Origin of the sequence: Pseudomonas sp. RIT-PI-o (assembly GCF_001297215.1) — a bacterium.
Classification (GTDB): domain Bacteria; phylum Pseudomonadota; class Gammaproteobacteria; order Pseudomonadales; family Pseudomonadaceae; genus Aquipseudomonas; species Aquipseudomonas moraviensis_A.
Map to the genome: position 1 here is coordinate 1 of NZ_LHPA01000018.1, position 57,671 is coordinate 57,671.

42 protein-coding genes (1 of these 42 running past the window's edge) are annotated in these 57,671 nt (G+C 59.8%); 16 read left to right on the top strand and 26 right to left on the bottom strand.

All coding sequences use genetic code 11. The features are described from left to right. Positions 1-176 precede the first annotated feature (176 nt). The 10 genes from eprS to AEQ63_RS07905 form a co-directional block, all read right to left on the bottom strand. Positions 177-3,128: an autotransporter serine peptidase EprS gene (gene eprS / locus AEQ63_RS07860; protein ID WP_064362827.1), complete on the bottom strand. Its 2,952-nt coding sequence runs from the start codon at positions 3,126-3,128 to the stop codon at positions 177-179. Positions 3,129-3,462: 334 nt separating this feature from the next. Then, positions 3,463-4,830, bottom strand: coding sequence for a TolC family outer membrane protein (locus AEQ63_RS07865; protein WP_042610046.1), 1,368 nt, complete (start codon positions 4,828-4,830; stop codon positions 3,463-3,465). A 2-nt stretch (positions 4,831-4,832) separates the two neighbouring features. After that, positions 4,833-6,182 carry an HlyD family type I secretion periplasmic adaptor subunit gene (locus tag AEQ63_RS07870; protein WP_042610047.1) on the bottom strand — a complete coding sequence of 450 codons (1,350 nt, stop codon included), beginning with the start codon at positions 6,180-6,182 and terminating at the stop codon, positions 4,833-4,835. Beyond that, the gene (locus tag AEQ63_RS07875) at positions 6,179-7,954 is read right to left on the bottom strand and encodes a type I secretion system permease/ATPase (protein WP_064362638.1); all 1,776 of its coding nucleotides are present in this window, start codon (positions 7,952-7,954) and stop codon (positions 6,179-6,181) included. The genes AEQ63_RS07870 and AEQ63_RS07875 overlap by 4 nt, the downstream gene beginning before the upstream one ends. A gap of 204 nt (positions 7,955-8,158) precedes the next feature. Then, the gene (locus tag AEQ63_RS07880) at positions 8,159-8,509 is read right to left on the bottom strand and encodes an AprI/Inh family metalloprotease inhibitor (protein WP_064362640.1); all 351 of its coding nucleotides are present in this window, start codon (positions 8,507-8,509) and stop codon (positions 8,159-8,161) included. Between the two features lie 169 nt (positions 8,510-8,678). Further along, positions 8,679-10,124 carry a serralysin family metalloprotease gene (locus AEQ63_RS07885; protein ID WP_042610050.1) on the bottom strand — a complete coding sequence of 482 codons (1,446 nt, stop codon included), beginning with the start codon at positions 10,122-10,124 and terminating at the stop codon, positions 8,679-8,681. Between the two features lie 463 nt (positions 10,125-10,587). Then, positions 10,588-11,673: a polyamine ABC transporter substrate-binding protein gene (locus AEQ63_RS07890; RefSeq protein ID WP_064362642.1), complete on the bottom strand. Its 1,086-nt coding sequence runs from the start codon at positions 11,671-11,673 to the stop codon at positions 10,588-10,590. A 55-nt stretch (positions 11,674-11,728) separates the two neighbouring features. Then, positions 11,729-12,073 carry a cupin domain-containing protein gene (locus tag AEQ63_RS07895; RefSeq protein WP_042610052.1) on the bottom strand — a complete coding sequence of 115 codons (345 nt, stop codon included), beginning with the start codon at positions 12,071-12,073 and terminating at the stop codon, positions 11,729-11,731. A gap of 31 nt (positions 12,074-12,104) precedes the next feature. Further along, complete coding sequence (locus AEQ63_RS07900; protein WP_064362643.1) at positions 12,105-13,511, bottom strand: NAD(P)/FAD-dependent oxidoreductase; 1,407 nt, start codon at positions 13,509-13,511, stop codon at positions 12,105-12,107. Positions 13,512-13,562: 51 nt separating this feature from the next. Further along, the gene (locus tag AEQ63_RS07905) at positions 13,563-14,378 is read right to left on the bottom strand and encodes a helix-turn-helix domain-containing protein (protein WP_064362644.1); all 816 of its coding nucleotides are present in this window, start codon (positions 14,376-14,378) and stop codon (positions 13,563-13,565) included. A 265-nt stretch (positions 14,379-14,643) separates the two neighbouring features. Here AEQ63_RS07905 and AEQ63_RS07910 point away from each other — a divergent pair, with 265 nt between their 5' ends. After that, the gene (locus AEQ63_RS07910; protein ID WP_042610106.1) at positions 14,644-14,916 is read left to right on the top strand and encodes a DUF1652 domain-containing protein; all 273 of its coding nucleotides are present in this window, start codon (positions 14,644-14,646) and stop codon (positions 14,914-14,916) included. Positions 14,917-14,965: 49 nt separating this feature from the next. Here the strand turns inward: AEQ63_RS07910 and AEQ63_RS07915 are convergent, their stop codons facing one another. Continuing rightward, positions 14,966-17,440 carry a UvrD-helicase domain-containing protein gene (locus tag AEQ63_RS07915; protein WP_064362646.1) on the bottom strand — a complete coding sequence of 825 codons (2,475 nt, stop codon included), beginning with the start codon at positions 17,438-17,440 and terminating at the stop codon, positions 14,966-14,968. A gap of 258 nt (positions 17,441-17,698) precedes the next feature. Between AEQ63_RS07915 and AEQ63_RS07920 the strand changes: the two genes are divergently transcribed. After that, positions 17,699-18,394 (top strand): pirin family protein, encoded by a 696-nt coding sequence (locus AEQ63_RS07920; RefSeq protein WP_042610056.1) that lies wholly within the window; start codon positions 17,699-17,701, stop codon positions 18,392-18,394. A 54-nt stretch (positions 18,395-18,448) separates the two neighbouring features. Here AEQ63_RS07920 and pgm read toward each other — a convergent pair whose 3' ends face one another. From pgm to AEQ63_RS07940, 4 genes are all read right to left on the bottom strand, one after another. Then, a complete protein-coding gene (gene pgm / locus AEQ63_RS07925) occupies positions 18,449-20,095 on the bottom strand; it encodes a phosphoglucomutase (alpha-D-glucose-1,6-bisphosphate-dependent) (RefSeq protein ID WP_064362648.1) in 1,647 nt (548 codons plus the stop codon). Positions 20,096-20,203: 108 nt separating this feature from the next. Continuing rightward, positions 20,204-21,604, bottom strand: coding sequence for an aminotransferase-like domain-containing protein (locus tag AEQ63_RS07930; RefSeq protein WP_064362650.1), 1,401 nt, complete (start codon positions 21,602-21,604; stop codon positions 20,204-20,206). Positions 21,605-21,653: 49 nt separating this feature from the next. Continuing rightward, positions 21,654-23,120, bottom strand: coding sequence for a hypothetical protein (locus tag AEQ63_RS07935; RefSeq protein ID WP_042610059.1), 1,467 nt, complete (start codon positions 23,118-23,120; stop codon positions 21,654-21,656). Positions 23,121-23,669: 549 nt separating this feature from the next. Next, positions 23,670-24,692 (bottom strand): zinc-dependent alcohol dehydrogenase family protein, encoded by a 1,023-nt coding sequence (locus tag AEQ63_RS07940; RefSeq protein WP_064362651.1) that lies wholly within the window; start codon positions 24,690-24,692, stop codon positions 23,670-23,672. A gap of 270 nt (positions 24,693-24,962) precedes the next feature. Between AEQ63_RS07940 and AEQ63_RS07945 the strand changes: the two genes are divergently transcribed. After that, positions 24,963-25,877 carry a LysR family transcriptional regulator gene (locus AEQ63_RS07945; RefSeq protein WP_042610061.1) on the top strand — a complete coding sequence of 305 codons (915 nt, stop codon included), beginning with the start codon at positions 24,963-24,965 and terminating at the stop codon, positions 25,875-25,877. A 6-nt stretch (positions 25,878-25,883) separates the two neighbouring features. Here AEQ63_RS07945 and AEQ63_RS07950 read toward each other — a convergent pair whose 3' ends face one another. From AEQ63_RS07950 to gcvA, 3 genes are all read right to left on the bottom strand, one after another. Continuing rightward, the gene (locus tag AEQ63_RS07950; RefSeq protein WP_064362654.1) at positions 25,884-26,645 is read right to left on the bottom strand and encodes a glucose 1-dehydrogenase; all 762 of its coding nucleotides are present in this window, start codon (positions 26,643-26,645) and stop codon (positions 25,884-25,886) included. 29 nt (positions 26,646-26,674) lie between these two features. Beyond that, complete coding sequence (locus AEQ63_RS07955) at positions 26,675-27,502, bottom strand: DMT family transporter (protein WP_064362656.1); 828 nt, start codon at positions 27,500-27,502, stop codon at positions 26,675-26,677. Positions 27,503-27,577: 75 nt separating this feature from the next. After that, on the bottom strand, positions 27,578-28,483 hold the full coding sequence (gcvA, locus tag AEQ63_RS07960) for a transcriptional regulator GcvA (protein WP_042610064.1): 906 nt from the start codon (positions 28,481-28,483) through the stop codon (positions 27,578-27,580). A gap of 209 nt (positions 28,484-28,692) precedes the next feature. On the opposite strand from gcvA, the gene AEQ63_RS07965 reads away from it, so the two are divergent. The 5 genes from AEQ63_RS07965 to AEQ63_RS07985 all read left to right on the top strand — a co-directional run bounded on the left by AEQ63_RS07965 (position 28,693) and on the right by AEQ63_RS07985 (position 35,659). Continuing rightward, complete coding sequence (locus AEQ63_RS07965; protein WP_064362658.1) at positions 28,693-29,040, top strand: DUF4190 domain-containing protein; 348 nt, start codon at positions 28,693-28,695, stop codon at positions 29,038-29,040. 15 nt (positions 29,041-29,055) lie between these two features. Beyond that, complete coding sequence (locus tag AEQ63_RS07970; protein WP_039761551.1) at positions 29,056-29,508, top strand: DUF805 domain-containing protein; 453 nt, start codon at positions 29,056-29,058, stop codon at positions 29,506-29,508. 272 nt (positions 29,509-29,780) lie between these two features. Then, positions 29,781-31,034 (top strand): multidrug efflux RND transporter periplasmic adaptor subunit MexE, encoded by a 1,254-nt coding sequence (gene mexE, locus AEQ63_RS07975; RefSeq protein WP_039761553.1) that lies wholly within the window; start codon positions 29,781-29,783, stop codon positions 31,032-31,034. A 15-nt stretch (positions 31,035-31,049) separates the two neighbouring features. After that, positions 31,050-34,241, top strand: coding sequence for an efflux RND transporter permease subunit (locus AEQ63_RS07980; protein WP_042610067.1), 3,192 nt, complete (start codon positions 31,050-31,052; stop codon positions 34,239-34,241). Continuing rightward, entirely contained in the window at positions 34,238-35,659 is a 1,422-nt protein-coding gene (locus AEQ63_RS07985) for an efflux transporter outer membrane subunit (RefSeq protein WP_064362660.1), read from the top strand. Before AEQ63_RS07980 ends, AEQ63_RS07985 begins: the two co-directional genes overlap by 4 nt. A gap of 141 nt (positions 35,660-35,800) precedes the next feature. Here AEQ63_RS07985 and AEQ63_RS07990 read toward each other — a convergent pair whose 3' ends face one another. Genes AEQ63_RS07990 through AEQ63_RS08000 form a run of 3 tightly spaced genes read right to left on the bottom strand, consistent with a single transcriptional unit; the run spans position 35,801 to position 39,096 of the window. Then, complete coding sequence (locus AEQ63_RS07990) at positions 35,801-36,745, bottom strand: biotin/lipoyl-binding protein (protein ID WP_401202046.1); 945 nt, start codon at positions 36,743-36,745, stop codon at positions 35,801-35,803. 25 nt (positions 36,746-36,770) lie between these two features. Then, a complete protein-coding gene (locus tag AEQ63_RS07995) occupies positions 36,771-36,971 on the bottom strand; it encodes a DUF1656 domain-containing protein (RefSeq protein WP_016774855.1) in 201 nt (66 codons plus the stop codon). Further along, a complete protein-coding gene (locus AEQ63_RS08000; protein WP_064362663.1) occupies positions 36,961-39,096 on the bottom strand; it encodes an FUSC family protein in 2,136 nt (711 codons plus the stop codon). The genes AEQ63_RS07995 and AEQ63_RS08000 overlap by 11 nt, the downstream gene beginning before the upstream one ends. Positions 39,097-39,266: 170 nt before the next feature. Between AEQ63_RS08000 and AEQ63_RS08005 the strand changes: the two genes are divergently transcribed. The 3 genes from AEQ63_RS08005 to AEQ63_RS08015 all read left to right on the top strand — a co-directional run bounded on the left by AEQ63_RS08005 (position 39,267) and on the right by AEQ63_RS08015 (position 43,622). Continuing rightward, positions 39,267-40,322: a tetratricopeptide repeat protein gene (locus AEQ63_RS08005; protein WP_042610072.1), complete on the top strand. Its 1,056-nt coding sequence runs from the start codon at positions 39,267-39,269 to the stop codon at positions 40,320-40,322. 130 nt (positions 40,323-40,452) lie between these two features. Continuing rightward, on the top strand, positions 40,453-41,955 hold the full coding sequence (locus tag AEQ63_RS08010) for an ATPase domain-containing protein (protein WP_064362665.1): 1,503 nt from the start codon (positions 40,453-40,455) through the stop codon (positions 41,953-41,955). Next, a complete protein-coding gene (locus tag AEQ63_RS08015) occupies positions 41,952-43,622 on the top strand; it encodes an ATP-binding protein (protein ID WP_064362667.1) in 1,671 nt (556 codons plus the stop codon). Before AEQ63_RS08010 ends, AEQ63_RS08015 begins: the two co-directional genes overlap by 4 nt. Positions 43,623-43,667: 45 nt before the next feature. Here AEQ63_RS08015 and AEQ63_RS08020 read toward each other — a convergent pair whose 3' ends face one another. The 5 genes from AEQ63_RS08020 to AEQ63_RS08040 are packed head-to-tail and all read right to left on the bottom strand — an operon-like array spanning position 43,668 to position 50,194. Beyond that, on the bottom strand, positions 43,668-44,045 hold the full coding sequence (locus tag AEQ63_RS08020; RefSeq protein WP_039761562.1) for a response regulator: 378 nt from the start codon (positions 44,043-44,045) through the stop codon (positions 43,668-43,670). Between the two features lie 44 nt (positions 44,046-44,089). Continuing rightward, the gene (locus tag AEQ63_RS08025; protein ID WP_042610076.1) at positions 44,090-45,304 is read right to left on the bottom strand and encodes a hybrid sensor histidine kinase/response regulator; all 1,215 of its coding nucleotides are present in this window, start codon (positions 45,302-45,304) and stop codon (positions 44,090-44,092) included. Further along, positions 45,298-45,891, bottom strand: a complete 594-nt coding sequence (locus AEQ63_RS08030) for a chemotaxis protein CheB (protein ID WP_042610077.1) — start codon at positions 45,889-45,891, stop codon at positions 45,298-45,300. Before AEQ63_RS08030 ends, AEQ63_RS08025 begins: the two co-directional genes overlap by 7 nt. Beyond that, on the bottom strand, positions 45,888-46,721 hold the full coding sequence (locus AEQ63_RS08035; protein WP_064362669.1) for a CheR family methyltransferase: 834 nt from the start codon (positions 46,719-46,721) through the stop codon (positions 45,888-45,890). The genes AEQ63_RS08030 and AEQ63_RS08035 overlap by 4 nt, the downstream gene beginning before the upstream one ends. After that, positions 46,721-50,194 (bottom strand): response regulator, encoded by a 3,474-nt coding sequence (locus AEQ63_RS08040; protein WP_064362672.1) that lies wholly within the window; start codon positions 50,192-50,194, stop codon positions 46,721-46,723. Before AEQ63_RS08040 ends, AEQ63_RS08035 begins: the two co-directional genes overlap by 1 nt. 264 nt (positions 50,195-50,458) lie before the next feature. Between AEQ63_RS08040 and AEQ63_RS08045 the strand changes: the two genes are divergently transcribed. The 5 genes from AEQ63_RS08045 to AEQ63_RS08065 all read left to right on the top strand — a co-directional run. Beyond that, positions 50,459-50,824, top strand: a complete 366-nt coding sequence (locus AEQ63_RS08045) for a response regulator (protein ID WP_064362673.1) — start codon at positions 50,459-50,461, stop codon at positions 50,822-50,824. Between the two features lie 164 nt (positions 50,825-50,988). Then, entirely contained in the window at positions 50,989-54,912 is a 3,924-nt protein-coding gene (locus AEQ63_RS08050) for a hypothetical protein (RefSeq protein ID WP_064362676.1), read from the top strand. Between the two features lie 91 nt (positions 54,913-55,003). Next, positions 55,004-56,305 (top strand): glycosyltransferase, encoded by a 1,302-nt coding sequence (locus tag AEQ63_RS08055; RefSeq protein ID WP_064362678.1) that lies wholly within the window; start codon positions 55,004-55,006, stop codon positions 56,303-56,305. A 115-nt stretch (positions 56,306-56,420) separates the two neighbouring features. After that, the gene (locus AEQ63_RS08060) at positions 56,421-57,293 is read left to right on the top strand and encodes a phospholipase (protein WP_064362680.1); all 873 of its coding nucleotides are present in this window, start codon (positions 56,421-56,423) and stop codon (positions 57,291-57,293) included. 78 nt (positions 57,294-57,371) lie between these two features. Continuing rightward, positions 57,372-57,671, top strand: the 5' end (the start) of a protein-coding gene (locus AEQ63_RS08065; protein ID WP_064362681.1) for an AraC family transcriptional regulator. It continues 606 nt past the right edge of the window; only the first 300 of its 906 coding nucleotides appear in the window; it begins with the start codon at positions 57,372-57,374; its stop codon lies off the right edge, out of view.

The following is a 57,671-nucleotide window of genomic DNA, read 5'->3' on the forward strand; positions in this document are numbered from 1 at the left end:
GGGGCAAGCTTCTGGATGCTCTCGCGCCGCGGCGGGGTGAGGGGGCGGGGGGGGCTGTCCCCCGGCGGGGCGGCGCAGCGGCGTAACTCCCACCCCCGGCGCTGTCCGGGGGGCGGGGGGGGGGCCCCGCCGCGCCCCGGCGGGAGCACGCTCCCTCGCCACAGGAAAGCGCTCGGTCAGAACTGCCAGTTCAAACTCAGCCCAACGCCATGCAGCTTCTCGCGGCTGGCCAGTTGGCCGTTGTAATCGAGGTTGACCCGCACGTCCTTGCTCAACGCCAGACTGGCCTGCACGCCGACCAGCGCCGCATCGCGTACCAGCGCCGAGCTCTCCACCGCGTACGGCGTGCCGCCATTGGCAAAGCGCACATGTTGCTCGGAATCGATATCGCCGAGGCTGTGCTGCCAGCCGAGACGAGCGCTGACGTCCAGCGCTTGCTGGTTCGAAAGGTTGAAGGTTTTGCTCGCCCGTACGCCCAGAGTGCTCAGCACCACATCGCGCTGATCGCCCGAGCTTTTCAGCGCAGCGGCATCGCCCTTTTCGGTGAAGCCTTCGGTGTCCAGATGCAGGTAAGTCAGGTTGGCGAACGGTTCCAGCGCCAACGGTTGCAGCTGCAGGCGATACGCTGCCTCGCCGAAGACCTGGGTGGTGGTCGCGTCAAGCTTGGCTTTCTGCTTGGCGCTGACTTCGTCGTATTGCAGATCGCGCTTCACATCGCCGCGATGCCAGCTATACGCCGCGCCTGTGCTCAAGCGCCACGGGCCGAGGTCGTGGCCGGCGTAAGCGCCGAGGTGATAGCTGTCGACTTTCGCCGAAGAATGCGTGCCCGAGCCCATGCTCAGCGAACTGTCGCTGTAGCCGGTGACCAGACCGATTCGGGTCTGCTCGTCGAGCGCGCCGTCGACACCGGCCAGCAGGCCGCCGATCGAGGTGCGGTAGCCTGCGGTGTCGTGGCCCGAATCGGTGCTGCCCCACGCGCCAAGGGCTTTGATCCAGCCGTTGCTGCGGGTCGCGGACTCATCGTGCAGGCGCTCGCCGACTGCATCACGCAACTGGCGGCTGTCATTGATCAGCATCGTGCCGAGCGCCGGATAAATCTCGCCGCTCAGCTGTTGAAAGGCTTGCTGCGCCGAGGCTTGGGTGGGTGCACGCAACACACTTTCGTAGACGGAATTACCGGCGCCCAAAGCTTCGACGGCCGCCGCCACCGAACGCTGGTTGGGCGTTTGCCCGACGCTGGCGAAGCTGGTCGCGTTGCGTTCGATGTTCAACTGAATGCCGCTGGCGGCGTAATCGAGGGCGCCGCCGATGAACAGGTAGTTCGGTACTACCGCAGCGAACTGCCCCTGAACGCCGCCGGCCGCTTGCAGGATGTTGTACTGACGGCCGAGCAGGCTTTGCGCTTCGGCGCTGCTGAGCAGTGTCGGGCTATCTTCCAGCGCGAGACTGACGCTGGCGCCGCTGACGGTTGCCGTACCGCCAGCAACGATACGGTCGCTGCTGCCTGGCGATAGCTCTACGGCGTAAGTCGAGCCCGGTGCGAATGTCACATCACCGGCAACGTTCAAGGTGCCAATGGAATTGCCCGGCGCGACCCGGCCGCCGCGGTTGGCGGTCAACCCGGCAATGCGTCCGGAGCCGCCGAGGGTCCCGCTGTCGTTGACGGTGACCGCTGAGGTCAGCGAACCGTTCACGGTCAGCAGCCCGCCGTTTACGGTGGTCGGGCCACGGTAGGTGTTTGCGCCGCTGAGCAGCAATTGACCGGCGCCGGACTTGATCAGGCTGCCCTGATACACCCGGTTCGCCGCTGCTGCATCGCGGAGCATGCCGACCGCGTAATCGGTCTGATCCTGCTGGCTGGCGCCGGCCGCAACGCCGTTCTGCCAGCCTTTATCCTGCAGGGTTTGCTGCCAGGCGCTGTGCTCGGCGAGGTCTTCGCTCTGACGCTGGATCAGCGCCTTGTCGGAGATGTCATTGCTCCAGACATCGCGCTGCCCGGCCTCCAGATTGGCATCGAACGCGCCGAGCAATTGCCCCGGCCCGCGCATGGCCCGGTTGAGGTTGGCGACGCCCCAGCCGACGCGCTCGTTCGGTGCGTCGGTGACCGAGCCATCGAGCTGGGTGGCGGTGGTCAGCAGCACTTCCAGCGCCTGCTGGTTGTTCATGTACGGATAGCGTTCCATCACCAGCGCCAGGGCACCGGTCGCGTGCGGTGCGGCCATCGAGGTGCCGGACTTGATCCCGTAACCGCCACCGGGAATGGTGCTGTCAATCTTCGCCCCCGGTGTGGTGATGCACCAGTATTTGGCGATGCCGCACTGGTTGTACTTCTGCTGATTGCTCTGATCGAGCCCGGACACCGCCAGCCAGTGGCCTTCCAGATCGGGCTGAAAGTACGGCAGCGCTGAGCGCACGCTGGCATTCGGGTAGCCACTGTTTCCAGCGCTGAACACATTGATCACACCGCGCCGCGACACATCGGCAGCGGCGTCGAGCCATGTGCCCTTGTTCCAGTGTTGCGCGTAGGCGGCGTGCAGATCCGCCAGCGTGCGGTAGCTGACATCCGGCGGCTGACTGCCCCAGCTGTTGTTGATCGCCCGCACGCCGGTGTCGGCCAGGCTGTCGTAGACCGCTTTGAAATAGCGCGGATCGGGGCCGGGGCCGAAGAGGAAACTGTCGTTCTTGTTGGTATTGCCGACGTAGATTTGCGCGTTATACGCCACGCCATGCATGCCGCTGCCGTCACGCGACGCGCCCATGGTGCCGACCACGTGGGTGCCGTGGGAATCGTTGTTCGGGTTGAGCGTGCCGTCGACGTTGAACACTGAGCCATCGACGTAGCTGCCGCTGGCGGTTACCGGGTGATAACGGTCGGCGGAGAATTCGGGGTGGGCGGCATCGAAACCGGAATCGAGCGCGCCGATTTTTACGCCCTTGCCGGTGATGCCGGCGGCGTAGGCTTGATCGGCCTGCATGCGCTCCAGACCCCAGTCACGCAGAAACTCGGCGCTGCGCCAACTGGCCGGATCGCCGGGCTGGCCGGATTCCAGGTATTGGGCCTGAACCTGGTTTGCAGAAATCACAAGCAACAGCGTGCCGACCGAGATCGGCTTGATGCGTACGTCCATGTTCATCACTCTCGTTTTTTGTTTTTTTGTACAAGGCTGACTGCGGTGTCGCCCGTTCCCCTCACCCCAGCCCTCTCCCCAGGGAGAGGGAGCCGATTTGTGTCGATGTCAAAACCTGAGTTCGACGCGGTCGTTCATGTCGATGCAGCTATCGCAGGCAACTCGGTCGCTCCCCTCACCCCAGCCCTCTCCCCGAGGAGAGGGAGCCGATTTGTGTTGTCTTCAGTCATCCTCGACCTGAAAAAATAGCCGACTATGGATTCAGTGCCGCTCGTTCAAGTCGGTGTATCTCTTCAATCTCCCCGGATCGGTCCCCTCTCCCTCTGGGAGAGGGTTAGGGTGAGGGCTGCTGCGCGACCACAAATGCCTCATCCACCCGGGCCAGATCCTGCTCGTTCAGGGTGCCGGCGTAGTAATGCAATTTGGTCCAGGCCATCAGGTAGTCGTAACGCGCCTGGGCCAGATCCCGGCGGGTGGTGAACAGTTGCTGCTCGGCGTTCAATGCGTCGAGATTGGTCCGTTCGCCACCCAGAATGCTTTGTCTGGTCGACACCACCAGCGCTTCCGCCGACTTCAAGGCCTTCTGATAAGCGCGCAATTTGTTCACGCCCGACAGACAGGCGCTGAATTGTCGGCGCAGTTCGATCAAGGTCTCGCGGGTCTTGCCATCCAGTTCGTATTCGGCCTGTTCCATGGTGCGGCTGGCTTGACGGGTCGAAGCCGATACCCCGCCCCCGGCGTACAGCGGCACGCTGACTTCCAGGCCGATGGTGTTGGTTTCGTAGCGCTGGTTGTAGGTATTGCCGCTCTCCGACTCGTTGTCGCGCATCGAGGCGTAGGCGCTCACCTTCGGCAGGTGCCCGGCGCGGTTGCGCTCGACTTCATAGCGCGCCACCTCGACAGCCTGACGTTGCGAAGCCAGGTTGGGGTTGTTGCTGATCGCCAGTTCATGCCAGGTATCGAAGTTGGCCGGTTGCAGCGTGAAGGTCTGAAACTGCTGACCGAGCGGGGCCAGGTCGCCGATGTCCACCGCTGGCACGCCGACCAGCGCCCCCAGTTCGCGCAAGGCAGCATCCTGCTCGTTGCGCGCTTCGATCTCCTCGGCAGTCGCCAATTCATAACGCGACTCGGCTTCGAGAATATCGGTGCGGGTGCCCTCGCCCTGCTTGAACATGTGTTCGTTCTGCTGGAACTGTTGCTCGTAGGCCTTCTTCTTCGCCTGGGCGATGTCGATCTGATCCTGGGCAAACAGGGCTTTGGTGTAGTTATCCAGCACTCGCACCAACAGCTCCTGACTCTTGCCGCGAAACGCTTCGTCGGCGAACAGCGACTGGGCGACACCCTTGCGATACGCCGCGTAAGCCTCGTAATCGAGCAGCGGTTGTTGCACGGTCAGCGCCGAACCGTAACTGCTGTAGTTGCGCTCGTCGGTGCGGTTGCGCGCACGATCATCAAGGGACGTAGCCTTCGAAGAGTTGCGCCCCTTGTTGTAGGTGTAACCGATCCGAGGCAGCAGCCCGGCGCGGCCGATGGCGCGGTTTTCCAGGCCGGCATCACGCTCCTTGATCGCGCCAAGGAACACCGGGTCGTTACGCAACGCCTGTTCGTAGATCTCGAACGGCCCCATCGCCGCGACTGCCGAGTGACTGGCCAGCAACATGACTGCTGCCAGCATTGAAAGCTTATTCATACAGCCGAACATCCTTATTCCTCGGTCAACGCGGAACCGGCGCGATCGAGCAGCGGTTTGAACAGGTAGTTGAGGAGTGAACGCTCACCAGTGCGCACGAACATTTCCGCTGGCATGCCCGGTTTGATCACCAGGCCGTTGAGTTTTTCCATCGCCTGATCGCTGACGCTGCTGCGCAGCACGTAATAGGGCACGCCGGTTTTCTCATCGACCATCTGGTCGGCGGAGATCAGGCTGACTTCGCCGGGCACGCGCGGGGTTTTGCTCTGGTTGAAGGCGGTAAACAGAATGTCCACCGGCAGATGCGTGCCGACCTTGTCGATCAGATTGATTGGCAAATGCCCTTCCACTTCCAGGGTGGTGCCTTGCGGAACGATCTCCAGCAGCGTTTCGCCCTGACGCACCACGGCGCCTTCGGTGTGCACGCCGAGATTGACCGCTACGCCATCGGCAGTCGCCAGGATCTCGCTGTGCTGCAAATCGAAACCGGCGGAGGTCAGTTGCTCGGACAGGGTCACGCTCTTCAACTGCGCGTCGGCCAGTTGCGTGCGGACCTCCTTCTGGTATTCCTCGCCGTGCTGTTGCAATTTCAGGCGCGACTCAAGGATGCCCTGCTCGACACGACCGCTTTCGCCGGTGTTTTCCGCCAGTTGCTGTTGCACTTGCGACAATTGCCGCTGGTAGTCCATCAAGCGGTTGCGCGGAATGTAGCCGTTGTCGGCCAGCGGTTGCAGGTTGCTCAATTGTTGCTGCAAAGAGCTGGCCTGGGCATTGAGGTCGCTGCGCGCGCGGCGCATCCCGGCCAGTTGCGCAGTGGCGCCTTCGATATTGGCGCGCAGTGCCGCCTGCTCCCGCGAGAACGCTTCGCGGCGGCTGCTGAACAGTTGCCGCTGGCCTTCCAGCACCAGCGCCAGACGCGGATCCGGGTCGTCGCTCAGTTCGGGCGGAAAGGTCACTTGTTTGAGGTTGTCGCGCTCGGCCTGCCAGCGCGCAAGGCTGGCCCAGGCCATGCGGTATTGCGCCTGCAGCGATTGCACATCGGCCGCCACTTGCGTCTGGTCGAGGCGGAACAGCGGCTGGCCCTGCTTCACGATTTCGCCTTCGCGCACCAGAATCCGGCTGACCACGCCGCTGCTCATCGACTGCACGGCCTTGCGCTTGCCCGAAACCACCACCGTGCCCTGCACCGGAATGCCCTGATCCAGCGGCGCCAGTGCCGCCCAGGTGAAGAAACTGCCAGCGCCGACGATGGCCAGAATCCAGCCCATGCGCGCGAAAAATTTCGCATCGCGTTCCGGACGCTCAGTGAGATAGGCGTGTTCCATGTTTGCTTCGTTTTCAGTGTTCATGCTGGCGCTGCTCATACACCCGAATTCCTGGTCGTGGGCTGATACTGCCGACTCATGCTGAGCCCGCCCGGTGCTTGTGCAGCTTTTTCGCGTTGCTGTTCCTGTTGGCCGGACAGTGCCTTGAGCACATCCTGACTCGGGCCGAACGCCTGCAGACGACCGTCGTTGAGTACCAACAGCTTGTCAGCCTGGGCCAGTACCGAAGAGCGGTGCGTAACCAGAATCACGGTGGTGCCCTGCGCCTTGAGTTGTGCGATGGCACTGGCCAGTGCAGCCTCGCCGACGGTATCGAGATTGGAGTTGGGCTCATCCAGCACCACCAGACTCGGCGTGCCATACAGCGCACGGGCCAGTGCCACGCGTTGCTTCTGGCCACCGGACAAGCCACTGCCGTCCTCGCCCAGCTTCGTGTCGTAGCCCTGCGGCAGGCGCAGGATCATCTCGTGGACGCCGGCCTGTTGCGCAGCAGTGACGACTTTTTGCGAGTCGGTTTCACTGAATCGCGCAATGTTTTCCGCGATGGTGCCGCTGAACAGCTCGATGTCCTGCGGCAGGTAACCGATGTAAGGGCCAAGCTGATCGCGATTCCAGCGGTGGATATCGGCGCCATCCAGACGCACGGTGCCGCCCAGTACTGGCCACACGCCGACCAGCACCCGGGCCAGCGTCGATTTGCCGGAGCCGGAAGCGCCGAGCACACCGAGTACTTCACCGGCACCGAGGTTGAAATTGACCATATGCAACGTCGCGGAACGTTGTCCCGGTGGGCCGGCGCTGACCTGTTCGAAGGCAATCTGGCCCTTCGGTGCTGGCAGCGCCATGGCCTCGTCGCTTGGCGGGAACGCCTGCAACAGCGCATCCAGACGGCGGTAAGCCAGCTTCGCCCCGCTCCACTGTTTCCATACGGCGATCAACTGGTCGATCGGGCTGAGCACGCGGCCCATGAGGATCGAACCGGCGATCATCATCCCGGCGGTCATGTCGCCTTTGATCACCAGCAAAGCGCCCAGGCCCAGCACCAAGGATTGCAGGCACAGACGCAGGGTTTTGCTCAACGAGCTGATCACCGCGCCGGTGTCGCTGGCCTGGTTCTGCAAGCCGAGAAAGCGCGAATGCACCCCGAACCAGCGTTTGCGCAGCGACCCGAGCATGCCCATGGCCTGAATGGTTTCGGCGTTGTGCAAATGGCTGGTAGCCAACTGACTGGACTGCTGGGAAAACCCGGCGGCCTCGCCCAGCGGCTTCTTGGTCATGTATTCGTTGAGGCACGCCAGTGCAATCAGCAGCAACGCACCCGCCGTGGCCAGCACGCCGAGCCAGACGTTGAACAGGTAGATGACAAACAGATAGACCGGAAACCACGGCGCATCGAAGAAGGCGAACAATGCAGGACCGGTGACGAACTGACGGATGTGGGTCAGGTCGCCCAGCGACTGCCCGGCATTGCCCTCGCCGTTGAACAGGTTGCGCTCGAATGCAGCCTGATAGACCCGCAGGTTGAAACGGCGCTCCAACTGGCTGCCGATGCGGATGACGATAAAGCTGCGGATGACTTCCAGCAGCCCGATAAAGGCGAAGAAACCGACGACCATCAGCGACAGCATCGCCAGGGTGGTTTCGTTCTGCGACGACAGCACCCGATCGTAGACTTGCAGCATGTAGATGGACGGCACCAGCATCAGCACGTTGATCAGCGCGGTAAAACAACCGACGCTGATCAAGATGCTCTTATAGTCACCCAATGCCTTGATTAACGGAGCGGTGGCTGGGGCCTTCGCCATCTTCATTGATTATTCCTGAACATTATTCATCGCCCCTGCGAGGCGACACTTCAATTAATAAAGCGAGCCATCCGCGGATACACTTTCGCGGCGGCCACTTACACTTTCATAACAACTAACGCCGAATATTGCGGCGCAGTTGCCTTTATTGACCTTGCTTATAACCGTGTGACCAATCGCTATAGCTGTATTGGTTTGTAAAAAGGCCGATCAGTTATCGGGCGCCGTACGTTCCAGCGTGACGATCAGCCCGGACTTCAAAGTCGCCAGATACAACCCATCACGTTGTCGGCTGAAAAACTGGATTCTTGAGCCTTCGTTACCGGTGATCGACAAGCCGTCAGGATCAGGAAACCAGCCGATCGGAGCTTGCTCGAGCCACGCACCCAGACAGTCTGCTCCCTGGCCAACGGTCTTGTTGGCGAGCAGTTCGACGCTACAGGTATTGGAGGGTTTGTCCTGCAGCTTTTGCGCCCGCAGGTCCTCGACTGTGCTGGACAGTGTTGCCTGCCACTTTCCCGCAAACACGGAGGGTTCTTCGAGTCTGAGGCTGCTTGCCATCGCTGTTGCTCCTGAAATCGTAACGAGCGCCACTGAAAGCCACGCCGATGCCTTGTAGGTAAAAGCTCTGTAGATCATGGGAAATTTCGCTCCAGCCCTTAGCGTTGCGTACAGCGCCTACCGATGCAAGTAAAGAAAGCGACGCCTTGGGCGCCGCTTTCCCTTCACATCACGCCACGATGTCGCTGGTCGCTGCCTGGCCAACGGTGCTGACGATGAAGTCCGCCACGCCGTGCCCGGAGAAATCCACCGACAACAGGCTGTTGCCGCCCGACGAGGTCAGCACTGCATCGCCAGCGGAACCGGTGAAGCTGCTGACGAAGTGCAGGCCCGCCCCGTTGGTGATGCCGGTCAGGTCGATTTTGTCCAGACCGCTGACGAAATCGAGGATCTGATCGATCGCACCCGGCTTGGAGTCCGAGCTGGCAGCAAACACGAAAGTGTCCGAACCGGCGCCGCCCCATAGTTTGTCGGCACCGCCCGCGCCGTAGAGGATGTCGTTGCCGGCACCGCCCTTCAGCTCGTTGGCCACACTGTTACCGATCAACAGATCGCTGCCCGAACCGCCAATGGCGTTTTCGATGATCGCGCCCTTGGCAATCGACACGTTGCCGACCAGCCCTCCCACGTCGGAGAACGAAGCGTCATTGAGGTTGATCTTCTGGTTCTGGGTGAAGCCAGAGAAATCCAGAGTGTCCTTGCCGCCAGCGTCCCACACCGAGAACACCACTTTGTCACTCGACGACGAAGCGCTGAGGAAATCGCGGCCGGCGTTGGAATTGAAGCCGTAGGTGGTGTCGCCGGTACGGGTGCTGGTGTTGGCACCGTAGAGTTTCTGGATCGCAGCAATGTCGTCCATCAGCGGGCCGGACGAATAGGCTTCGACGCCGCCCTTGCTGAAGTTCTGGTTGGTGTTGCTCTCGCTCCAGTAACTCATGACGCTGTAGCCGCGGGTGTCCTGGCCGTAAGTCGCGTCGTTGTAGGTCGGGTTGCCATTGCCGGCGTTGTAGTCGCCAGGGTGAGCCAGGCCCAGGGTGTGGCCGATTTCGTGGGTCAGGGTCTGACGACCGTAGTTGTTCAGATCCGGGTTCTTGTTCTGCGTGTAACCGCTGTTGATCAAGTACCACGAAGTACCGTCATAACCGGCGCCGGTACCTGGCAGGTAGGCGAACGCCGCCGCGCCATCCTGGCCGCCGCTGTAGTTACCGAAGGTCATGTGGCCGTCGCCGCCCGAAGCTTTCTCGGTGAACGTGACATTGGCCACGTCGGCCCAGGATTGCATGGCGAGCTTGGCCTGCGCCTGCTGCTGCGCGCTGAACTGACTGAACCCGCTGATCCCGTGCTTGTTCATCGTGCTGTTCGATGCCGACGTCAGGAACGTATAGGTGAGTTCGATCTTGCCGCTGCCGTCCTTGTCCTGGTAGGCAGCGCCATCACGCAGCAATTGCGTAGCCGCCTGATCGACGGTGTACGAGGGTTTGCCATTGACCGTGAGGTTGCCGCCACGATCGTATTGATGGCTGAAGCTATTGATCTGGTTGTACGCCGAGCTGAAGGCGGCCAATTGGAAAGCCTGTTCGGCGGAATCAACAGCGTTGGTTTTAACTTTTGACATAAACACACTTCCTTGTTTAGCAATGGAACAGTTTTTGTCCGACAGGACGATCTTTGGCGAGATCGTCCTATCACTCGCCCAATGAAGGCGTAACGAACCTGACACAATTTGAAATCTGTCGTAAAGGATTTTTTTGCGATCCAATTTCGATATATCAGGAAACTGCCGTAAACAAAGCGCGCGGGGAGGAAAGATTGTTGTTAGTTGCTGGGGACAGGGCAAATCGTCTGACGATTTTCTATTTAAATATTAAATATCGGTAAGTTTGGATTTGTTGGGCGAGTCACACTTTCAGACAGCGGTGCCAGTGCTTTGATATCAACTACTGGCTTCACGCAATATCATTGTGGGAGCGAGCCAGATCGCGAAGGCGCCTGCCCAGTCAACATAATTGTTGAATGACAGACCGCTTTCGCGAGCAGGCTCGCTCCCACAGGGGTCTTGTGTGTTCGTCCTGGAAAACTCAGCTACCGGTGCGGATCTTGTTCCAGACCCGCGTACGAATCCGGTCGATATTCAGCGGCATCGCCTCCAGCGCGAACAGCTTGCCCATCATTTCCGGGCTCGGGTACACCTTGGTGTCGTTCTTGATCGCCGGATCGATCAGGCCGTCCGCCTGTTCATTGCCATTGGCGTAATGCACGTAGTTGGTAATCCCGGCCATGACGTCGGGGCGCAGGAGGTAGTTCATGAAGGCGTAGCCGGCCTTCTCGTCCGGGGCGTCGGCGGGCATGGCGACCATGTCGAACCAGATTGCCGCGCCTTCCCTGGGAATCGCATAACCGATCTCGACGCCGTTTTTCGCTTCCCTGGCGCGGTTCTCGGCTTGCAGGATGTCCCCGGAAAACCCGACTGCTACGCAAATATCACCGTTGGCCAGGTCGCTGGTGTATTTCGATGAATGAAAGTAGCTGACATAGGGCCGGACTTTCATCAGCAGCGCTTCGGCTTTCTTGTAGTCCTCAGGGTTCTTGCTGTGGTGCGGCAGACCGAGATAGTTGAGCGCCGCCGGGAGCAATTCCGGGCCGTTGTCGAGAATCGCCACCCCGCACTTCTGCAGCTTTTCCATGTATTCGGGCTTGAAAATCAGGTCCCAGGAATCCACCGGCGCATTGTCACCGAGCACCGCATTGATCTTGGCGATGTTGTAGCCGATGCCGGTGCTGCCCCACAGGTATGGAAAGCCGTGCTCGTTGTTCGGGTCGTTGGTCTGCAAAGCCTTGAGCAACGCCGGATTGAGATTCTTCCAGTTCGGTAACTGGCTCTTGTCGAGCTTCTTCAGTGCCCCGCCCTGAATCTGCCGCGCCATGAAATGGTTCGACGGGAAGACCACGTCGTATCCGGATTTGCCGGTCATCAACTTGCCGTCGAGGGTTTCGTTGCTGTCGTAGACGTCATAGGTGACGCCGATGCCCGTGTCTTTCTGGAAATTCCTGGTGGTGTCCGGGGCGATGTAATCGGACCAGTTGTAGACCTTGACCGTCTCGGCCGCGTGACTGACGGAAACGGCCAGCAGCAGCGGCGCCAATGCGAGGGTTTTCTGGATCATGGGGCGATTCCTGTATGGGCTTTTTTTGTTGGCAGGCAATCAAACGATCGAACAATCAGAAAATCAGCACGTAGCTCTTGCGCACGGTTTCCTGGATATCCCAGATCCCGAGCGTGTTGGCTGGCAACATCAGTGCGTCGCCGCCTTGTATGTGCAGGGTTTCGCCGCCACCGTCGGGGGTGAACGTGCAACGCCCGGAAATGAAATGGCAGAACTCCTGCGCGGTGATCTGTCGCCGCCAGCGCCCTGGGGTGCACTCCCAGACGCCGGTTTCAACCCCGTCGTCGCGCTCGACACTGGTGGTCGAGGCGATTGCGACGGGCTCGCCGAGGGGCACGGCGACCGGGCTGGATTCTTCGAGCGCCAGCGTGGCAGTGTTCTTGAATTGGGTGATGCTCATGGCGTGACCTGTTTATTGAGGGAAACGGCGTTTAGTGCATGAAGCCTTCCATGAAGCCGGCGACCCGGCTGGCCAGCTTGCGCCGCCAGGGTGCAGTGGCCGGGTTGGCCAGGGTCTGGTCTTCGTGCACGAAGCTTTTGATGATCGCGTTGTAGCCCAACCAGCGGCACGGCTCCGGCTCCCAGGCGCGCAGCGCATGAATGCCGCCATCGGGCAGTACCCACGGCTGCCGGGTCAGTTCGCTGTCGCGTTCGAGAATCAGATCGGCCAGGGTGCGTCCGCCGAGATTGCTGGCACCGACACCTTCCCCGCCGTAACCGCCGGATAACGCGACGCCATTGGCGCGGTCGCAGAGCATGTGCGGCTTGAAGTGTCGCGACATGCCGAGGTTGCCGCCCCAGGCGTGGGTGATCTGCACGTTTTTCAGTTGCGGAAACAGTTCGCCGAGCAGGTAGCGGCGCAGTTCGACCTCGTCGCGGGTCAGGTTGAAGTCATGACGCAGCTTGCCGGCGAACTGATAACCGCCACGGGCGCCGAAAATCAGGCGGTTATCGGCACTGCGCTGGCCATAGGTGACCTGACGGCTGAATTCACTGAAGGCCTGGCCGCGATTCAGGCCGATTTCATCCCAGGTCGCAGCCGACAGCGGCTCGGTGGCGACGATCAGGCTTTGCACCGGCAACTGATAGCGGCCCAACGGCGGCAACGTCACCGAATAACCCTCCACGGCCGGGACGATCCAGCGGCCGCGCACGCTGGCTTTGGCGGTGCGCAAACTGCCTGACTGCCAGTGGGTCACCGGGCTGTTTTCATAGATCTTCACGCCCATGTTCTGTACGGTCTGCGCCAGACCGCGCACCAGTTTCGCCGGGTGAATGGTCGCAACGTGAGGGGCGAAGATGCCGCCGTAAGGTTTCGCCACGCGGAGCTGCTGAGCCAGTTGCTCGGGGCTGAGCCAGCGGTAATCGTCGTCCGTCAGCCCTTGAGCGTGCAGCTTGCTCAGGTAATCGCGCAGCACAGTTTCCTGTTCGGGATAGCGCGCAGCACAATAAAGCACCCCGCCCTTGCGGTAATCGCAGTCGATGCCTTCGCGTTCGAGGACGATTTCCACTTCATCAGGAATGCTGTGCAGCAGATCGTAAGAAGCCCGGCGTTGTTCTGGCGACAACCCTGCCAGCAGACGGTCCTCGCCGAGCAGGTTGCCCATCAGCCAGCCGCCATTGCGGCCGGACGCACCGAATCCGGCGGTTTGTGCCTCGATGATGGCGATATCCAGGCCGGGCGCATGTTTCTTCAGGTAGTACGCCGTCCACAGTCCGGTGTAACCGGCGCCGATGATTGCCACGTCGACGTCCAGATCCCGCTCCAGCCCAGGCCGGGCCACCAGCGGCTCTTCGAGCTGATCCATCCACAAACTGATCGTGCGCCACGCCGACATGCCAGACTCCGCCACTGAAAACCTCGATGGCGTCGATCCTAGTGTTTGTCTTCAGTGGCTGTCTTGCGCGCGTGCCCGCAGAGAAATTTGTCTGGCGTAGGCCTTGGGTGACTGACCGGTGTGCTCGCGGAAGCATTTGTAGAACGCTGACAGCGAATTGAAGCCGGCGGCGAACGCCAGCTCATCGATACGCAACGGCGGCGTGGCGCTGTCGAGGGCGCGCAGCAAATGCTGCAGGCGCGCCTGATTGACGTAGCGATAGAAGCTTTGCCCAAGCACTTGGTTGAGCAGATAGGAGATCTGATTGCGGCTGTACCCGCACTCCTTCGCCACCCGTTGCAGGTCGAGCTCAGGATCCAGATAAGGTTGCTGTTTTTCGAAATACTGCTGCAGGTCTTCGGCCATGAAACTCAATTGCCGCGGTGACAGCCCGAGACGACTGACCGCCGGGCGCTGGCTGGGTGCCGAAGTGCCGTCGGCTTGCGTACGCACCAGCGAGGCGTACTCGTTGACGCGCCAGATCAAACCGTCCTTGACCGTGATCGCTTCGCTGGAACGGAACGACACCAGGCCATCGCCACCGCGCAAAGTCACCTCGTACTGAATGAACGCCGTGTTGCCGTCCACCCGGATGCGGTCGCAATGTTCGAGCAGTTCGTCGGATTCTCGCGGCATGCTGACGCGCACGTATTCGCGCAACTCGTCCAGAGCAAGCACGCGATTCTGAAAGAAATCGTTGTACTGGATATCGGCGTGATAAAGCGCCATGACGCTGTCCAGATCCCGGTGTTTCCAGCTCAGGTGATAGCGCATGACCGTGGCGGCCGTGGCCTGGGTCTGTTCTGGGCCGTCGTCATCGGCGTGCATAAGCGGCTCGGCGAAAAAGAACCGAGCTTGCCCAACTTCCTCTGCCGCTTCAATGAAAAATCCATGGTGGCGTTTTGGCGATAATCGATGAGCCAGTGACTTACATCAAAAAATGCGAATCAATCGCTAAACGGACTGAAAAAACTCACAGTTTTTTCACACACGGATGCTACTTTTAAAGCTCAAGCACTGGTTGAGCCAATGAAGGCTCTTCCCACCTAACATGAGCAAAAGGAAGCGCTCGATGAAGCAGGCGGGCAACACCATGAATAAAGGGTCCAGCAAAGTCACCTTTCCCAACGCTTGCCAGCTGATGCGCTGGCATTTTCATCCCATGGGATTCGAAGCGACGATGGATGCACCGGGCAGCCTGATCGCCCGTCTGTTCGATCGTGCCAGCGGCGAAACCATGATCGCCATCGCTGGCATTCCCTGTGCGACGGTGATGAACGCGGCGGACGTCGAGCGAATCATCGAAGCCATCGAGGATGAACTGGAAGCCTTCACTCCTCCGGAATCTCTTAAGAACTACGCATAACCGACTGATTCAAAAAGAAAAGCCCGCAGCAATGCGGGCTTTTTTATGCTTAGGCGGTGGTCTTCTCCGCGCGATGATCGACGAAGAATGCCTTGCCCCTTGCGACTCGATCCGACGCTCTCGGCATATTCACCGCTTGGGGTTCTTGCGGTTCGACGTACCAGTAGCAATGGCTGACGGCCCGGGTAATGCCCACGTAGGCCAGACGCAGGATCTCGTCTTTTTGCGCACTGTCGTACGGCTCGCTGTCGCCGGTTTTGCCCAGTCCGGCCATGCGGTAGACCTGATTCTTGTACGGCGAACTGGTCAGGTGCTGGCAGTCGCCAAGCAGAAACACTGCATCAGCCTGCAAACCCTTGGCACTGTGATAGGTCAGCTGTTTCAGCCGTCGCGCTTCGTAAGGCAAGCTCGAATCTACATTAAGTACCGGCTGAATATGCTGCTCTATCAATAACTTATCGCTGCTTTTTCGATAGAGCATCAGGATTGAATCGCCGCGGCGGTAATGTTCGGCCAGCCGTTGACCCAGCGCCTCGTCATTCCGCTCAAGCACGTTGACCGGCTGCAATGGTTTGGGCTCACCACTGGCCCTGGCCTTCTTGCCTGCGATGGCCGGCGCTGCGCGGACAATGTGCTCGGCGGCATCGATGATGTGTTGATGACTGCGGTAGTTGTCACTGAGCATCACCCGCGTGGTGCTCGGCGAAGGAAACTCCTTGTTGAACTCCATGAAGTAGCTCGGCGAACTGCCGCGCCAGCCGTAAATGGATTGCCAGTCATCGCCGACGCACAACAGCGACGAACGCTGCGCACCGCGCCCGACGTGCATGGCCGGGCCACGGCTGCGGATTTCGTTAAGGCTGGCGCGGATCCATGAAACGATCTGCGGCGAAACGTCCTGAAACTCGTCGATCATCAAGTGCGACATCGGTCGCAGCAGCTCATCGCTGAGCAACTTGAGGTTTTCCGGTGAATGCTCACTGAACAGGGCGAACATGCGATTGTAGGTCATCACTGGCGGTTTCTGGTCCAGCAAGTGATCCTCGAACGCGCGCCAGAACAGGCTCAGGGCTTCGAAGAAAAACCGATCGGGATCGTCCTTGGCAAAGCTCATGCGACTGACCGCGTCGGGTACATCCAGGCCAAGGTTTTCGATAAAGCCTGCCGCGCCGACAAAACAATCGAGCAGCGGCGCCGATGCCAACTCGCCTTTAACCTTGTAGTCGAAGCCGGGACCGGCGCTGGCATCGCCGGCCAAGGTGGCCAGAACACGCCTTGATGACTCGTAACTATCCAGCCATATCAATGGTTTACGACAGAAAGCTTGAAACAGTGTGCGCTTGACCGCCCATTCTGCGCGGACGCTCAGTTTGGCGTTTGGCCGACATAGCTGGGCGTTTTCTTTGGAGTCAAAGCCGAGCACCACCCAGGCATCTAGGCTCGGGATATAGCCGTGACAGTGGAACGTTGAACCGTTGATCTCGAACGTTTGCCGACTGGGTTCGATCCCCTTGATGGGCCACGCACCCGCGCGAAACCACAGATCCTCAATGACGTCGCACAGCTCTTCATCGCGCTTGGCCGCAAGCTCGGTGACCGCCATGCGCTTTTGCACATCGGGGTGATCGCGTTCCAGCTCCTTTAACTGCAGCCCGGCGCGGGACAGCGGCTGGATCAGCTGGCGGAAACGCTCATCTTCGTTGAACAAGCGGTGATAGCAGGCATTCAGTTGCTGTCGTTGCGCGTCATTGATGCGCAGGTCGAACGGATTGCTGTCGACCTCTTCCGCGCTGCTCTGCGGACGATCACTGAGATTCTCGAAGGCCTGCAGGCGCTCGAACCCCGGCAGACTGCGGACCATGGGCAAGATGCGCGAGTGGAAGGTTCGCACCAGCTCACGGGCCTGCTTGAGGTTCAGCGGCTGGCCCCACAGCGTGAAGATTTCAATGAGTTTGTTGATGAAATCCTTGCGCGATTCGCGGGTGAAGGTCACCACAGTCATCGAATCCAGCTCAAAACCCAGGTAGTGGCTGAGCAAGAGAATGCGCAGCACCAGCGTAGTCGACTTGCCCGCGCCAGCACCGGCCACCACCGAGGTGGACGGCGTGTCGCTGAAAATCATCTTCCACTGCGCGGCGCTGGGCTGGGCGTGGGCCGGGAGTAATCGGGCCACATCGGCCTTGATGCGCCTCTTTAGCTCCGCCGTGAGCGGCAGGCGCCAGTCATCGAACAGATTGTTATCGACGCCGGGCGGACGATGCTCGGTGTTGCGGCTATCGCGAATCAGCAGGACCTGCCGGCCCTCTTCCAGCCCCTCGAGCTTGCCTTCCTTGAAGCCGTATTCGACGCCAGCAGTGTGCCCGCTGCGAAACCCGTCGGCTTGCCCGTGCAGCCACGAGGCGCGGTGCTGGGCGCGCAGTTTTGTCAGGCCGTGGCCGAAGAAACGCGCGGCCAGACGCTTGAACCAAGGCATCTCGGCCAGTGGACGAAGTTCAGGAGGAAGATCGGGAATGTGTTGCACCACGCTGACGGACTCCAGGGTGTGAGGCTGTGGCGGCTATGGTGTCTGGATTTACTCTGCAGTTCTAGCGAAATGCTTACAGGTCATCGGTTTAGGCGACGAATTGAAAGTCAGATGAAACGATTTCGAGGCTGAATTCCATCTAATAACCTGATCATGATGCGGCAGTTTTTGCGCTTTTTATCGATGATTGCCTGATAGATGATCGTCGTCATCAACCACGGGCCCCGCCCCCTGACGAACCTTATTGAGGAGACGATCATGCTTGAACTCAGACCCTTCAGCTCGCTGGGCGGCGCCCATCATGGCTGGCTGGACGCGCATCACCACTTTTCGTTTGCCGAGTACTACGACCCGCAGCGGATGAGCTGGGGCAATCTACGCGTGTGGAACGACGACATCATCGCTGCAGGCACAGGTTTTCCGCAGCATCCGCACCGCGACATGGAAATCATCACCTACGTACGTGAAGGCGCGATCACTCACCAGGACAATCTTGGCAACAAGGGCCGTACGGAAGCCGGCGACGTCCAAGTGATGAGCGCCGGCACCGGCATCGCCCACAGCGAGTACAACCTGGAAGACAAGGAAACCAAGATCTTCCAGATCTGGATTCTGCCGACCGAAACCGGTGCCCCTCCATCCTGGGGAGCCAAGCCGTTTCCCAAAGGCGAGCGCGAAGGTTTTGTCACTTTGGCCAGCGGTAAGGCTGGCGACGATGAAAGCCTGCGCATCCGCGCCAACGCACGTCTGGTGGCGGCGAACATCAAGGCTGGTGAAACTGCCGAATACCGTTTGGACGAGGGACGTCGCGCTTATCTGGTCCCCGCCACTGGCGTGATCGAGGTCAATGGCTTGCGTGCGCAAGCGCGTGACGGTGTCGCAGTGGCACACGAGCAAGTGCTGACGGTCACGGCGATCGAAGACAGCGAGATCGTACTGGTAGACCTGGCCTGATCCGCAGGCAATAAAAAAGGGCAACCCTGACGGTTGCCCTTTTTCATGTGCCCATCATTTAGTGGAAATAGCGCCATCCACCAAAGTTTGCGCTTCGGCCACCAATTGCTTGAGGTGGTCGTCGCCGAGGAAGCTTTCGGCGTAGATCTTGTAGATGTCTTCGGTGCCCGACGGACGCGCCGCGAACCAGCCGTTTTCGGTCATGACTTTCAGGCCGCCAATGGCCTGATCGTTGCCCGGTGCGTGGCTGAGAATGCTCTGGATTTTCTCGCCCGCCAGCTCGGTCGAAGTGACCTGCTCCGGCGACAGCTTGCTCAACAATGCCTTCTGCTCAGGATTGGCCTTGGCGTCGACGCGCACCGAGAACGGTTCGCCCAGCTCATCGGTCAATGCGCGGTAGGCCTGGCTTGGATCGCGCCCGGTGCGCGCGGTCATTTCGGCGGCGAGCAACGCAGGAATCAGACCGTCCTTGTCGGTGCTCCAAACGCCGCCATCCTTGCGCAGGAACGAGGCGCCGGCACTCTCTTCACCGCCAAACCCCAACGAACCGTCGAACAGACCGTCAGCGAACCACTTGAAGCCGACCGGCACTTCGTACAGGCGACGACCCAGGCGCCTGGCCACACGATCGATCAGACCACTGCTGACCACGGTTTTGCCCACGGCGGCATCGGCGCGCCATTGCGGACGGTTCTGGAACAGGTAAGCGATCGCCACCGCCAGATAATTGTTCGGTGCGAGCAAACCACCGGACGGCGTGACGATACCGTGGCGGTCGTGATCCGGATCACAGGCGAATGCCACGTCAAAACGTTCTTTCAGACCGATCAAGCCCTGCATCGCGTGGCTGGACGATGGGTCCATGCGGATCTGACCGTCCCAATCGACGGTCATGAAACGGAAAGTCGAATCGACCTGTTTATTCACCACTTCCAGGTCGAGACGGTAATGCTCGGCAATAGCCGACCAGTAGCGCACCCCTGCTCCGCCCAGCGGATCGACACCCAAACGCAGCTTGGCGTCGCGGATGGCATCGAAGTCGATGACGTTGATCAGGTCGGCGACATAGGTGTTGAGGTAATCGTGACGATGGGTCGTGCTGGCCTTGAGCGCTTGCTCGTAGCTGATGCGTTTGACCCCGGCCAGCTTGTTCGCCAGCAGTTCGTTGGCCTTGGCTTCGATCCACTTGGTGATGTGGGTGTCGGCCGGGCCACCGTTGGTAGGGTTGTATTTGTAGCCACCGCTCTGTGGCGGGTTGTGCGACGGGGTGATGACGATCCCGTCTGCCAGGCCAGAGGTACGGCCGCGGTTGTAGCAGAGAATGGCATGGGAAATCGCCGGGGTCGGCGTGTACTCATCACCTTCGGCGATCATCACGGTGACGCCATTGGCGGCGAGGACTTCCAGTGCGCTGGCGCCGGCCGGGGTCGACAAGGCATGGGTATCGATGCCGACAAACAGCGGGCCGGTGATGCCTTGGGCTTCGCGATACAGGCAGATCGCCTGGCTGATGGCCAGAACGTGCCATTCGTTGAAACTCAAATCGAAGGAGCTGCCGCGGTGGCCGGAGGTGCCGAACGCCACTCGCTGGGTAGAAATCGATGCATCAGGCTGGCCGGTGTAATAGGCCGTAACCAGTCGCGGGATATCGACCAACAGTTCCGCCGGTGCCGGTTTGCCCGCAAAAGGACTGAGTGTCATGCAAAAACCTCTGAAATCGGAGTGGTTCAGGAAATGCTGCGCAGTTTACTGGCAGTTTGACCACTGTGCGACGGGATGTATCCAAACCTCGCCCGATGTTTTTTAACGTTATTTGCCCGGCGACAATCGCAGTGCATCGCCGAGAAGTCCGATCACGCCTGGCAAATCCCGATCGCCCTGGTTAAGCGCGCTCAAACGCAGTGAGTCCGCATACAGGCCTTGGAGGCTGAACAGTTCCCCCGGCGCCACGATGACCTGTTGCTTGAGCAGTCGATGAAACACATTCGACATGTCGACGGGGCGTAACGAGCGCACCCACACCGTCGCGCCGCCCCGAGGCTCGACGATCTGCAGCGTATCGCCCAAGCGCTCGCGCAACACCTGTATCAACAGCGTACGGCGCTCACTGAGCATTCGCCGTAACACGCATAAGTGCTGATCAAGCCGTCCGCCGCTCAACAGCCTGGCAATCGCCTTCTGACGTATGGGCGAGAGGCGAAACGCGCGTAACAGGAAATGACGTTGCAACTCGTCACGCCAATGCCGCGACAGCACAAAGCCGAAAGGCGCTTCGGCACCGATGAATTTCTCGAAGGTGGAAAACACCAGCAAGCGCTGAGGGTCGAGCCAGTTCCGCAGTCGCTGTGAATCACTGCACTCGTCAAGCTCGCTGTAGCAGTCATTCTCCAGCACCCAGACCCCATGTCGCTCCAGCATCCTGGCGATGGCCTGCTGCTGCTCATCACTGAAGCCACGGCCCAGAGGCATGCTCAACACCGATGACAACAGGATCAAACGTACCGGCTCGTTCTTCAAAAGCGATTCCAGTGCCGGCAGATCGAGCGCGCCCTCAGCCTGCGAGGCCCACTCGATCACCCGCACGCCGGACGATTCGAGCAGGCGCAAGATCGCCCAGTCGCAAGGCGATTCGACAACGACAGCGGCGTGACGCAATTCCAGTACCGAAATCAGAATCTCCAGTATTCCCCGCAAATCAGCACCGATATAGACATCATCGGCATGCCAGTAATGCTCCGTCGAACAGGTATAACGCGCCGCCAGAGCGACCCGCAGCTCCAGCTCACCGCAAGGCTGCGCCAATGTCTGGGGCTGACGCGGGTATTGACGCAACAGCTCCCGCTCCAGCGTCAATAACGGGCTGTCCAGCGGTTGCAGCGACGCCGGCTCGTCGGCGCTCAAAACACACATGCCGGGACGTCTCGCATTGACGTAAACGGTTTCCAGCAGATCACTGCCATTGCCGAGCGAGTCCACGCTGAACAGCGCGTTCGCGTAATACCCTGATTTGGCTATGGAATAGACCCGACCTTCTTTTTCCAGGAGCGAATACGCGTATTGCACCGTCGAAATGGACACGTTCAACCGGTCAGCCAGTTGGCGCAACGAGGGCATGCGTACCGCCGTGCTCCCGGTGGCATCATCAATCAGCGTCGTCAGATATCGATAAACTGCCTGATAAACAAAATCATTGTCCCGCGCGCCCTTCACAACCTCGTTTCCGTAGACATTGGTTCACAACCCAACTCTTGGTTCACCGTCAGCGTTCCGTAGACCGCTCGACTCGCGAAACTGGCTCTGTCTCTCCCGGATCTGCATTTTCGCAGGCAAATTCTTCGGGCGCACAAAGCTGCACAGGTCCCATCGCATAGAGACGGATAACCAGTCTGACTGGCAACCCACTGACCTCCATGATCCATTTCAACACTTGCTCAGGGGCATGCAGGCCTTGCAGGGCGCGGTGCAGGTCTGGCATCGCAACCAGCATGCCGGGGTGACAGTTGCGCAGGAACCGCTCGAGGCCTCTACCGCTGTCGATGAACGGTGCAAACAACAGGCACACCAACTGCGTTTCGTTCAGTCCGAAACCGTGCAAAAGGTAATCCTCCGCATGCATTCGCAGATGCTCGGGCTGCCGAACGTTGTCAAAGCACGACAGCAAATGCTCGCAGACGGACTCCGCCACCTGCTGTCGGCGCATGTCGGCCAGGGTATTACGCAGGTAATCGTCGATACCTGCCTCATAGGTGCGCCCCTCGATGAACCGTGCGTACAGACCTTGCACATGCGCCGAAATCAGCGGGTCGGCAAACACCGCTTCGCCTTGATACAGCGCCCGGTCATCCGGTTCAAAGCCGAGGAATTCGCCCAACAGGGGCCAGCGGTCCTCCAGCTTGCCTACCATCATGTCGTTGATGTCGATAAAACTGGTGCGCCGGCAGGCTTCGAACTCACCCTCAGGTCGCCAGGCCGTCCGGTCATCTTCAGCCCGCAGCTCGCGGTAGAAATCGTCGCCCAGCCCGTCCAGCAGCGGAAACAGCGCCTCGAATCCGCTGTGGACCAGTCCGGGACCTGCGATCGCCACTCGCTGCATCGCACGGTTAAGGCCTTCGAGGAAATGCTGCTGACTGCTCTTGGTTTCGGTACTGATCATGGCGTCGACACCATTGTTCCAGCGGGCGATCTGGCTGTAGTACTCGGCGGTGGCGAGATAGGCGTCATCCCACAATTGGGGCGCTTCGATCCAGGTCCGACAATGCCCGACCAGCAGCAGATTGATGCGACTGGCTTCACGACCGTCGTCGCTGACAGGCGTGCGGTGATCGAAGGCCAGCACCTCGCGGTTATCGACCATCAGCAACTCGACCCGAGGATCGTCATATAGAAACAGTGCACTGTAGCTGCGATGCAGGTTGTGCAGGGCAACGGGACTGTCGCCATTCCAGCGCAAGGCGGCGACGCGCAACTGGAACGTCGCAGGCGCACGGCTGGCAATCGTCAGTTGCGCTGCTCGGAGCAAAGCCAGGGTGTAGCAGCTGTCACGCGAGCCGGACTGATGCACCAGCACCTTGAACTGCCCGATGTTGTCCATTCCGCCAGCAGCCACGACCAGGCGCTGAATCAGTAACTGCAACGCCGTGCGCTCGGCTCGGGAAAAGAAACTCAGCAAACGCTGCAATACTTGCTGATAGACATAGTTCATTGCCTGATCATGGATCGTGCTCATCGGTATTTACCCGGTATCAAAAGATTCATGCCACGCAAACATCACAGTGAGCGCAACAATTGGATCAATAAGTAATAGACGCTGAAATGCTAACACTTACAAAGTTGTAGTTATTTGAAACACTTCACCTGAAAAAACTGTCATGAAGGCCCGCCGGCGCGCTCAACCGCCCGTATTTACTGGCCTTTCTCGAATCGAAAATAATCTGAGGAAACTTCCCACAGCGTCCCACGACAATTCATTACAAGAAATAGAGAAGCAACTTCCGAATCGCCCTACAGCAATTAAACAGAAATTGACGAAGCCAGCCGAGCTAGCCGTTTGATATTGCCCCGGACAAATTGAATGCACAGCCATAGCTCATTCCTTGAGATGAAAGTAATCATTCAATTATCAGCGCTTAGAGTGTGATTAGAAGATACAGATGAACAGCAAAAACCAGTTCAGTTGCTGAAATAGTCGGAGGTGCGGGATGGGGAAAGGTCTGCTGACAGGGGGAAACATAAACAAAAAAAGAGTCCGTGAGGCCACGGACTCTGATCTCCGGATCTACGCCGGCTCGACTTGCAGTGCCACCCGTTCGCGGCATGGGCATTCGTCCATGTAGCGGTGTGCTTCGACGAACTCGTTGAACGGGAATACACGGGTTTTGAGCGGAAGCAACACACGGTCAGCGGTCAATTGGTTGATGTCGCGCAAGGCACGTTGCAACGCGACGTGGTCCTGGACAATGCCCAGCTCGGGTTTGCCGGTGAAGTTGCCGATGCAGTGAACGAAGAACTGGATATTCTTCTGAAACGCTGCGCAAGCCGGGAACGGGGTCTGATTACCGCCCTGCAGGCCATACAGGACCAGACTGCCGCGTGGCGCCAGGACATCACCAAGCAACGACATCTGCGGGCCGCCCAGGCCATCGAAAACCACATCGACGCCACGGTTGTCGGTGATCTTGTTGATGCGCATCAACAGATCTTCCTCTTCGGTGACGATGACTTTTTCCGCACCGAGGGACAGCAGGTACTCGCGTTCCTCCGCCGATTTGGTCGCCGCGATCACTCGCACACCCAGCGCTTTACCGAGCTGGACAAACGAGGGGCCGGCGCAGTGACTGGCATCCGTCACCAGAGCAAATTGCCCGGGTTTGACCCGCGCCAGATCGGCATAGGCAAAGTAGGCAATCAGCAGCGGCGTGTAATGCACGCTGGCTTCGATCGGGCTGAGCACATCCGGGTAACGGGTCAGCGCCGTACGCGGCAGGACGATGGACTCGCCGTACACCGGATAGTCGTTCGGGCTTTCCGCCGGAAAACTGGCCACTTTGTCACCGACGGACAGGTCGTCTACATCAGCGCCCACGGCAGTGACCACACCGGCCATTTCGTGACCGAGGCCCGATGGCAGACGTGCCTGGGACGACGCCAGATTCTGACGCCACAGGGTGTCGTACCAACTGATGCCGATCGCCTCGACACGCACCTGCACTTCGCCAGGACCTGGCTGAGCGGCCGCATGCTCTTCGCATTTGAGCACCTCGGCCGGACCAAACTTGTGAAAACGGATCGTGCGGGACATCGCAAACCTCGTCAAAGTAACCTCTAATGCCATGAACTCTATCTGGGCTTTTGACCCAAGACCATCAGTGGCTATTAATAGTCGACATGCCTGTCATTGATTCCGCAGCAGGAGCGGCATTGGCAAAATCCATGAAAAAAGGCCTGCCACCGTCGCAGTAAAGCTGAATTTTCCGGTGCAGAGTACCAGCCTTTCCCCGTAAGATTCATGCCGGCCATTGTTCTCATATGGCCGCCCTCGTCAAGTTTGATGACTCTGCCAGGACTCCAGATGAATCGTAATGACCTGCGTCGTGTCGACCTGAACCTGCTGATCGTGTTCGAAACATTGATGCACGAACGCAGTGTGACTCGGGCCGCGGAAAAATTGTTCCTCGGCCAACCCGCCATCAGCGCGGCGTTATCGCGCCTGCGCAGCCTGTTTGACGATCCATTGTTTGTCCGCACTGGCCGCAGCATGGAGCCGTCCGCGCGCGCCGTGGAAATCTTCGCCCTGCTCTCACCCGCACTCGATTCGATCTCGACCGCCGTCAGTCGTGCCGCCGAATTTGACCCGGCGACCAGCACGTCAGTGTTTCGCATCGGCTTGTCCGACGATGTTGAGTTCGCGCTGCTGCCGATGCTGCTCAAGCGCCTGCGCGCCGAAGCACCGGGCATCGTCCTCGTGGTGCGCCGCGTCAACTACATATTGATGCCGGGCCTGCTCGCCTCCGGCGAGATTTCGATCGGCGTCAGCTACACCACCGACCTGCCGGCCAACGCCAAGCGCAAAGTCCTGCGCCGCAGCGCACCGAAGCTGCTGCGTGCCGACACCGTGCCGGGGCCGCTGAGCCTCGACGACTACTGCGCCCGACCGCACGCACTGGTGTCGTTCGCTGGCGACCTCAGTGGTTTTGTCGATGAAGAACTGGAAAAGCTGGGGCGCAAACGCCATGTGGTGCTGGCGGTGCCTCAGTTCAACGGATTGGGCACGCTGCTGGCGGGAACCGATATCGTCGCGACCGTCCCCGATTACACGGCTGAGGCACTGACGGCAGCTGGCGGTCTGCGTGCTGAGGATCCGCCACTGCCGACGCGTACGTTTGAATTGCACATGGCCTGGCGCGGGTCGCAGGATAATGATCCGGGAGAGCGGTGGTTAAGGTCGCGGATTCAGATGTTTTTTGGCGACCCGGATAGCCTGTAGCCGGATCTACTTGCCACCCGTCACATCCAGAAATGTCCCGGTGACAAACGAAGCCTCCGCGCTGGCCAGCCACAAGATGGCCCGCGCTACCTCTTCCGGCTGTCCGCCCCGACCCATCGGGATCGAATCCTTCACGCGATCAACCCGACCCGGTTCGCCGCCGCTGGCGTGCATGTCGGTATAGATGTGCCCCGGGCGAATGCAGTTGACCCGAATTCCTTCCCGCGCGACTTCCTTGGCAAAGCCGATGGTGAAGGTTTCCAGCGCGCCTTTGGATGCTGCGTAGTCGACGTATTCATTCGGGCTGCCCAGCCGGGCCGAGGCAGACGAAATGTTGATCACCACGCCGCCCGCTCCGTGGTGGCGCTGAGACATGCGCTTCACCGCCTGCTGCGCGCACAGGATCGGTCCCAGAGCATTGACCGCGAAAATACGCTGCATGCGTTCGAAGCTCAGGTCTTCCATACGTGACTGTTTCGCCAGCACACCAGCGTTATTCACCAGAACGTCGATGCGCCCGAATGAGCGATCGATGGCCGCGAACAGTTCAGCGACCTGCTGCGGGTCAGCACTGTCAGCACGCACCGCCAGCGCCTTGCGCCCCAATGCTTCAACATCGGCCACCACCGCCAGCGCGGCGGACTCGTTGGCGACGTAGCTGATGGCAACGTCGTAGCCTTGTGATGCGGCGAGTCTGGCGGTGGCGGCGCCCACTCCGCGACTGCCGCCGGTGATCAGAATCAGCGGTGCTTGCGAGGCCTTGTGCATGTGACGTTCTCCTGAACAGTTGGGCTGTGTCAGCCGATGATGATGGCGCCGCAGGCGATGACCACGCACGCCAGCATTCGGCGGACGGTGAGCTTTTCGCCGAGGAACAAATAGCCGAGCAACGCAGCGAACAGCACGCTGGTTTCGCGCAGGGCCGATACCGCGCCCAGTGGCGCTTCGTTCATGGCGTAGATGACGATTGCGTAGGCCAGCAGCGAGACCAGCCCGCCGACCACCGCGGTGAGCATTCCGGGCCGCACGGAAAACAGGCTACGGGCGTCGCGCAGGCCGATATAGACCACCGGCATCAACACGCCCCACAGGGCACTCATCCACACCGTGTACGCGAGTGGCGCTCCGGAAAGCCTGGCGCCAATGCCATCGACGACGCTGTAGGCGGCGATGAAGCATCCGGTGCCCAGTGCATAAGGCAAGCTCGGCACCGACAGGCTGCGTCCCCGGAACGCCAACGAAATAATCCCCCCGGACACCAGGCCAATGCCGAGCAGCTCAGCGGGAGTGATGGTTTCGCCGGCAAACAGTGCGGCGCCGAGGGTAATCAGCGCCGGCGATGAACCGCGGGAAATCGGGTAGATCTGCCCTAGATCGCCAACCCGATAGCTGCGCACCAGAAACAGGTTGTAGCCGACATGCAGCAATGCCGAGAGCAGCGCATAACCCCAGCTCTCAGGTGCAGGCGGGGCCATGAAAACGGCGGCGGCGGCGCAGACGATGGCGATGGCGACGCACATCATTGTCATCGACCAGAGCCGATCGGCGCCGCCGCGCAGCAGCGCGTTCCAGCTGGCGTGCAGGAGCGCGGCGAACAGGACGAGGAGTACGAGATGGATAGGCATGGCGCATTCTAGGCATCCCCGGCGCCGGTGTTACAGAGAAGTCTGCTCATTGCACCATGAGCAGAAGCTCATACTTCACAGTTGTGCGCTCTGCACCTTCAACGCTTCCCCAAGCAACCATTGGCGAAATCTGAGTATGTGCGGCTGGGCTTCGATGCCTTTGGGGCAGACGAAATAGTAGGCAAGCGGCGATGGGAAAGGCACGTCGAACAGCCTCACCAGGCGACCGTCGCCGATTTCATTCTCGACATGGCCGCTGCGCACCAGCGCCACGCCCTGACCGAGCAACGCGGCTTCCACCGTCATGTTGGTGTCGCCGAACCTGACGCTCTCGCGCAGCGGCGAAAACCCGAGACCGATGGATTGAAACCACACCTCCCATTTCGGCACCAGCTCGGCGCCGTCGCGGGTCAGCAAGGGCATTTGCAGCAACTCTGCGGGACTGCCCGGCATGCCGACGCGCTGCAGCAGTTCAGGGCTCGCCACGGGAAACACCTGCTCGCCAAACAGGAACTCCGTGTACAGACCGGGATAATTGCCTTTGCCCAAGCGGATCGCGACGTCGGCTTCGCCGTTGGCGAAGTGAATGATCTTGTCCGTGGTGTCCAGTGACACCAGCAATTCCGGATGCTGGCGTGACAGGCTCGGCAAGCGTGGCAGCAACCACTTCAAGGCAAAGGAGTAGGTGGTGCTGACGCGCAGCCGCACCCTGCCCTTTTGTTCGCGCAAATCGTCCAGCGTCGCCTCCAGACTGATGAAAAACTCGCGCACGATCGGCGCCAGCGTAGCGCCCGCTGCCGTGAGGCGTAACGCCTTGCCGCGTTCGAACAACTGCAGCCCCCACAAATCCTCCAGATGTCGCAGCTGATGACTGACTGCGCTCTGGGTCACGTGCAGTTCCTGCGCGGCCGCGGTGAACGTCGGGTGTCGGGTGGCGACTTCAAAAGCGCGCAGCGTTGCGGTCGGGGGCAGGTCTCGCATACAGAAGGGTTCCGGAGATGGGCGAAGGATCGGAGCATGAGTCTCCATTCATGTTAGAGCGAAACGCCACTGTTTTCAGCCAGTCGTACCTGGTCACACTGCCATAACACGATGATGGCAAAGAGCCGTGACAAATCGCGCGATAGAGATTAAATTACCGCCGCCCCGCCGATGGAGGGTCGGGCATTCGCATTCAGTTAAGGAAAACGATGGCAATGGTCTATTGTCGTGCTTGCGCCAAGGAGCTCCATGAGACGGCGCTCACCTGCCCCCAATGCGGGGCGAGCCAACAGGCCTTTGTGCCATCTTCGCAAGCCGGGATTCCCTGGCTGGCCATCGTTTCGCTGATCTTCGGAATTATCTGCGCTATCACTCTGTTTGATGATTCCGATTGGGACTTCGAAACGATCCTCGGCGTCGGACTGTTCAGCGTCGCAGGTCTGGCTTGCGGCATCATCTCCATCAACGAAAAACACCCCGGAAGAAACCTCGCGATCGCCGGCATCATATTGTCAGGCCTGACCGCGCTGGTTCTTTTCTGTCTATCGATCCAATAATTTTAGGGAAAAAATATGAGCATGGTTTACTGCCGCGGTTGCGCCAAGGAAATCAGTACGCTAGCGCTGGCGTGCCCTCAGTGCGGCGCGCCTCAGGCGGCTCCGCAGGCCTACCCAAGCGGCCCTGCCATCACGACAGGCAACCCTTACCTTGAGGCGTTGAAGAATTACGCCGTGTTCAACGGTCGCGCCACGCGCCGTGAATACTGGTTGTTCTTCCTGATCAACATGGGCGTCGCGTTCGTGGTGGGCTTCATTGACGGCTTTGCCAACACTGGTGGCGTGCTGCAAGGCCTTTATAATCTGGCGCTGCTGATCCCGAGCATTGCTGTCGGCGTGCGCCGTATGCACGACACGGATCGCAGTGGCTGGTGGTTGCTGCTGCCGATCGTCAACATCGTTTTCCTGGCGCAGGACAGCCAGCCTGGGCCGAACCGTTTCGGTGCCAACCGCAAAGGCATCAACTGACACAACGGCAACACGCTGACCGGAACGGCCTTCATGGCCGTTTCTTCATTTATGGTCGAGGATTTTCAATTGCGGTGAATCATTGCGAATCGCGCAACACAGAATTGCCTTGAAGCCGATTGATAGGCACCTAACGAAAGGTGCATGCTAGAGGGCTGTCTCGGCGCTTATATCATTCCGAATGATAGTTACCTTCGCTTCATTCGATTCGTGCCATCACACCCCCGCCGAGCATCATCCGCCCATCTTCAATACTTCGGCGGATTGCATCCATGGAACAATCACTCAAACATTTGCGCTTCCCGTTGGCCATGCTGGCCGTACTGGTGATGAGCGCCTGCGGCAAAACTCCGGAGACTGCCGGCGCCCCGCCCGCTGCCAAAGTCAGCGTAGCCAAGGTGCTGGAACAACCGGTCAACGAGTGGGATGAATTTACCGGGCGTCTCGAAGCGCCGGAAACCGTAGAGATCCGGCCACGGGTTTCGGGCCAGATCGATCAGGTCGCCTTCACCGAAGGCGCACTGGTCAAGAAAGGTGACCTGCTGTTCCAGATCGACCCGCGTCCGTTCCAGGCCGAGGTACGCCGCCTCGAAGCCTTGGTCGCCCAAGCCCGCGCCACCGCCACTCGCAGCGAAAACGAAGCAGCTCGCGGTGAACGCCTGCGCACCAGCAACGCCATTTCCGCTGAACTGGCCGACTCGCGCACCAGCGCCGCCCAAGAGGCCCGCGCCGCCGTCGGTGCTCTGCAAGCACAACTGGACCTGGCCAAACTGAACCTGAGCTTCACCCGCGTTACCGCACCGATCAGTGGCCGCGTCAGCCGCGCCGAAATCACTGCCGGCAACCTGGTGACCGCCGACACCACTGCGCTGACCAGCGTCGTCTCCACCGACAAGGTCTACGCCTACTTCGACGCCGACGAACGCGTGTTCCTCAAATACACCCAACTGGCCCGCAACGGCCAGCGCGGCGCAACCACGCCGGTGTACATGGGCCTGTCCAACGAGGACGGCAACCCGCACCTGGGCCAGATGAACTTCGTCGACAATCAGGTCAATCCGAAAACCGGCACCATCCGTGGTCGCGCCGTGTTCGACAACGCTGACGGCACCTACACCCCGGGCCTCTATGCACGACTGAAACTGGTCGGCAGCGGCACCTATAACGCCATGTTGATCAACGACGAAGCCGTTGGCACTGACCTGGGCAAGAAGTTCGTGCTGGTGATGGATGGCGACAACAAGACCGCCTACCGCGCCGTCGAGCTCGGTCCGAAGATCGAAGGCCTGCGCATCGTTCGCAACGGTCTGAACAAGGACGACACCATCATCGTCAAGGGGCTGCAGCGGGTTCGTCCCGGCTCTCCGGTTACCCCTGAAGTGATTCCGATGGCCAGCGAGCAGACCCTCGCCGCCCTTGCTCAACAACGTCAAGCGCTGGAAGCCAGCAACCTGCCCAAAGTTGCCCCTGCCAAGGGCGCATCGGGTTCGGCTGCGAAGCTGGCTGCTACGACCCCACGCGGTTAAGGGACGACAACTCCGATGAATTTTTCCCAATTCTTCATTTCCCGGCCGATCTTCGCAGCGGTGCTCTCGCTGTTGATCCTGATCGCCGGTGCGATCTCGCTGTTCCAGTTGCCGATCAGTGAATACCCGGAAGTCGTGCCGCCGACCGTGGTCGTGCGCGCCAACTTCCCGGGCGCCAACCCCAAGGTCATCGGTGAAACCGTAGCCGCTCCGCTGGAGCAGGCGATCACGGGTGTCGAGAACATGCTGTACATGTCCTCGCAATCGACCGCTGACGGCAAGATCACCCTGACCATCACCTTCGCCCTGGGCACTGACCTGGACAACGCGCAGGTGCAGGTGCAGAACCGGGTGACCCGAACCGAGCCGAAGCTTCCCGAGGAAGTGACGCGCATCGGTATCACCGTCGACAAGGCTTCGCCCGACCTGACCATGGTTGTGCACTTGACCTCGCCGGACAAGCGCTACGACATGCTCTACCTGTCCAACTACGCGATCCTCAACATCAAGGACGAGCTCGCTCGCCTGGGTGGTGTCGGTGACGTGCAGTTGTTCGGTATGGGTGACTACTCGCTGCGAGTCTGGCTCGACCCGAACAAGACCGCTTCGCGCAATCTGACCGCGACCGATGTGGTCACCGCCATTCGCGAGCAAAACCGTCAGGTCGCCGCCGGTCAACTGGGCGCGCCCCCTGCCCCGACCGCGCAAAGCTTTCAGCTGTCGGTCAACACTCAGGGCCGTCTGGTCTCCGAGGAAGAGTTCGAGAACATCGTCATTCGCTCTGGCGACGACGGGGAGATCACCCGTCTCAAAGACATCGCTCGCGTCGAACTCGGCTCCAGTCAGTACGCCCTGCGTTCGTTGCTGAACAACCAGCCGGCCGTAGCGATTCCGATCTTCCAGCGTCCGGGCTCCAACGCCATCGACATTTCCAACGAAGTGCGCGGCAAGATGGAAGAGCTGAAGAAAGGCTTCCCCCAGGGCATGGACTACAGCATCGTTTATGACCCGACGATCTTCGTCCGCGGTTCGATCGAGGCGGTGGTTCACACCCTGTTCGAAGCACTGATCCTCGTGGTGCTGGTGGTAATTCTGTTCCTGCAGACCTGGCGCGCTTCGATCATTCCGTTGGTCGCGGTTCCGGTATCGTTGATCGGTACGTTTGCGGTCATGCACCTGTTCGGTTTCTCACTCAACGCCCTGTCGCTGTTCGGTCTGGTACTGGCCATCGGTATCGTGGTCGACGACGCCATCGTGGTGGTAGAGAACGTCGAACGGAACATCGAACTCGGACTGACGCCGGTCGAAGCCACCAAACGTGCCATGCGCGAAGTGACCGGGCCGATCATCGCAACGGCACTGGTGTTGTGTGCAGTGTTTGTTCCGGCGGCGTTCATTTCCGGCCTCACCGGGCAGTTCTACAAACAGTTCGCTCTGACCATCGCCATCTCGACCGTGATCTCGGCGTTCAACTCGCTGACCCTGTCGCCCGCGCTGGCCGCTGTGTTGCTGAAAAGCCACGACGCGCCGAAAGACCGCTTCTCGAAGGTGCTCGACAAGATCTTCGGGGGCTGGCTGTTCCGTCCGTTCAACCGCTTCTTCGACCGCGCCAGCCATGGCTACGTCGGCACCGTGCGCCGGGTCATCCGCGGCAGCGGCATCGCTCTGCTGCTGTACGCAGGCCTGATGGTGCTGACCTTCTTCGGTTTCTCCAGCACGCCGACCGGTTTCGTACCGGGCCAGGACAAGCAATACCTGGTGGCCTTCGCGCAATTGCCGGACGCCGCGAGCCTGGATCGCACCGAAGACGTGATCAAGCGCATGTCCGACCTCGCGCTGAAACAGCCAGGCGTGGAAAGCGCCGTAGCGTTCCCGGGCCTGTCGATCAACGGCTTCACCAACAGCCCGAACGCCGGCATCGTCTTCGTGACCCTGAAACCGTTCGACGAGCGTAAAGACCCGAGCATGTCCGCCGGCGCGATTGCCGGTGCCTTGAACGGTCAGTACGCGAACATTCAGGAAGCGTACATGGCGATCTTCCCGCCACCGCCGGTACAGGGCCTGGGCACCATTGGTGGTTTCCGCCTGCAAATCGAAGACCGGGGCAACCTGGGCTACGACGAGCTGTACAAAGAAACCATGAACATCATCAACAAGAGCCACAACGTGCCGGAACTGGCCGGTCTGTTCACCAGCTACACGGTGAACGTGCCGCAGGTCGATGCCGCCATCGACCGGGAAAAAGCCAAGACCCACGGCGTGGCCGTCAGCGACATCTTCGACACCCTGCAGATCTACCTGGGTTCGCTGTATGCCAACGACTTCAACCGCTTCGGGCGTACCTATCAGGTCAACGTTCAGGCCGAACAACAGTTCCGTCTTGAATCCGATCAGATCGGTCAACTGAAAGTACGCAACAACAAAGGCGAAATGATCCCGCTGGCGACCTTCATCAAGGTCAGCGACACCTCCGGGCCGGATCGGGTAATGCACTACAACGGCTTCATCACCGCGGAAATCAACGGTGCCGCAGCCCCCGGCTACAGCTCGGGCCAGGCGGAAAAAGCCATCGAGAAACTGCTCAAGGAAGAACTTCCGAACGGCATGACCTACGAATGGACCGATCTGACGTACCAGCAGATTCTGTCCGGCAACACCGCGCTGTTCGTGTTCCCGCTCTGCGTACTGCTGGCGTTCCTGGTACTCGCCGCGCAATACGAAAGCTGGAGCCTGCCACTGGCAGTGATCCTGATCGTACCGATGACCCTGCTGTCCGCCATCACCGGTGTGATCATTTCCGGCGGTGACAACAACATCTTCACCCAGATCGGCTTGATCGTACTGGTGGGACTTGCCTGCAAGAACGCGATTCTGATCGTAGAGTTCGCCAAGGACAAACAGGAAGAAGGCCTCGACCCGCTCGCTGCGGTTCTGGAAGCCTGCCGCCTGCGTCTGCGGCCGATCCTGATGACCTCCTTCGCGTTCATCATGGGCGTGGTGCCACTGGTGTTCTCCAGCGGTGCCGGTGCCGAGATGCGTCACGCCATGGGTGTGGCGGTGTTCTCCGGGATGCTTGGGGTGACCTTCTTCGGTCTGCTGCTGACGCCGGTGTTCTACGTGCTGATCCGTAACTTCGTTGAACGCAGTGAGCAGCGCAAAGCGGCCAAGGCACACACTCTTCAAAAGCCACTGGAGGCGCACCAATGAGTCTGAAAGTCTTCCTGCCGAGTCTGCTGGTGCTGGCCCTCAGCGCCTGCGCCGTCGGCCCCGACTACAAGACCCCAGCCACGGAGGCGGCCAACATCACGACCGCCACCGACGGCGCCGCCGGACAAAAGAACTTCGACCGTTCGAAATTCGAAGGCATCTGGTGGCAGCAATTCGACGATCCGACCCTCAACCAGTTGGTAAGTCAGTCGCTGCAAGGCAACCGTGAACTGCGCGTGGCGTTCGCCCGCTGGAAAGCCGCCCGGGCGATCCGCGACGACGCCAGCAACGACGCGATGCCGACCATCACCAGCCGCGCCAGCAGTGACTTGGGCAAAGGCCAGATTCCCGGCCAGACCACCGACCGGGTCAATAGCGAACGCTATGACCTGGGTCTGGACATGGCCTGGGAGCTCGACCTGTTCGGGCGCATCCAGCGCAATCTGGAAGCCAGCGACGCCGACCAGCAGGCTGCCGAAGCCGATCTGTACCAGTTGCAAGTCACCATGATTGCCGAACTGGTCGACGCCTACGGTCAACTGCGCGGCGCGCAGCTGCGGGAAAAAATCGCCGTGGCCAACCTCAACAACCAGGACGAGTCGCGCAAGATCACCATCAGCCTGCGTGATGCCGGTGTCGGTGATCAGCTCGATGTCGAGCGCGCCGATGCGCGTCTGGCCAACGTCGAAGCCAGCGTGCCGCAGTTGCAAGCGGAACAGGTCCGGCAGAAAAACCGTATTGCCACCCTGCTCGGTGAACGCCCGGACAAACTGACCGTGGATCTGAGTCCGAAAGACTTGCCGGCGATTGCCAAAGCGCTGCCGATCGGTGATCCGGGTGAACTGCTGCAACGTCGTCCCGACATCCTCAGCGCCGAGCGGCAACTGGCTTCGGCCACTGCGCGCATCGGCGTGGCCAAAGCCGACCTGTTTCCCCGGGTCAGCCTCAGCGGCTTCCTCGGCTGGACGGCGGGGCGCGGCTCGCAGATCGGTTCCTCGGCGGCCAACGCCTGGGCGCTCGGCCCGAGTATTACCTGGGCTGCGTTTGACCTCGGCAGCGTCCGCGCTCGTCTGCGTGGCGCTGACGCCGATGCCGAAGGCGCACTGGCCAACTACGAGCAACAAGTGCTGCTGGCTCTGGAAGAATCGGAAAACGCTTTCAGTGATTACGGCAAACGTCAGCAACGCTTGATTTCGCTCATTCGTCAGAGCGAATCGAGTCGCAAGGCCGCTGATCTGGCGGAAATCCGCTACCGCGAAGGCACCACCGATTTCCTCGTCCTGCTCGACGCCCAACGTGAGCGCCTGAACGCCGAAGACAGTCAGGCCCAGGCCGAAGTCGATCTGTATCGCGGCATCGTCGCGATCTACAAGGCCCTCGGCGGTGGCTGGCAACCGGAGACAGTCGCCAGCCAGTAAAGATTGTTAAAGAGCTCCTTTGGTTGGCCGCAACCAACCAATTTTTTTGCCCCGCGTATCATTCGGTCGCGGGGTTTTTTTATGCCCTTGAGCAGCGCTTGAATTCCTTGTGGGAGCGAGCCTGCTCGCTCCCACAGTGGTTCATGGGCGGTCTTGAGATTTGTGATCCTCCAAAACCGTCACTGTGGCCGTTGTGCCCGCGCGCAGGCGGTTCTTCCCGGCAAAATCACCATCAATGCCAATGCGCACCGGCACCCGCTGCGCCAGTTTCACCCAGGTGTAGCTCGGGTTGATGTTCGCCAGCAGTCGACTGCCCGGCGCGTTCTCGCGGTCGGCAATGGCGAAGGCGATGCTTTCTACCGTGCCGCCGAAGCTCTCGCCGCTCATCAACTGAATGCGCACCCGGTCGCCCTCCTCGATTCGCGGCAGCTTGGTTTCTTCGAAATAACCGCTGACGTAGAACGAATCACTGTCGACCAGCGCCAGCAGTGCTCCGCCTGCCTGCGCGTAGTCACCCTGGCGGGTCAGCAGGTTGGTCACGTAACCGCTGACCGGCGATTCGACACGGGTGCGCTGCAGATCCAGTTCGGCTTGAGTCAGCGCGGCAATCGCCAGTTGCACATTGGCCTCAGCCAGCCCGAGGTTGGCCTGATTGCGCAACAGATCCGCCTGGGCAACCGCCACGTCGGTGCTGGATTTCTCCCACTCCTCACCGGAAATCGCGAAGCCTTGCTTTAGCGTGCGTCGCCGACGTTCTTCGCTCTGGCGTTGTTTGAGCAGGGCTTCACTGGCGACGATCGCCGCTTGCGATTGCCCCAGCGAAGCCTTGGACACTTCCACCGAACGCCGGGCATGCTCGACCGCCAATTGATAGCGCGCCGGATCGATCTCCAGCAGCAATTGGCCCTTGTCGACATGCTGGTTGTCCTGCACCGCCAGTTTGACGATACGCCCCGAAACATCTGCCGACAGCGTCACCACATCCGCCCTCACCCGGGCATCCCGCGTCCACGGCGCGCGGGTGTAATACTCCCAGGCGAACCAGCCAAGGACGATCGCCAGGATCACCACAGCCACGGTCATCATTCGTGCAACTAGCGCTTTCAAGACATCAGGCTCCCATCAACAGAATCAGCGTGGCACAGACACAGGCGTACAGCGCGCCCTCGAACAGCGCTTCATGCCAGACCAGGCGCAGTACGCCCAGGCGCCGCAGGCACCAGTCCAGCAACATGAAAATCGGAATCGCCAGTAACAGCGCTTGGGCAATCGGCGGCAGATAGACGCCGCCAATCTCGAAATCAATGGGCAAGTTGCGGTTCTCCTTGCAGGACTTGAGGTTGCAGATGCTCGCCGTGGCGCTCGAGGAACGACACCACAATCAGCAGCGCCACGCGCATACGGAACACCGACCATAAATGTTCGTGACTGTCGGCGTGCAGCTCGTCCAGCTCATCTCCGAGTTGGTGCAGCGTGGCAAGCAGTGCGGCGAGTTGCACATCACCGCGTCCGGCAACCAGGCGACCGGTTTTGCGTAACGCCGACGCCAGGCGCTGGCCGAACGCGTCGGTGAGCAATCCATTGTTCAAAGCCTGCTGCCGCAGTTGATGCATGGCGACGCCCACGGCCACGCAAGCCAGACTGATTTCGTACAGGCGCTGCATGGCGCGGTCGTTCGCCGCTGGGAGCAGGCCGAGCATGCTGGTCAGGCGATCGGTCATCCGACTCTCGAAGGCGAATTGTTGTTCATCGGTCGCCGGCATTTTGCTGAGCTGGTACACCTGCTCCCGCGCTTCGCCGTACAAACGGCGAATGCGCAAGTCCGGGCGGAAGGGAAAGATCAGTGCATAGACGATCAGGGCCAGCATCGCTGCACTGACATAAGCGCCGGCAAATTCGAACCATTGGATCGCCGTGTTCTGCCCGGTGCCGGTATTTTGCGGTCCGAGCATGAGAAAGCTCGACAGGCCGAGGCCCATGCCTATCCCGGCGGTGGCCGGACTGGAAATGCCCACGGCAATGGCATACAGCAGCGGCGCGAGCAGCAAGGCGAGCATCTCGAAATCACTGATCGCCGGCACCAGCATGAACTGATAGAGCGCCGACACCACCAGCGCCAGGCCCAGGCCCCGCGCATAGCTTTGCGCAGCCATCAGCGGACGCGGGAAGGTCGCCATCAGCGAGCAGAGAATCCCCACCAGAATCATCCCGCCCCGGGCGCCATCCCACGCGGTTTCGATCCAGATCAGCCCGCTGACCAGAAGCGCAGTAAAAGCGCGAATCGCGTTCATCGAGGCCAGGGTGAAATCCAGGTGCAACGGACTGCTCTGGCCGCGATACAGACAACTGGCCGGGCGCCCTTCCTGTATGGCGTCGCTCAGTTCGAGAATCTGGTCGAGTTGCTGCAGCAGGCGCGCCTGCTCCCAACGCAACGCCCACGCCAGTGAACGCAGGGTCGCGCTCATGTTCTCGGTCTGCTGCTCGGCCTTGTAGGCCAAGGCTTCGAACTGTTGCTGCAACGTGACGAAGCGCTGCCGATCGGCGCCAGACAGCGCGCGCCCCTGTTGCGCCAATTGCTTAAGCAATGCCAGTTCCTCGGCCCGCAGTTGCTGAACCTCCAGCGGCAGATCGCCCTCCCAGCGCTCGATGAGCAATTCGCGTTGATGCCGCAGCGCGGTCAGTCGCGACGTCAGCAACGTCAGCTGATTGCCGAGCAGCAATACCAGGTTGTCGGCACTGCGCAGACGCGGCGCATCGAAATACAAATGGCGCCGCAACCCTTCCAGTGCGCTGATTTCACCGAGCAGTTGCATCTGCCGACGCTGGAACTCGGCTTCGCTTTCTTCCGTGCGAAGCACCTCGGCGGCGTGGCTGGCCGCCAGTTTGATCACCTGATCGATTTTGGCGAAATAGCCCTTGGCGACAGCTTCAGGCCGGGCCGTGAGCAAGCTGACCACGCACACGCAGGCCACCGCCAGCAGGGTTTCGGTGACTCGGGTGACGGCGAGCAAAAAGGTGCCGTCCTGATCTGGAATCGCCAGCAACGCCACAACCACTGCGGTGTAGCCACTGAGCACGAACGCCTGCGAGCTGGTGTAGCGCAACAACGTGCCGCCCGCCGTGCACAGCGCCAGCCACAACGCCAATGTGGTAATGAACGGCAGCGGCGCCTGAGGAAATATCGCCATGATCAGCACTGCCACCGCCGCACCCACGGTGGTGCCGATCACCTGACCGAAACTGCGCGCCAGCGCCATCCCCGCCAGTGGCTGGCTGACAATCACCACGGCCATGATCGACCATTTCGGCTGTTCGAGATCGAAAATGAACGCCAGATAAAGGGTCAACAGCCCGGCGGCGATGGTCCGCAGGGCAAACAGCAAAACAGCCTGACCAGGATGGATCAAAGCCTTGAAATAGGTGAACAGCGCTGACATGGGCACACTCTTTAAAACGACTTCTGCAAGCGTAGACACTGCAACAAAAGCCTGACGGATTTCACAGTCGACACGTGTCGTAGGACGTTTCGCTGGCAAGGGTTTGACTCACGCGCCAAGCTGACCGAAGCTTGCCGCTCTGCTCAAGTTCGAAGCTTTCGGAAACCCGCATGATTCAGTCCCGCCGCAACCTGCTGATCGGCCTAGGCCTCGTACTGATCCTCGGCGTCATCTGGCTGTCCTTGCGCAGCAGCACACCGACCATTCCCGATGCTATCAAACATGGCTACAGCGAAGCGCTCAACGCCGCCCGTACCGGTGAACCCGGAGCGGCGCGCCAGTTGTACCAGCAATTGGGCCGCCCGGACATCTCGGTCAAGCGCCGGGTCTGGCTGCATGGCGAGCTGCCCAATTATCCGAGTCCGCAGGCACTGAAACTCGCTGATATCGACTTGCACCACGAAGCGCCACAAGTGCGCGTCGCGGCGATCAGAAGCATCGTCGGCCTCGTACCCGGCGGGCAGCGCAGTCTGTTGCTCGGGCCGTTGCTCGACGATGAAGAACAAACGGTCCGTTTTGCCGCAATCAATGCCCTGCTCGGCCTGACGCCTGACGAGCTGGGCCTGTATTTCGCGCCGCTGCAGCAGGCCATCGATGGCTGGCAGCAGAATCTCGAAAGCCAGCCGGAAAGCGCCGCCCATTATGCGCAATTGGCCCGCCTGTATATTCACAACGCCGAGTACAAACAGGCTCAAGAGGCCTTGGACAATACCTTGCGCCTGGAGCCCGGCAACCTGCCGGCGCTGGTCATGCAAATCGATGTACTCGATCGCCAGGGTCAAAGCGATGCCGCTCGCCAGTTACTCGCCCGCCAGCTCAAGGCGCAGCCTGATTCGGCCTATCTGCAGCACGCCCTCGGTCTGTGGCTGCTGCATCACGGCCAGCGCGAATACGCGCTGCTGGGCCTGTCCAAAGCCGTCGAGCTGGAGCCCGACAACAAGGATTATCGCTACGACCTTGCCACCACTCTGCACAGCGCAGAAGAGCTGGAAGCGGCGCAGAAACAATTGCAGGAAATCGTCCAGCGCCACCCCGCCGACCGCAAGGCGCGGGTGCTGCTGATCAATTACTGGAAGGAAAGCGGCCAGTTGCAGAATGTACAGATTCTGCTGGCGCAACTCGAACAACTGAATCCAGACGACCCGGCCCTGCAACAAGGTCTTTAATCAAGCTATAGCGGGTGCAATCGGCCACCTGTCCAAAGAAAAAGCGGAACCGTGAACACGCCCTGAGGTCAAGTTACTCAGGCGGCTCACCTAAGCCAGCCGCCGTACCCTAGTCATAAGAGGGCATTTTTTGACTACATCAAACGAGTTGATCAGTGCGAAAGCTGCCGTTGGCATCGCAGGTCTGGATGACATCCTCGCCGGTGGCCTGTCTCGCGGCCATGTGTTTTTGCTCGAGGGTGAACCCGGGACCGGCAAAACCACGGTAGCTCTGCATTTCCTCCGCGCCGGAGCGCTGGCGGGGGAACGCTGCCTGTACATCACTCTCTCGGAAACCGAGAAAGAACTGCGTCAAGGTGCACTCTCCCATGGCTGGGAGCTGAACGAGAACATCCAGATCTTCGAACTGACGCCGCCGGAAAGCCTGCTGAACGCCGAGCACCAGCAAAGTCTGCTGTACTCCTCGGACCTTGAGCTGGGTGAGGCGACCAAGCAGATTTTCGAAGTGGTCGAGCGCTTCAAACCGACCCGCGTGGTGCTCGACAGCCTCTCGGAAATCCGTCTGCTGGCGCAAAGCTCCTTGCGCTATCGTCGGCAGATCCTGGCGATCAAGCACTACTTTGTGCGCTACGACGCCACCGTCCTGTTGCTCGATGACCTGACCACAGAGTCCCTCGACAAAACCGTGCACAGTGTCGCCCACGGCGTCATCCGCCTTGAAGAGCTGACACCGAGCTACGGCGCCGAGCGTCGTCGAGTACGAGTGGTCAAGTATCGCGGACAGAAATACCGTGGCGGTTTCCATGACTTCACCATCATGGGCGACGGCGTCCACGTCTTTCCACGCCTGGTGGCGGCCGAACATCGCGGCGATTACGCACGTCTGCAGTTGTCCAGCGGTATCCCGCAAATGGACGCCCTGCTCGGTGGCGGTATCGAAACCGGCTCAAGCACGCTGATTCTCGGCCCGGCCGGTACCGGCAAATCACTGATTTCGATGATCTTCGCTGCCGCTGCGGTGGCTCGCGGCGAGAAAGCCGCGCTGTTCATTTTCGATGAAGAGCTGGGCTTGCTGTTCGAGCGTATGCGCCATATCGGCATCGACCTTAAAGCCTTGCAGGCGACTGGCAATCTGCTGATCGAGCAAGTGGACGCCGCTGAGCTGTCGCCCGGTGAGTTGTCGCATCGCGTGCGCCGTTGCGTTGACGAGCGCGACATCAAGACCGTCGTTATCGACAGCATCAACGGTTATCAAGCGGCGATGCCGGAAGAAAATGCGCTGGTGCTGCACATGCATGAGCTGCTGCTGTACCTCAACCGTAAAGGCGCAGCGACCTTCATGACTGTTGCCCAGCACGGTCTGGTCGGCGACATGCAGGCGCCGGTGGATATCACCTACCTGGCCGACACGGTGATTCTGTTGCGTTACTTCGAAGCCCTGGGCAAGGTCCGTCGGGCCATTTCGATTATCAAAAAACGCACCGGTAGCCACGAATCGACCATTCGCGAATACCGGATTTCCTCGCGCGGCATGACCATCGGTCAACCGCTGGAATCCTTCCAGGGCGTGCTGCGTGGCGTGCCGACCTACATCGGAGCGGGTAATCCGCTGCTCGAGGATGAAAGCTTGTGACGGTCAATACCCCGTTGGCCGAACGGGTGCTGATTCTGGCGCCCATGGGTCGCGACGGTCAGATTGCGCTGATGATCCTCAATGAGGCCGGTTACGGTGGCCTGATTGCGCCGGATCTTGGCGCTCTGCGGACCGAGCTGGAACTCGGCGCAGGGCTGCTGCTGATTGCCGCCGAAGCGCTGCGCGGGCCGGAACTCGGTGATCTGATCGAGTACCTCGATCAGCAACCCGCATGGTCGGATCTGCCAATCGTCCTGCTGACTCATCACGGCGGCGAGGAACAGGGGCCGCCGTCGCGACTGAGCGCGCTGCTGGGCAACGTGACGTTTCTCGAACGACCTTTCCATCCCGCGACGCTGGTCAGTCTGGTCTCCGCCGCCCTGCGCGGGCGGCGACGACAATATGAAGCGCGCGATCGTCTGATCGACCTGAGTGAAAGCGAACGACGCCTGCAATCGACCCTGGAAACCCTCGAGCAGCAGGTCGAAGAACGCACCGCGCAACTTCGCCACAATGAAGAAGCCCTGCGCCAATCGCAGAAAATGGAAGCGGTCGGCCAACTCACCGGCGGTATCGCCCATGACTTCAACAACATGCTCACCGGCATTATCGGTAGCCTCGAACTGCTGCGCCGACGTCTGGCCAGGGGGCGTACCGAGGATCTCGACAGCCTGATCGATCTCGGCGTGACGTCCGCCAACCGCGCCGCCGGCTTGACCCATCGCCTGCTGGCGTTCTCGCGCCGTCAGTCACTCGACCCGAAAGCCGTGCAAATGAACACGCTGGTGCTATCGATGGGCGAGCTGCTGCAACGCAGCCTCAATGAAAGCATTCATCTGGAAATGCGCCTCGACGACAACCTCTGGGTGGCCGAAGCCGATCCCAATCAACTCGAAAGCGCCCTGCTCAATCTGGTAATCAACGCCCGTGATGCGATGCCCGAGGGCGGCAAACTGGTGGTGGAGACCAGCAATCAGGTTCTGCATCGCGATTTCACTGCGGCTTACAGCAATCTGGAACCGGGCGACTACGTGATGCTCAGCGTCACTGACAACGGCAGCGGCATGCCGCAGAGCGTAGTCAGCCGCGCGTTCGATCCGTTCTTCACCACCAAGCCGATCGGCCAGGGCACCGGGTTGGGCCTGTCGATGATCTATGGCTTTAGCAAGCAATCACGCGGGCATGTGTCGATCGATAGTGAAGTCGATCAAGGCACCACTGTCAGACTGTATCTGCCGCGTTTTCGCGGTGAGGAAGCCGAGCAACCGGTCTCGGATTCACAACAGGCGCCCTACGCGATGGACGGCGAAACCGTGTTGATCGTCGAAGACGACCCGGCGGTGCGGGTGTTGGTCAGCGCCGTGCTCAGTGAGTTGGGTTACGCGTTCGTAGAAGCCAGTGACGCCGATGGCGCCGTGCCGATCCTCAACTCGACGCAGCGCATCGATCTGCTGATCAGCGACGTCGGTCTGCCGGGCATGAATGGTCGGCAACTGGCGGAGGTCGGTCGGCAATATCGACCGGGTCTGAAAGTCTTGTTCATTACCGGTTATGCCGAGCACGCGGCGGTGCGTGGTGGCTTCCTCGACTCGGGGATGCAGATGATCACCAAGCCCTTCACCTTTGATCTGCTCACCGCAAAGGTGCGCGAGATGATCAATAGCTAAAACAACCGGCGCCGTGATGACGGATTACGGCGCCCGTCGTATTAATCAGGCCAGCAATTCCTGAATCTTTTCCTGCAACACATCCAGATCGAACGGTTTTTCGAGAATCGGTGCCTTGTTCGTGATCGGACTGCCAGTCTCGCGGATTTCCTGCGGGTAGCCGCTGATAAAGATCACCTTGAGGTCCGGTCGCAATTTGACGGCCGGCTCGGCGATCTGCACGCCGGAGATTCCCCCCGGCAGGCGAAAATCGGTAATCAGCATGTCCAGGTGAGGTTTGCTGGCGAGGATCTCGAAAGCCTGCTCGCCATTTTCCGCTTGCAACACGCGATAGCCCTGCCCTGACAGGTAATCCGTCAGGACCATCAAGATAACCGGTTCGTCTTCGACGACGAGTACTACATCTTGCGCATCTACGCTCATGGGAAGCCTATGTTCGGTCAATAGCTGCTGATACGACCGTGTGGTCACTCAGAGGTTGCGTCGGATATGCCGTTTTCCTGGATCGGCAGACAAACGCGAAACAGGGCGCCCTCGTTGATTTCACTCTCGACGACGATGGAGCCGCCATGGGCGGCGACGATCTGCTCGGAAATGAACAGACCCAGCCCGAGCCCGGCCACCACCGTCTTGGCGGACACCCGTTCGAACTGCTGAAAAATACGCTTCTGATTCTCGGCGCTGATACCGATGCCGTGGTCCTGAACTTCGACCCGTGCCTCTTCACCTTCGCGATAAACGCGCACCTGAATCGGGCTGCGACCGCCATAACGCAAGGCATTGGTCAGCAGATTGGACACCACTTGCTCGATGCGAAATTCGTCCCAGCAACCTTCAACCGGCGCCGTCGCCTCAAAGGACACACTGGTCTCCGCCGCTTCCATTTGCGGGGCGAAGTTCTGCAGCAGATTGCTGACCAGTTGCACCAGATCGAAACGACTCGGGCGGATCGACAGTTTGCCGGTGCGGATCCGCGAGACATCGAGCATGTCTTCGATCAGGCGGATCAGGCTTTTGATCTGTCGCTCATCGCGGTCAACCATCGCCTGCATCTTGTCGAGGGTGAACGCCGAGGCGTTGTCCCGGGCCAGGTGCATCTTGCGCAGCTGGGTTTCGAGAATCAGGCCATTGAGTGGTGTGCGTACTTCGTGGGCAACGATGGACATGAAGTCATCGCGCATGCGCACCGCTTGCTCGAGCTCAAGCTGAGTGCTTTGCAGCTGTTGCAGCAGCGCTTCCTGCTCACGGCGGGCCTGCTCCAGCGCCTCGACCTGCTGCTTCATGGCCTTGCTCTGGCGATACAGATCGACGAAAACGTTGACCTTGCTCTTCACCGCGTGGATATCCAGCGGCTTGTGCAGGAAGTCCACCGCACCGCTTTCGTAGCCTTTGAACGCGTAGTTGAGTTCACGGCCGGCGGCGCTGACGAAGATGATCGGGATGTTCTTGGTCTTCTCGGTGCCACGCATCAACTCGGCCAGTTCGAAGCCATTCATGCCGGGCATCTGCACGTCGAGAATGGCCATGGCGAATTCGTGTTGCAGCAGCAGCGACAGTGCTTCGTCCGCCGACAGAGCCTTGTAGACCGTGCGATCCTCGCGCTTGATCAGCGCTTCCAGCGCCAACAGGTTTTCCGGCAGATCGTCGACGATCAACAGTTTGGCTTGGATATTACTCAGCATGCGATTCGTTCCAGCTCGACTAGCAGACGGCCGATGCCGTGAATGGGTAGGACATGATCCGGCTGCAGAACGTTCAGTGCAGCCTGGGGCATGGTGGCGACTTGTGCATCCTTGGGATCTTGAACAATGCTCAGGCCGCCGCAGCGCTTGACGCAGGCCAACCCGCGCGCGCCATCCTGATTGGCGCCGGTCAGCAGTATGGCGGCGAGTGTCGGGCCGTAGACGTCGGCGGCGGACTCGAACAGGTAATCGATTGAAGGCCGCGAATGGTGCACGCGATCCTCGAGACTCAGCGACAGGCTGCGATCCGCTTCGATCGACAAGTGATAACCGGGCGTGGCGAAGTACACCGTGCCGGCTTCGATATCCTGCTTGTCTTCGGCTTCTCTTACCGGCATCGCCAGGCGCCGGGAAAACACTTCAGCCAGATGACTGCGGCGCTCTTCCGGCAGATGCAGGACGATGATGATCGGCAGCACATAGCCTTTGCGCAACGGCCCGAGCAGGGTCAGCAAGGCTTCGACACCGCCTGCGGAGGCGCCGATCACGACAGCCTCGATGCGAGGCAGGCTCGGGGTGTCGTTCATAGTTTGCGGTAGATCCGTTCTTGTTTGACCAACGCCTCGAACTGGTTCGAGTAGTTGGAAAAATCCAGGGTTTCCTTGCTGCCCAGCACCAGAAAGCCGCGATGCGACAGCGATTCATGAAACAGCCCGAACGCCCGGTCCTGCAGCTTCTTGTTGAAGTAGATCAGCACATTGCGGCAAGAGATCAACTGGGTTTCGGAAAACACGCTGTCGGTCGCCAGGCTGTGGTCGGCGAACGTCACGTTCTCGCACAGGCTCTTGTCGAAAATCGCGTAGCCATAGGCTGCGGTGTAGTAATCGGCAAATGAACGCTGGCCGCCCGCCTGCTGGTAATTGGCGGTGTAGGCGCGGACATTTTCCATGGAGAAAATCCCTTGCTTGGCCTTTTCCAGCGAGCGCGGATTGATGTCGGTGGCGTAGATGATCGTGCGGTCGAGCAGGCCTTCTTCGCGCAGCAGAATCGCCATCGAGTAGACCTCCTCGCCCGTGCTGCAGCCGGCGATCCAGATCTTCAGCGACGGATAGGTACGCAGCAGCGGCACCACTTCGTTGCGGATCGCCAGAAAGTGCGACGGATCGCGGAACATCTCGCTGACCGGGATCGTCAGCAGTTGCAGCAGTTGCATGAACGCCGTCGGGTCGTGCAGGACTTTCTCCTGCAGCGCCGAGATGGTCGCGCATTCGAACTGACTCAGCGCGTGCTGCACCCGGCGCTTGATCGAAGCGCCGGAGTAGTCGCGAAAGTCATAGCTGTATTTCAGGTAAATCGCCTCGATCAACAAGCGTAATTCGATTTCGCTGTTGCGCTCGGCTGAACTGCTGCGTTCCACTAGATGCGTTCCATTTTCGGTAACCACACACGTATCAGCGAGAACAGACGATCCAGGTCGATGGGCTTGGCCAGGTAATCGTTGGCGCCTGCCTGCAGGCAGCGCTCCTGATCGTCCTTCATGGCCTTGGCCGTCACCGCGATGATCGGCAGCTTGCGCCAGCGCGGATCCTTGCGGATTTCCATGGTGGCTTCGAAGCCATCCATTTCCGGCATCATCACGTCCATCAGCACCAGGTCGATGTCCTCGACTTCGTGAAGTTTCTCGATCGCTTCGCGGCCATTACGGCCGATCACCACGACCGCGCCCTTGTGTTCCAGTGCGCTGGTCAGGGCGAAGATGTTGCGCACATCGTCGTCTACCAGCAGCACTTTGCGACCTTCGAAGACCTTGTCGCGGCTGCGCGCGGTCTTGAGCATCTTCTGCCGTTCATGGGACAGCTGCGATTCGACTTTGTGCAGAAAGAGTGTGACCTCGTCCAGCAGCCGCTCCGGCGAGCGCGCGCCCTTGATAATGATCGAACGCGAATACTTGCGCAGTTCGGCCTCTTCATCGCGGGTCAGGTTGCGTCCGGTGTAGACAATGACCGGAGGGAACGAGCAGATGTCCTCGGTGGACATGCGCTTGAGCAGATCGTTGCCGAGCATGTCCGGCAGCTTCAGGTCGATCACCATGCAGTCGTAGATGGTCGTGCGCAGCAGCTCCAGCGCGTCCTGGGCCAGACCGACCGCGGTGATTTCGATGTCTTCATCGCCGATCAGCCGCGCGATGCTTTCGCGTTGCAGATCGTCATCCTCGACCAACAGCACGCGCTTGACCTTCTGCGTCAGCTTGGCTTCGAGACGGGCGAACACGTCCTTGAGCTCTTCGCGGGTGGTCGGCTTCACCGCGTAGCCGATGGCGCCCATGTGCATGGCGGCCTCGACGCGGTCTTCGACGGAAATCACGTGCACCGGAATGTGCCGGGTTTCAGCGCGTTCTTTCAGGCGTTGCAGCACGGTGAGGCCAGAGTGATCCGGCAGGCGCATGTCGAGCAGGATCGCATCCGGCACGAACTCGCGGGCCAGGTCGTAGCCTTCGTCGGCGCCGTGGGCAACCAGGCACATGTAGCCCAACTCATGGGCCAGGTCATAGAGGATACGGGCGAAATTCGGCTCGTCTTCCACCACCAGAATGCAGCGGGTGGCGAACGGCGCCTTGTTGCGGTCATCGGCGAAGCGCGGGATGACCGCCGGAATTGCCGATGCCACCGGCGCCGCAACGGCAAGCGGTGTCGGCGTAGCAGGTGCCGGGTGGAAGGTCAGCGGCGCCGCCGGCGAGTCACCGAATTCGTGGTACTGACGCGGCAACACCAGCGTGAACGTACTGCCCTGCCCCGGTACGCTGTCGACGCTGATCGAACCGCCCAGCAGTGTCGCCAGATCTCGAGAGATCGACAGGCCCAGACCGGTGCCGCCGTACTTGCGGTTGGTGGTGCCATCCGCCTGACGGAACGCCTCGAAGATACTTTCCTGCTGATCGGCGGCGATGCCGATCCCGGAATCCTTGACGCTGAAGGCAATGTGGTCGTTCGGCTGCGCGGTGATGGTCAGACTGACTGCGCCGTGCTCGGTGAACTTGATCGCGTTGGACAGCAGGTTCTTGATGACCTGTTCCAGGCGCTGGCGGTCGGTGAACAGCAAGGCTGGCGCGTCCGGCTGAACCTCGACGCTGAAGGCCAGCTTCTTATCGGCGGCCAACGGCTCGAACATCGAGCGCAAGCCGTCGACCAAACGATCGACGCGGGTGTTTTCGGCCAGCACTTCGAGCTTGCCGGCCTCGACCTTGGAAATATCCAGAATATCGTTGATCAGGTTGAGCAGATCGTTGCCCGCCGAGTAGATCGATTCGGCAAACTTGACCTGTTCCGCCGACAGATTCTGCTGCGGGTTTTCCGCCAGCAGCTTGGCCAGAATCAGCGAACTGTTCAGCGGCGTGCGCAGTTCGTGGGACATATTGGCAAGGAATTCGGACTTGTACTTGCTCGAGCGTTGCAGCTCTTCGGCACGCTCTTCGAGCTGGATCTGCGCCTGATTCAGTTCGGTATTTTTCTTGTCCATCGCATCGCGCTGTTCGGCGAGCTGCTCGTTGGTCTGCTCCAGCTCCACCTGCTGGGTTTCCAGATGCGCCTGGGATTCCTTGAGAATCCGCGACTGCTCTTCCAGCTCTTCGTTGGCAGTCTTCAGCTCTTCCTGCTGCACTTGCAGCTCTTCATTGAGCTGCTGGGTTTCGGCCAACACTTCCTGCAAACGTTGACGGTAGCGTGCTGCCTCGATCGAAGTGCCGATGTTGCCGGCAATCAGTTCCAACAGCTCGATGTCGCGTTCGGACAGCGGACGCAGGAAACCCAGTTCGATCACACCGTTGACCCGGTCGTCATCGCTGGTCGGCACCACCAGCACACTGTGCGGCAGGCCGGCGCCGAGGCCGGAGCTGACTTTGAAGTAGTCCGCCGGGACCGAATCGAGACGGATCAAGCGTGCTTGTTCTGCGACCTGGCCGACGATGCCCTCGCCACTGTAAATCGTTTGATTCAGCTCTTCCTGCTCGCGGGAGAAGCCGTAAGTAGCGACGCGCTTGAGACCACCATGTTCTTCGCGCACGTAGAGCGCGGCGACGGCAGTGCCGAGGTATTGCGCACAGAATTGCAGAATGTTGCGCCCCAGCAGGTTGAGCGTCAGTTGCCCCAGCACCTGCTCTGCCAATTGTGTCTGGCCGTTGCGCAACCACGCCTGTTTCTCCAGACGCTCGGCGCTGGCCTGTTGCGCGGCGAGGTTGGCGCTGTAATTGGTCGAGAGATTGACCAGGTCCCGTCGACCGATGTAAGCCAGCAACCCGCTGATACCAACGATGAAGATCAGGTAAAGGGTGATGCTCCAGATCGTGGTGCGGCGCACGTCTTCGTTGCGCGTGGCACGCAGCACCTGCTCGGTCTCGATGACGTCTTCGAACTGCTTGCGAATTTCATCGGTCAGGCGCTTGCCCCGCCCGGCCTTGACCGCACCGCGATAATCGCCGCTGCTGCGCTGCAGATCGATCATCGACTGCGCGTAATTGGCCCACTCCACCTGCAACGCCTGCAAACGCCGCAGACGATCGGTCTGCACCGGATTGTCGGCGGTCAGCTCCAGCAACGTATGGAGGGCGACATCGATACGCGGTTTGGCGATTTCATACGGGTCGAGGAAGTGCTCGTCACCGCTGAGCAGATAACCGCGCATGCCGGTTTCCAGATCGACAGTGAGTTTCACCGCCTCATTGGCGTTATTGATCACCCGGTCGGTGTGCTCGACCCATTGGATGACGGACAGCAAATAAGTGATCAGCGAGACGAAAAACACCGCACTGAGCACGCCGACGCCCAGCGGCAGGCTGACGTTGCGACTCAGGAGTTTGCGGAACCGTTGTTCATCAACCGAGGACGGAGAGGACATGGGGCAGCCTTGTCGAACTGTTGAAAACCCGAGAGTTTGCCCCAAAACCCTGGCATGGATCCATTTTTCTCACACATTTGATGGCATTTTCCTACGCACGCCTGCGCATTGGACGACGCCAACGGTTATCCTTGCCGCACCGCACGTACGTGTTCTTTTTTGTATCAGCCTGGGAACTTGTGGCTATGCGCCACTTACTCATGCAAGAGTCCGGCAATTTCGATCACCCGGTATCCCCCGATTTCATTTTTTGAGAGTCCCGCCATGTCTGCCAATGCCCCCACCATCCTTGTCGTAGAAGATGACAACATCGTGCGCATGCTCATCGTGGATGTGCTTGAGGAGCTGGGATTCACTGTGCTGGAGGCTGAAGACGGTAACGCGGCACTCAAGATTCTCGCGAAGGCTGGCGAGCAGATCGATTTGATGATGACCGACCATGGCCTGCCTGGCATGGATGGCCGCGAACTCGCTGACAGGGCGCGGGAACTGCGCCCTGCTCTGCCCATCCTGTTTGCCAGCGGTTATGCCGAAAATATTCCGGTGCCCGCCGACATGCATGCCATCGGCAAACCGTTTTCCATCGATCAATTGCGCGACAAAGTCAAAAGCATCCTGAAAAAATCCTGATAGTTGTTTCACTGGAAGCAACTTGTCATATCCGATAACACCCGGTAATCAACTATCACCGCCATTATCCGAGCTGCATCTCTATCCTGAATGAACTTTGGCCGCGTTAATACTTAACGAATATCCAGCCAGGGAACTTTCGATATTCAATCAGGATAGAGCCCATGAAGTTCATCTCGTCCGACGTGCCTGCCGCCGTCGATCGCTCCGCATTCAACAAACAGGAACGCGCCCTTATTGCCGGGGCGCTTGCAAAAGCTCTTGAAGCGAGTGAATTCAGTGTCTCTGCCGGTGATTACTCGGCAAGCGCCTCACTGCCTTCCAGCAGCGTATTCAATGTGCAGGATCGTTTCATACCCAGGGTTATCGGCAGCAGTTTTGATGAACGCTGTGAGCCGGCACGCAATGCCTTTGAAACAATGATCGAGGCCCCCGAGTTTGCTCAGCTATTACGCAAACACTCGTATGCCGCTGATATCCAGCTAGGGGTTGACGCCAACGCCAGCATTTTCATTGTTTATGCTTCGGAGTTTGAATCCCATCGGTTCAGCGTTGCATTCGATAGCGCGCAAACGTCAATCTTTTCCGAAGAAGTCAACATGCTTGCCGATCTGGCAAAAAGCATTGGCGGGGTGGTTTATTCCGGCCAAGTGATCGGCATAGTGCAGTGGTTGAGTTTCCACGGTTATAACGTGCCGACCACTATTGGCGAGACCAGGTCATTGATCGAATGGCTGGCCTTCGAACTGCCTGAGCCCCCCATCCTGGGCGATTACCACGAACTGCTCCACGCCGATCAATCCTCGCCGTTTCATTTATCGATCACAGACCGCCACGTCATCACCCATACCGTGCATGAGTTGACCCGAGGTGCGACTAGCCTGTTGCAGGCACTGGCGTTCGCCAACTTCAACCTGATCCCGGCGCCGGACATACGCGAGCACGCAGACAAGTTTCTGCAAAACTTCCTGCGTGGCAAGACCGCGCGCGCACTCGGAGCCACGTTGCATGAGCGGCTCGGCTGGCATCTGGAAGCCGATGACCCGGACGTCCGCGATCGCCAGCTCGACGAGTTGGTGCTGGCGGCGCTGATCATCGACATGCAATTACGCTCCGATCAACCCCTTGTCGCGGGTTATGACTTCTATCAGCCAGCGAATGCCGGACGAAGCGCTGCGCAAGTCCGCGTCTTGTTCGAACAGCATCTGGTTGACCAGGGCCTGACCGAAGCGCACAACGCCCCACTGGCAGCGCATCTGTTACTGGCGGGCGGAGCTCCGGAGCTGCTGATCGGACAGATCCCGCCCGGGCTGACGCTGGACAAGCCTGGCTGGGTAACTGTTCGCCAGACCGTCGCGGTCATCGAACACGCCGCCCCTGGCAGCACGCGCGCCATGACATTTGCGCAACTCAAGACGTTTTCCGAACTGACTCCGGCCTCCCCCGAGCTCGACAAGCTGTACGAAACGGCGGCGATCGCGGCGGTGGTGGACTGGGCGGTACTGACCGGGGTTATCCCCTACCGCAGTGCCAAGGACTACGACAAGGCAGCGGTGATCAACGCCAGCGCGTATTTTTCGCGCTACATGGGAGCCCTTGCCCAATCCGAGACCGGGTTGTCCAGCGCGCCCCCCGACCGGCGCAAAATCGCCTTGCGGGCACTGGAGGAAGTGATGCCCGCCGGCCCCTATCTCGAACAGCAGGCCTTCGAAATAAAGTACCTGGACAGTTTCGGCGAACGTAGCTGGCTGGAAGGTCTCAAGGCTGCGCATCCAGCGGGAATCCTCAGCGAGTTCTGGGACTTCCTCGCCAGTGCCACTGACAACAACGAATACGCAATCAATGGTCTGCTGCGCATGCGCCTGTCGATTCTCGATCTGTATCTTTCCGGGGATCTGGTTGAGGACGGACAGCTGTCGGACAAATTCAAGACCCGCGATAACTTCCACCCCCCAGCCGATGCTTTCGCCCGCCTGGCCGAACTGCAATCGCCGTTGCCACTGTTTGAACAGGCGTTTGATCGTTACTACGAGAACGTGCGCGAGGGCTTGTCGTCACTGATCAAAATGGCGATCACGCAAATGCCGAAGCGCGATCGTCTCGCCTTGACCCGCGGAAAAATGACTCTTTACACCGTCAGGAAAGAAGTCAATCCACTCAATCCGAATCAGGAAACACAAATCCAGCGGGACGAAGCCAACGGGCGTTACGGGATCATTCTGTGCTGCACCCACGGCGATCAGGTCCGCGCCTACGAACTGTTCACGCTGCGCGGCCTCTGCTGCGAGCGTCCCGATCTGGCGGTCCGGTTGCAAGACAGCGGCCTGCTCAACCAGCGTCCGACCCTCTCGTATACCGGCAGCAAATACGATTTCCAGGACAAAAACAAAGCCAGCGAGTGGCCCCTGGATTACGCCGCCTACCGCGAAGGCAGCGAACCACGTCAGGGCGTGACATCCAGAGTGGTGGTTGAAAAGCTCTGGCAGTTGCAACTCGAAGCGACCGATGTGCGCGCGGTTCCGCTGTTCTTCTCAGCGCAACTGGATGAGATCGCCGAGTGCGTGCTGGACAACCATCCGGTTGCCCGCCGCGAAGAGCTGTATGCCGCTCTGGATGTACGCAACGGCCTGGAAGAATGGCGCGACACCAGGGAAACCGTCGAGAACCTGGCAGTCAATGTCATCGTGCCGTTCAAACAGTGCATTGAAGACATTCGTTCCGGACGCACAGATCGTGTGGCCGAAGGCATCGGTGGCTGCGTTCTGGACGGCCTGTCGGTCATCGGTCTGCTGGTCGGTCTTGGCGCGTCGGCAGCGAGCATCATCGCCAAGACCGGGTCGACCACCCTCAAACTGCTGAAGGTCGCCAAAGCCGTGGCCCGAGCAGCCGTGTCGCTGGTTAACCCGCTCGACGGCGTGCCCGCCCTTGCCCGCAAGGGCTTGCGTCTGGTCAAGCGCGGTGTCGTATTTGCCGGGCAAAACGCGCTCGACGCCGCGCACAGCGCCAGCGTGCAATTGAGACGATTGATGCATGGCACTGAGGGTCGTGACTGGCTCAAGCTTTCCCACACCCGCGATGTGCGTCAGGCGACCTGGCGAGGGGCCGACGCGCTTGGCGAGGCGATCGACATCGCAGTGCTCGAGCGCAACCACGATTGGCACGCGCTGAACATCCGCACCGGCGGCGCCTGGGGGCCGCGCCTGAAAATACTCGACCTCGGGAATTTCTCCCCGCTGCGGCGCCTGTTCGGCCGCTTCAAGCCGTTCAGTTACACCCGGGGCTATCTGAAAAAAGCCATTCCCCGTGCCCGGACCAAACTGGACAACGCCATCAGCGCGCTGTCGCAGCGGTCATCCAACGACGACATCAGCGCGGTGCTCAAGCATGTATTCGGCAACGATTCCGATGAAGTGGTCCAACATCTGTCAAAACACTTGAGCACCATGCGCACGGATCTCGAATCGATCAGCTTCAGTAACGTAACGTTCCGCCCCCATCAGCCGGACGTGATCGCCTCGCTGTCGCCTGCGGCGTACAAGCGCTGGAAGACGGCGCTGCGCACCGGCGAGAAAATCGACGAATCGGCCGTCAGGTTTCTGTCGATCTATCCGGACAATCTCAACGAGTTCTACAAGTCGTCACGCTACGACGTCGGTTGCGTCGCCGACGTTTTGATTCATGAGATGTCCCACGGTGGCCCGGACACCCTCGATCTGTATTACGGCAAGGTCTACCCCGAGTTGTATCACGCAGAATTCGATGCCGTCGGATTGCTCGAGCTGGCCCGTGATGCGCGCAAGGCACATCCGGACAACCTGATCAATCCACATCATGCAAGTGCGCACCGGGAGGGATTCGTCGAGTACGACCGGGTGAAGGCCAGTCTGCCTAAACTGGTGCAGAAACATCCTGCGCTGGCCAACGCCGAGTCCTACATGCTCGCGGTGTCCCTGCTCGATCAAGCGCAAACCCGCCCGGCCATCTTGAGCTTCAATATGAAGACCATCGATGAGGCCGTGAGGAACACCGCTGCTGGCAAGTTCCTGCAGGGGCCGCTGCTGCTCAATCTCGCCAAACCGGTCAGCTGAGCACTGAAACGGCCTGGCGGTGAACAGGGTGCAATTCGATCACCTCGCTGTGATTTAATTGCGCCCTTTTCCATGGGTCAGAGGATCAGTCGTGAGCCATTCGCGTAACACCAAAGTTCTGGTCATCGGCTACGTCTGGCCCGAGCCCCGATCCTCCGCGGCCAGCGGGCATGTCATGCAGATCCTCGAGACGTTCCTCGAGCAAGGATGGAAAGTCACCTTCAGCAGCCCGGCCGGCCCGGGTGAGCACAAGGCTGACCTGACAGCGATGGGCATTGAGGAAGTGCCGATTCAGCTCAACAACAGCAGTTTCGACGCGTTCATCAGCGCGCTGGCGCCGGATATCGTGTTGTTCGATCAGTTCATGATGGAAGAACAGTTTGGCTGGCGCGTGGAGAAACACTGTCCGGACGCCCTGCGTATCCTGGAAACTTCTGATCTGCAAAGCCTGCGTCATGCGCGTCATCAGCGCCTCAAGGACCGGCTGAAAAGCAACGACGAGCAGACTGATTTCACCGGGCTGTTTGCACCGGCATTGCACGAAGAATTCCAGTTGATGGCCGGCACCGATCTGGCCAAACGGGAAATCGCTGCACTGTATCGGTGTGACTTGAATCTGATGATTTCCGAAGTCGAAATCGACTTGCTCGCAGGGCAATTCGGCCTGCCACGGCAAATCCTGCACTGGTGTCCGCTGATGATCGATCTTCCGGAAACCGCCCTGCCAGGCTTCGCCGAACGCGCACATTTCCTCAGCATCGGCAACTTCCGCCACGCGCCGAACTGGGACGCCGTGCTCTGGATGAAAACCACCCTGTGGCCGCTGATCCGCGCGCGGCTGCCTCGCGCGCAACTGCATGTCTATGGTGCCTATACGCCGCCCAAGGCCACAGCGCTGCACAATCCCGCGCAGGGCTTTCACATCATGGACTGGGCCGAAGATGCCCTCGAGGTGATGTCTGCAGCCCGAGTCTGCCTGGCACCGTTGCGCTTTGGCGCCGGCATCAAGGGCAAACTGCTTGATGCCATGCTGTGCGGCACGCCCAGTGTCACCACGCCGATTGGCGCCGAAGCCATGCATGGCGACACGCCGTGGCCAGGAGCCGTTGCCCTCGACGCAAACAGCTTTGCCGAACAGGCCGTGCAACTGTACGAAAATCCGCTGCGCTGGCAGCAAGCGCAGATTGAGGCGTCGACACTTTTGCAGCAGCGTTATCAGCGCAGCGTGCACGCCCCTCGTCTGATCGACAGGATCAACGATTGCCGACAAAACCTGGCACAACTTAGAAACAATAACTTTACTGGTGCCATGTTACGACACCACACACTGAAAAGTACCCAGTACATGGCTCAATGGATTGAGGTCAAGAACCAATTACATCCAGCGGATTGATAATTGCTCCAACTACATCACTTGCATTAAAAGCACACTTTCTCGACCCGTTGAATATGCTTATAAACATCCTGCGCGCAACTTTTTTATCAACTTCATTCGCAGGATATGCAACATGGAAAACTTCGACAACATTCAAACCTATCAGTGGATGGCTGACGCTCCAGACATTGACAATCTTTCACTCTTCGAAATGACTTTGCCCGGTGCGCATAACGCCGGTTGTGACTGGGATGCCTCTTACGCGCTGATTCCCGGAAAAAACTGGCTTGCCTGTCAGGACGTTTCCTTTTATTCGCAGTTGAATCGCGGCGCTCGCGCACTCGACGTGCGCCTCGTTTACGACAACAAAGCAAACCAACTGGCCAAATTCCGTTTCCACCACAATGGATATACCTCTTCACGAACTCTCGAAGACCTTATACGGGACGTGAAGGGATTTTATGAAAGAAGTCCGGATGAGTTCATCATCCTCGACTTTCATGAACTTTCCGGCGCTAAAGATCCATTCAATCACGCGGAATTCAAAGCGGCGTTAGTGGAAAACCTTGGTGAGCGACTGATCCCCACCGACAATCTGCATCTGACGCTGGGCCAACTAAAAGCCATCAATCCGTTGCAACGCATCATGGTGGCCGCGCCGATGACCTGGGACACGCGGGACTATCGTTTCTACAGCCAGATCAATCACAAATGGATCGGTCAATCGCACGTCAGTACCTCGGATCTGCATGGCTATATCACCAACGTATTGAGCACAGCCATCAGTACGCTTCGCCCGTGGTCGCTGTCGGCAACCAGTTATACCCTCGGCGGCCCGCAGCGAATCCTCGACAGTCTCGACAGTTGGTTCGACCCGGCTCAGTCGGATTGGGCGCGCAAGTGCAACATCATCAATTTCGACTTCATCAAAAACTCGCACATCGTGCGTTTCTGCCAGATGGCCAACCTGCAAAAGGCTCGCGCCAAGCTCAACCAAGCGGCGTAAACGGGCGACCGTGCAGAAGTGGCACAAATGTCGAAAAACGAGGCATGATCGCGCAGCGATAATAAAAAAGTGCCCGTCATGACCCGAACCGCTCGCGTGACCGATCCTTCCTACGAGTTGATGGACGACCATAACGGTTTGTCCATCATCTATCGCCAGCACGGCTTCCCCTGCCCGCTGGTGCGCTGGCATTTTCACAAGGAATACGAACTGCACCTGATCGTCGCCAGTTCCGGCAAGGTGTTCATCGGCGACTACATCGGCAACTTCTATCCGGAAACCCTGTTTCTCACCGGGCCCAACCTGCCGCACAACTGGATCAGCCAGGTCGCCGAAGATGAAGTGGTCGAGAAACGCGACATGCTCGTCAACTTTACC

Excerpts from the sequence above, each read along its gene's own strand:
- eprS (WP_064362827.1), bottom strand. The coding sequence starts at position 3,128 with ATGGACGTACGCATCAAGCCGATCTCGGTCGGCACGCTGTTGCTTGTG.
- AEQ63_RS07865 (WP_042610046.1), bottom strand. The coding sequence starts at position 4,830 with ATGTTCGGCTGTATGAATAAGCTTTCAATGCTGGCAGCAGTCATGTTG.
- AEQ63_RS07870 (WP_042610047.1), bottom strand. The coding sequence starts at position 6,182 with ATGAGCAGCGCCAGCATGAACACTGAAAACGAAGCAAACATGGAACAC.
- AEQ63_RS07875 (WP_064362638.1), bottom strand. The coding sequence starts at position 7,954 with ATGAAGATGGCGAAGGCCCCAGCCACCGCTCCGTTAATCAAGGCATTG.
- AEQ63_RS07880 (WP_064362640.1), bottom strand. The coding sequence starts at position 8,509 with ATGGCAAGCAGCCTCAGACTCGAAGAACCCTCCGTGTTTGCGGGAAAG.
- AEQ63_RS07885 (WP_042610050.1), bottom strand. The coding sequence starts at position 10,124 with ATGTCAAAAGTTAAAACCAACGCTGTTGATTCCGCCGAACAGGCTTTC.
- AEQ63_RS07890 (WP_064362642.1), bottom strand. The coding sequence starts at position 11,673 with ATGATCCAGAAAACCCTCGCATTGGCGCCGCTGCTGCTGGCCGTTTCC.
- AEQ63_RS07895 (WP_042610052.1), bottom strand. The coding sequence starts at position 12,073 with ATGAGCATCACCCAATTCAAGAACACTGCCACGCTGGCGCTCGAAGAA.
- AEQ63_RS07900 (WP_064362643.1), bottom strand. The coding sequence starts at position 13,511 with ATGTCGGCGTGGCGCACGATCAGTTTGTGGATGGATCAGCTCGAAGAG.
- AEQ63_RS07905 (WP_064362644.1), bottom strand. The coding sequence starts at position 14,378 with ATGCACGCCGATGACGACGGCCCAGAACAGACCCAGGCCACGGCCGCC.
- AEQ63_RS07910 (WP_042610106.1), top strand. The coding sequence starts at position 14,644 with ATGAATAAAGGGTCCAGCAAAGTCACCTTTCCCAACGCTTGCCAGCTG.
- AEQ63_RS07920 (WP_042610056.1), top strand. The coding sequence starts at position 17,699 with ATGCTTGAACTCAGACCCTTCAGCTCGCTGGGCGGCGCCCATCATGGC.
- pgm (WP_064362648.1), bottom strand. The coding sequence starts at position 20,095 with ATGACACTCAGTCCTTTTGCGGGCAAACCGGCACCGGCGGAACTGTTG.
- AEQ63_RS07935 (WP_042610059.1), bottom strand. The coding sequence starts at position 23,120 with ATGAGCACGATCCATGATCAGGCAATGAACTATGTCTATCAGCAAGTA.
- AEQ63_RS07940 (WP_064362651.1), bottom strand. The coding sequence starts at position 24,692 with ATGTCCCGCACGATCCGTTTTCACAAGTTTGGTCCGGCCGAGGTGCTC.
- AEQ63_RS07945 (WP_042610061.1), top strand. The coding sequence starts at position 24,963 with ATGAATCGTAATGACCTGCGTCGTGTCGACCTGAACCTGCTGATCGTG.
- AEQ63_RS07950 (WP_064362654.1), bottom strand. The coding sequence starts at position 26,645 with ATGCACAAGGCCTCGCAAGCACCGCTGATTCTGATCACCGGCGGCAGT.
- AEQ63_RS07955 (WP_064362656.1), bottom strand. The coding sequence starts at position 27,502 with ATGCCTATCCATCTCGTACTCCTCGTCCTGTTCGCCGCGCTCCTGCAC.
- gcvA (WP_042610064.1), bottom strand. The coding sequence starts at position 28,483 with ATGCGAGACCTGCCCCCGACCGCAACGCTGCGCGCTTTTGAAGTCGCC.
- AEQ63_RS07965 (WP_064362658.1), top strand. The coding sequence starts at position 28,693 with ATGGCAATGGTCTATTGTCGTGCTTGCGCCAAGGAGCTCCATGAGACG.
- AEQ63_RS07970 (WP_039761551.1), top strand. The coding sequence starts at position 29,056 with ATGAGCATGGTTTACTGCCGCGGTTGCGCCAAGGAAATCAGTACGCTA.
- mexE (WP_039761553.1), top strand. The coding sequence starts at position 29,781 with ATGGAACAATCACTCAAACATTTGCGCTTCCCGTTGGCCATGCTGGCC.
- AEQ63_RS07980 (WP_042610067.1), top strand. The coding sequence starts at position 31,050 with ATGAATTTTTCCCAATTCTTCATTTCCCGGCCGATCTTCGCAGCGGTG.
- AEQ63_RS07985 (WP_064362660.1), top strand. The coding sequence starts at position 34,238 with ATGAGTCTGAAAGTCTTCCTGCCGAGTCTGCTGGTGCTGGCCCTCAGC.
- AEQ63_RS07990 (WP_401202046.1), bottom strand. The coding sequence starts at position 36,745 with ATGATGACCGTGGCTGTGGTGATCCTGGCGATCGTCCTTGGCTGGTTC.
- AEQ63_RS08000 (WP_064362663.1), bottom strand. The coding sequence starts at position 39,096 with ATGTCAGCGCTGTTCACCTATTTCAAGGCTTTGATCCATCCTGGTCAG.
- AEQ63_RS08005 (WP_042610072.1), top strand. The coding sequence starts at position 39,267 with ATGATTCAGTCCCGCCGCAACCTGCTGATCGGCCTAGGCCTCGTACTG.
- AEQ63_RS08020 (WP_039761562.1), bottom strand. The coding sequence starts at position 44,045 with ATGAGCGTAGATGCGCAAGATGTAGTACTCGTCGTCGAAGACGAACCG.
- AEQ63_RS08025 (WP_042610076.1), bottom strand. The coding sequence starts at position 45,304 with ATGCTGAGTAATATCCAAGCCAAACTGTTGATCGTCGACGATCTGCCG.
- AEQ63_RS08030 (WP_042610077.1), bottom strand. The coding sequence starts at position 45,891 with ATGAACGACACCCCGAGCCTGCCTCGCATCGAGGCTGTCGTGATCGGC.
- AEQ63_RS08040 (WP_064362672.1), bottom strand. The coding sequence starts at position 50,194 with ATGTCCTCTCCGTCCTCGGTTGATGAACAACGGTTCCGCAAACTCCTG.
- AEQ63_RS08045 (WP_064362673.1), top strand. The coding sequence starts at position 50,459 with ATGTCTGCCAATGCCCCCACCATCCTTGTCGTAGAAGATGACAACATC.
- AEQ63_RS08050 (WP_064362676.1), top strand. The coding sequence starts at position 50,989 with ATGAAGTTCATCTCGTCCGACGTGCCTGCCGCCGTCGATCGCTCCGCA.
- AEQ63_RS08060 (WP_064362680.1), top strand. The coding sequence starts at position 56,421 with ATGGAAAACTTCGACAACATTCAAACCTATCAGTGGATGGCTGACGCT.